General features: G+C 38.5%; 47 protein-coding genes and 2 tRNA genes. 32 read left to right on the top strand and 17 right to left on the bottom strand.

The annotated features are described in order from the left end of the window. Nucleotides 1-24 precede the first annotated feature (24 nt). The 6 genes from B3E92_RS05695 to B3E92_RS05670 all read right to left on the bottom strand — a co-directional run bounded on the left by B3E92_RS05695 (nt 25) and on the right by B3E92_RS05670 (nt 3,233). Nucleotides 25-109 (bottom strand) — tRNA-Ser (locus tag B3E92_RS05695). A gap of 278 nt (nt 110-387) precedes the next feature. Next, nucleotides 388-984, bottom strand: a complete 597-nt coding sequence (locus B3E92_RS05690) for a hypothetical protein (protein ID WP_286895754.1) — start codon at nt 982-984, stop codon at nt 388-390. Then, the gene (locus B3E92_RS05685; RefSeq protein ID WP_286895751.1) at nt 971-1,465 is read right to left on the bottom strand and encodes an RNA polymerase sigma factor; all 495 of its coding nucleotides are present in this window, start codon (nt 1,463-1,465) and stop codon (nt 971-973) included. The genes B3E92_RS05690 and B3E92_RS05685 overlap by 14 nt, the downstream gene beginning before the upstream one ends. Before the next feature lie 4 nt (nt 1,466-1,469). Continuing rightward, on the bottom strand, nt 1,470-1,847 hold the full coding sequence (locus B3E92_RS05680) for a hypothetical protein (protein WP_286895750.1): 378 nt from the start codon (nt 1,845-1,847) through the stop codon (nt 1,470-1,472). Between the two features lie 321 nt (nt 1,848-2,168). Next, nucleotides 2,169-2,253, bottom strand: a tRNA-Ser gene (locus B3E92_RS05675). 95 nt (nt 2,254-2,348) lie between these two features. Next, on the bottom strand, nt 2,349-3,233 hold the full coding sequence (locus B3E92_RS05670; RefSeq protein WP_070566124.1) for a bestrophin family protein: 885 nt from the start codon (nt 3,231-3,233) through the stop codon (nt 2,349-2,351). A 67-nt stretch (nt 3,234-3,300) separates the two neighbouring features. Between B3E92_RS05670 and B3E92_RS05665 the strand changes: the two genes are divergently transcribed. The 3 genes from B3E92_RS05665 to trxA are packed head-to-tail and all read left to right on the top strand — an operon-like array spanning nt 3,301 to nt 5,185. After that, a complete protein-coding gene (locus tag B3E92_RS05665) occupies nt 3,301-4,149 on the top strand; it encodes a glycoside hydrolase family 25 protein (protein ID WP_070566122.1) in 849 nt (282 codons plus the stop codon). Between the two features lie 8 nt (nt 4,150-4,157). Beyond that, nucleotides 4,158-4,889, top strand: coding sequence for a rhodanese-like domain-containing protein (locus B3E92_RS05660; protein ID WP_112375588.1), 732 nt, complete (start codon nt 4,158-4,160; stop codon nt 4,887-4,889). Beyond that, on the top strand, nt 4,889-5,185 hold the full coding sequence (gene trxA / locus B3E92_RS05655; protein ID WP_046672371.1) for a thioredoxin: 297 nt from the start codon (nt 4,889-4,891) through the stop codon (nt 5,183-5,185). Before B3E92_RS05660 ends, trxA begins: the two co-directional genes overlap by 1 nt. Before the next feature lie 88 nt (nt 5,186-5,273). Here trxA and B3E92_RS05650 read toward each other — a convergent pair whose 3' ends face one another. The 3 genes from B3E92_RS05650 to mqnC form a co-directional block, all read right to left on the bottom strand. Next, entirely contained in the window at nt 5,274-5,435 is a 162-nt protein-coding gene (locus B3E92_RS05650) for a hypothetical protein (protein WP_167450446.1), read from the bottom strand. Nucleotides 5,436-5,588: 153 nt separating this feature from the next. Next, complete coding sequence (gene scpB / locus B3E92_RS05645; RefSeq protein WP_046672370.1) at nt 5,589-6,149, bottom strand: SMC-Scp complex subunit ScpB; 561 nt, start codon at nt 6,147-6,149, stop codon at nt 5,589-5,591. A 9-nt stretch (nt 6,150-6,158) separates the two neighbouring features. Continuing rightward, the gene (mqnC, locus tag B3E92_RS05640) at nt 6,159-7,283 is read right to left on the bottom strand and encodes a cyclic dehypoxanthinyl futalosine synthase (protein ID WP_286834765.1); all 1,125 of its coding nucleotides are present in this window, start codon (nt 7,281-7,283) and stop codon (nt 6,159-6,161) included. Between the two features lie 429 nt (nt 7,284-7,712). On the opposite strand from mqnC, the gene B3E92_RS05635 reads away from it, so the two are divergent. From B3E92_RS05635 to B3E92_RS05600, 8 genes are all read left to right on the top strand, one after another. Further along, the gene (locus tag B3E92_RS05635) at nt 7,713-11,018 is read left to right on the top strand and encodes a SusC/RagA family TonB-linked outer membrane protein (RefSeq protein ID WP_286834766.1); all 3,306 of its coding nucleotides are present in this window, start codon (nt 7,713-7,715) and stop codon (nt 11,016-11,018) included. A 32-nt stretch (nt 11,019-11,050) separates the two neighbouring features. After that, nucleotides 11,051-12,766 (top strand): RagB/SusD family nutrient uptake outer membrane protein, encoded by a 1,716-nt coding sequence (locus B3E92_RS05630; RefSeq protein WP_070566116.1) that lies wholly within the window; start codon nt 11,051-11,053, stop codon nt 12,764-12,766. Nucleotides 12,767-12,890: 124 nt separating this feature from the next. After that, entirely contained in the window at nt 12,891-14,210 is a 1,320-nt protein-coding gene (locus B3E92_RS05625) for a D-alanyl-D-alanine carboxypeptidase (RefSeq protein ID WP_239468749.1), read from the top strand. A 10-nt stretch (nt 14,211-14,220) separates the two neighbouring features. After that, entirely contained in the window at nt 14,221-15,519 is a 1,299-nt protein-coding gene (locus B3E92_RS05620; RefSeq protein ID WP_286895749.1) for an MFS transporter, read from the top strand. Nucleotides 15,520-15,539: 20 nt separating this feature from the next. Then, the gene (locus B3E92_RS05615) at nt 15,540-16,268 is read left to right on the top strand and encodes a (Fe-S)-binding protein (RefSeq protein ID WP_286834767.1); all 729 of its coding nucleotides are present in this window, start codon (nt 15,540-15,542) and stop codon (nt 16,266-16,268) included. 22 nt (nt 16,269-16,290) lie between these two features. Further along, nucleotides 16,291-17,181, top strand: coding sequence for a TIM barrel protein (locus B3E92_RS05610; RefSeq protein WP_046672364.1), 891 nt, complete (start codon nt 16,291-16,293; stop codon nt 17,179-17,181). Between the two features lie 274 nt (nt 17,182-17,455). Beyond that, nucleotides 17,456-19,030 carry a peptide MFS transporter gene (locus B3E92_RS05605; RefSeq protein WP_112375590.1) on the top strand — a complete coding sequence of 525 codons (1,575 nt, stop codon included), beginning with the start codon at nt 17,456-17,458 and terminating at the stop codon, nt 19,028-19,030. 83 nt (nt 19,031-19,113) lie between these two features. Further along, on the top strand, nt 19,114-20,703 hold the full coding sequence (locus B3E92_RS05600) for a peptide MFS transporter (RefSeq protein WP_286895747.1): 1,590 nt from the start codon (nt 19,114-19,116) through the stop codon (nt 20,701-20,703). A 76-nt stretch (nt 20,704-20,779) separates the two neighbouring features. On the opposite strand, the gene B3E92_RS05595 is transcribed toward B3E92_RS05600, so the two are convergent. Together B3E92_RS05595 and B3E92_RS05590 are read right to left on the bottom strand one after the other, a co-directional pair. Next, nucleotides 20,780-22,072 carry a hemolysin family protein gene (locus tag B3E92_RS05595; protein ID WP_286834769.1) on the bottom strand — a complete coding sequence of 431 codons (1,293 nt, stop codon included), beginning with the start codon at nt 22,070-22,072 and terminating at the stop codon, nt 20,780-20,782. Nucleotides 22,073-22,217: 145 nt separating this feature from the next. Then, complete coding sequence (locus B3E92_RS05590) at nt 22,218-23,564, bottom strand: Gfo/Idh/MocA family protein (protein WP_046671778.1); 1,347 nt, start codon at nt 23,562-23,564, stop codon at nt 22,218-22,220. A 230-nt stretch (nt 23,565-23,794) separates the two neighbouring features. Between B3E92_RS05590 and B3E92_RS05585 the strand changes: the two genes are divergently transcribed. Together B3E92_RS05585 and B3E92_RS05580 are read left to right on the top strand one after the other, a co-directional pair. Further along, entirely contained in the window at nt 23,795-24,901 is a 1,107-nt protein-coding gene (locus tag B3E92_RS05585) for a phosphotransferase enzyme family protein (protein WP_046671777.1), read from the top strand. Nucleotides 24,902-24,979: 78 nt separating this feature from the next. Next, nucleotides 24,980-25,624 (top strand): carbohydrate-binding family 9-like protein, encoded by a 645-nt coding sequence (locus B3E92_RS05580; protein WP_286753184.1) that lies wholly within the window; start codon nt 24,980-24,982, stop codon nt 25,622-25,624. A gap of 24 nt (nt 25,625-25,648) precedes the next feature. On the opposite strand, the gene B3E92_RS05575 is transcribed toward B3E92_RS05580, so the two are convergent. After that, a complete protein-coding gene (locus B3E92_RS05575) occupies nt 25,649-25,987 on the bottom strand; it encodes a DUF2853 family protein (protein WP_046671775.1) in 339 nt (112 codons plus the stop codon). A 228-nt stretch (nt 25,988-26,215) separates the two neighbouring features. Here B3E92_RS05575 and B3E92_RS05570 point away from each other — a divergent pair, with 228 nt between their 5' ends. The 8 genes from B3E92_RS05570 to B3E92_RS05535 all read left to right on the top strand — a co-directional run bounded on the left by B3E92_RS05570 (nt 26,216) and on the right by B3E92_RS05535 (nt 34,605). Beyond that, a complete protein-coding gene (locus B3E92_RS05570) occupies nt 26,216-26,464 on the top strand; it encodes a type B 50S ribosomal protein L31 (protein WP_046671774.1) in 249 nt (82 codons plus the stop codon). Between the two features lie 78 nt (nt 26,465-26,542). Beyond that, nucleotides 26,543-27,709 (top strand): putative sugar nucleotidyl transferase, encoded by a 1,167-nt coding sequence (locus B3E92_RS05565; RefSeq protein WP_286834770.1) that lies wholly within the window; start codon nt 26,543-26,545, stop codon nt 27,707-27,709. A gap of 11 nt (nt 27,710-27,720) precedes the next feature. Beyond that, entirely contained in the window at nt 27,721-28,488 is a 768-nt protein-coding gene (gene tpiA, locus B3E92_RS05560) for a triose-phosphate isomerase (protein ID WP_070566100.1), read from the top strand. 9 nt (nt 28,489-28,497) lie between these two features. Next, complete coding sequence (gene prmA / locus B3E92_RS05555) at nt 28,498-29,337, top strand: 50S ribosomal protein L11 methyltransferase (protein ID WP_070566098.1); 840 nt, start codon at nt 28,498-28,500, stop codon at nt 29,335-29,337. A 7-nt stretch (nt 29,338-29,344) separates the two neighbouring features. Continuing rightward, complete coding sequence (locus tag B3E92_RS05550; protein WP_070566097.1) at nt 29,345-30,715, top strand: Mur ligase domain-containing protein; 1,371 nt, start codon at nt 29,345-29,347, stop codon at nt 30,713-30,715. A gap of 66 nt (nt 30,716-30,781) precedes the next feature. After that, entirely contained in the window at nt 30,782-31,111 is a 330-nt protein-coding gene (locus B3E92_RS05545) for a helix-turn-helix domain-containing protein (protein ID WP_070566095.1), read from the top strand. Between the two features lie 137 nt (nt 31,112-31,248). Next, complete coding sequence (locus tag B3E92_RS05540) at nt 31,249-33,021, top strand: peptide MFS transporter (RefSeq protein ID WP_070566093.1); 1,773 nt, start codon at nt 31,249-31,251, stop codon at nt 33,019-33,021. 54 nt (nt 33,022-33,075) lie between these two features. Next, nucleotides 33,076-34,605 carry a peptide MFS transporter gene (locus B3E92_RS05535; protein WP_070566091.1) on the top strand — a complete coding sequence of 510 codons (1,530 nt, stop codon included), beginning with the start codon at nt 33,076-33,078 and terminating at the stop codon, nt 34,603-34,605. Nucleotides 34,606-34,677: 72 nt separating this feature from the next. On the opposite strand, the gene B3E92_RS05530 is transcribed toward B3E92_RS05535, so the two are convergent. Next, a complete protein-coding gene (locus B3E92_RS05530; RefSeq protein WP_070566089.1) occupies nt 34,678-35,670 on the bottom strand; it encodes an acyl-ACP desaturase in 993 nt (330 codons plus the stop codon). Between the two features lie 189 nt (nt 35,671-35,859). Here B3E92_RS05530 and B3E92_RS05525 point away from each other — a divergent pair, with 189 nt between their 5' ends. Then, on the top strand, nt 35,860-37,083 hold the full coding sequence (locus B3E92_RS05525; RefSeq protein WP_286895739.1) for a cysteine desulfurase: 1,224 nt from the start codon (nt 35,860-35,862) through the stop codon (nt 37,081-37,083). Between the two features lie 12 nt (nt 37,084-37,095). After that, complete coding sequence (locus tag B3E92_RS05520; protein WP_070566085.1) at nt 37,096-37,515, top strand: SufE family protein; 420 nt, start codon at nt 37,096-37,098, stop codon at nt 37,513-37,515. 77 nt (nt 37,516-37,592) lie between these two features. Here B3E92_RS05520 and B3E92_RS05515 read toward each other — a convergent pair whose 3' ends face one another. The 4 genes from B3E92_RS05515 to B3E92_RS05500 all read right to left on the bottom strand — a co-directional run bounded on the left by B3E92_RS05515 (nt 37,593) and on the right by B3E92_RS05500 (nt 39,758). Next, entirely contained in the window at nt 37,593-38,219 is a 627-nt protein-coding gene (locus B3E92_RS05515) for a VOC family protein (RefSeq protein WP_070566083.1), read from the bottom strand. Beyond that, nucleotides 38,147-38,776, bottom strand: coding sequence for a DUF1801 domain-containing protein (locus tag B3E92_RS05510; RefSeq protein WP_083295943.1), 630 nt, complete (start codon nt 38,774-38,776; stop codon nt 38,147-38,149). The genes B3E92_RS05515 and B3E92_RS05510 overlap by 73 nt, the downstream gene beginning before the upstream one ends. 8 nt (nt 38,777-38,784) lie before the next feature. Further along, entirely contained in the window at nt 38,785-39,213 is a 429-nt protein-coding gene (locus B3E92_RS05505; protein WP_070566081.1) for a DUF1801 domain-containing protein, read from the bottom strand. A gap of 92 nt (nt 39,214-39,305) precedes the next feature. Then, nucleotides 39,306-39,758, bottom strand: a complete 453-nt coding sequence (locus B3E92_RS05500; protein ID WP_070566079.1) for an SRPBCC domain-containing protein — start codon at nt 39,756-39,758, stop codon at nt 39,306-39,308. 381 nt (nt 39,759-40,139) lie between these two features. On the opposite strand from B3E92_RS05500, the gene B3E92_RS05495 reads away from it, so the two are divergent. From B3E92_RS05495 to B3E92_RS05455, 9 genes are all read left to right on the top strand, one after another. Further along, nucleotides 40,140-42,038 (top strand): alpha-L-fucosidase, encoded by a 1,899-nt coding sequence (locus tag B3E92_RS05495; protein ID WP_070566076.1) that lies wholly within the window; start codon nt 40,140-40,142, stop codon nt 42,036-42,038. Between the two features lie 491 nt (nt 42,039-42,529). Further along, on the top strand, nt 42,530-43,624 hold the full coding sequence (locus B3E92_RS05490) for a hypothetical protein (protein ID WP_286895734.1): 1,095 nt from the start codon (nt 42,530-42,532) through the stop codon (nt 43,622-43,624). Between the two features lie 253 nt (nt 43,625-43,877). Continuing rightward, entirely contained in the window at nt 43,878-44,810 is a 933-nt protein-coding gene (locus B3E92_RS05485) for a DUF6624 domain-containing protein (RefSeq protein WP_286895732.1), read from the top strand. 677 nt (nt 44,811-45,487) lie between these two features. Next, complete coding sequence (locus B3E92_RS05480; RefSeq protein WP_286895730.1) at nt 45,488-46,246, top strand: hypothetical protein; 759 nt, start codon at nt 45,488-45,490, stop codon at nt 46,244-46,246. A gap of 161 nt (nt 46,247-46,407) precedes the next feature. Then, nucleotides 46,408-46,665, top strand: coding sequence for a helix-turn-helix domain-containing protein (locus B3E92_RS05475; RefSeq protein ID WP_286895727.1), 258 nt, complete (start codon nt 46,408-46,410; stop codon nt 46,663-46,665). Continuing rightward, nucleotides 46,662-47,012 carry a hypothetical protein gene (locus B3E92_RS05470; RefSeq protein ID WP_286895725.1) on the top strand — a complete coding sequence of 117 codons (351 nt, stop codon included), beginning with the start codon at nt 46,662-46,664 and terminating at the stop codon, nt 47,010-47,012. The genes B3E92_RS05475 and B3E92_RS05470 overlap by 4 nt, the downstream gene beginning before the upstream one ends. A 131-nt stretch (nt 47,013-47,143) precedes the next feature. After that, on the top strand, nt 47,144-47,422 hold the full coding sequence (locus B3E92_RS05465) for a hypothetical protein (RefSeq protein WP_286895723.1): 279 nt from the start codon (nt 47,144-47,146) through the stop codon (nt 47,420-47,422). A gap of 13 nt (nt 47,423-47,435) precedes the next feature. After that, on the top strand, nt 47,436-47,825 hold the full coding sequence (locus tag B3E92_RS05460) for a plasmid mobilization protein (RefSeq protein ID WP_286895721.1): 390 nt from the start codon (nt 47,436-47,438) through the stop codon (nt 47,823-47,825). After that, nucleotides 47,806-48,225 (top strand): relaxase/mobilization nuclease domain-containing protein (locus tag B3E92_RS05455; protein ID WP_286895719.1); only part of this gene is annotated, 420 nt, incomplete at its 3' end. The genes B3E92_RS05460 and B3E92_RS05455, both read left to right, overlap by 20 nt.

Genomic DNA, 48,225 nt, shown 5'->3' with positions numbered 1-48,225 from the left:
AAATTTGAGACAGCTTCTTTTCTGCGGAGAGTGAGGGATTCGAACCCCCGAACCTGTGACAGTTAACGGTTTTCAAGACCGCCGCATTCGACCACTCTGCCAACTCTCCGCGACAAAAGTAGAAATTTTGGGTAGAATTACAAAACTTATTTTACATTTTTCTTTGTTTAAAAGCAGTTTTAGCACTCTTAAAATAGAAATGTAGTTGAATACCAGTTGGTTATTTTTAAGGGTTGCCCCTCTTTCCGATGTCATATTGGCGACAAAAAAAACTCCGCCTTGGTGGGTATTTTCGCTTTAGATGTGATCATAACCTTGTTTTAAGGAAATTGCAATTAAAAATGGAGCTATGAAAGTATTTTTAAGGAGCAAACACGATCCGATTTTTCAATTCCCGAATTGTCGTTCTAGTTCTTGTAATTCAAAAATAACTTCGTTGATGGATCGATCAATTTTAGCGAGTTGTCTTTTGCCTAAATAAAAGTAGGAAAATAGCATCCAGCTGTAGGTTGGAAGGTAAGTGAGTAAATAATAGTTGAAACTGGCACCCACTAGGATTTCCCGAAGATAGATCGAGATTGCTATACTGAGAATTAAATGATAAATGGGCATATTCCAATGAATTCTTTTCTTTCTAAAGGAATCAAACTGTTGCCACTGTTGTAAATGCTCGGTAGGTAAAGCTACTTCATTGATCTTTTTGATTTTACCTACAGTGGTCATCATTAAGGATGCCTGTATAAAACAAAGGCAGGATGCGATAAACATCGCTGTGTACAATGCCAGCGTTTTGTGTCTAAAATCAAGGAAATATGCTAGCGCAAGAATAATTAATCCTGTTACAAGCAATAACACAGCACCGGTTATTTCTTTCCTTATTAATTCCTGACGAAAGTCTTTGACCTTACTCAGGCGTTTTGGGCGCAAGATATGTTGTTTGCTATCCTGTTTCCAAAGATGTTGTAAATCGTTAAAGTCTTGCATATTTATGGAAAATTTCAGTTAATTCTTTTTTAATTCGATGGATTTTAACACGGAGATTATTCTCTGTAATTCCCGTAATTTCTGCTATTTGCTCATAAGGTTTTTCATCTAATACCAATGTGATCAGTACTCTATCCGCTTCTTTTAGTTTGTTGATACATTTATACAGCAGATCAATCTGTTGTACTTTTTCATTCGTTGAATCCTCGGGTATATCGATGTAGTTTGAGTCAGTTATTTTTTTTACATGTTGATTCTTTTTTCGCATGCTCGTCAAGCAATTATTGATCGCTATTCTGTAGATCCAGGTGCTTAATTTTGCATCATTGCGAAAACCGTCGAGTTTTTTCCATACAGTAATAAAGGTCTCTTGGACTAAATCATCTGCATTATCTGGGTCTCCAGTATAACTGAGGCATAACTTGCGGATGGCCGGCGCATATTCTTTATAAATAATCTCAAAGTTTTCTTTGTTGGTCATCGGGTTATTTTAAAAATGTGTCTAGTTCAAAAAAACATATCGGCTGGTCATACATATTAAAATGCTTACTGTTGGTAGTGTGTAAAGTTAGCTTTTTTACATACTTATATTGTTGGGAAAGAATTTGCTGTGATTTTTCCAGCGTTTCGTATTTACTGCCTAACACGAAAATCGGTTTCTGTCCATACGCTCCACTACAGCTATATCCTGTGATAAGATTCATCGGTGTTCCTTTTCCATTGATGTTGACCTGAAAATCATATTTTTTTTGTGTATATGCCGATCCGTATATCATAAGTAAAAGTATTGAAATACCGAGTTTGGTGAAATAACATATATAGTTCCGTAAATCTTTATTGATACGAAGAACAATAGTTTTCATAAGAATTGAACATAAAACCAGTAATTAGGGTTGCCTAGAATATTCTGCGTATTAGATGTTATGAATTACAGATTATTACATAAAAGAGTGAAAAAAGTTAAAAATCGTGCATGGGGAAAGGTAGAGTTGCGTAAAATGTTGTTTTCTCGTAGTAACAATGTGGTAATTCGAATGGTGTAGTGCTGTAAGAAAATTGATTTTTTGATAGGGAGAATAGCTGGTAAACCAGATTGAATGGGGATGTGTTGGCAGCCCAGCCAGCTGGGGCTTTGAATCCAGCTATAAAGCAAAAAGCCCTTCATTTCTGAAAGGCTTTTTCTGCGGAGAGTGAGGGATTCGAACCCCCGAACCTGTGACAGTTAACGGTTTTCAAGACCGCCGCATTCGACCACTCTGCCAACTCTCCGCGACAAAAGTAGAAATTTCGAATAGATTTACAAAACTTATTTTCTATAGATAGTCTTAGGGTTTGAAAATGAGCTAGATTGTTTTTAAAAAAGGCTATACAGGGATAATCTCATGGCAGTGTTTCCTGATGTTGGCCGCAATTTTGTCGATCGGTAAATCGTCTTGGTCGATACCAAATGGCTCTTCAATGGACTCGCCAATTAATTCGAGAGATGCTAAAACATATAAAATAAATGGTACAGCAATCACAACAAAGTAACCGATGGAGAAAACGTAACCTACTGGAAGGGTCATGGTATAGAAGATAATGAACTTCTTGATAAATGCACTATATGCCAATGGTATTGGCGTATTTTTAATACGTTCACAAGCTCCACAAACATGTGTCATAGTAGTAATTTCCTCATTAAGGATAATAAGCTGATCGCCACTTATAGTTCCTTCTTTATATAGATCATTGATTTTGTGGAAGATCATGGTAGAAACTTGATTGGGGCCATGTTTTTTATTATCCAAAGCTTTTAACTCAGGGTGTTCGTTTTCGTCGAGCATAAACTTGGTGTAATCCGATCTTAAAAAATCGTATAGTGTCTCTGCGAATAGGGGGATTGCCTTTCTAAAAAAGCTACGGTTCACTTTGTCATCTACATCCAGCATGGCATTTAGTTTGTACGAAAAGGCTCTACTTATATTGGTCAATGTACCCCATTGCTTTCGGGCTTCCCACCAACGATCATAGGCTGTGTTTGTTCGGAATACCAGTAAAAGCGATATAACAAAACCGAGAAGATTGTGGACAATCGTTATGTTTTTGACCCAGCTCTTTTCATTTAATTTGAGGTATTCCAATTCAAGAAAGGCAATCATCCAGGAATAAAAAGCGATTAAAACAAGAAATGGCAGTAACTTTTTGAAGGTATCTGATTTATGCAACTTGAAAGTTGCCGAAAGCCAGTCTTTGGGGTTGTACACGATCATACACAAAAATATAAATTGTTGTGAAAATTTTGCGAGTTAATTGCTATTGCCGTAACTTCATCGTGCCATGGCACAACAGCGATTAAAAAGAAAGAAAACAAGCACAAAAGGAAGTCAAGCCCGAGGAACAAAGTGGATCTGGATGATAGCAGGAATGCTGGTGTTTTTCCTCTGTCTTGTAATGTGGCATTATCGAGCTGGAATTATATACTATTTTCGTGTGGCTACCTCCAAAGACAAGTCTCTGACGAAGGAGGCTAAATACGATATTCGAAATATTGAGATTATGAGCAAGCACGATGATAAGGTGTTTGGTATAGACGTGTCTACCTACCAGGAAGAAATAGATTGGCAAAAGGTAAGCACAATCAATGATCATTTTCCGATAGATTTTGTGTTTATCAGGGCGACAATGGGTGAGAAAGGAATGGATAATAAGTTTAGTCGAAATTGGAGCAAAACGGCAAATAGGGCGGTTTTGAGAGGGGCTTATCATTATTTTAGACCCAATGAAAACTCGGTAAAGCAAGCGAAGAATTTTATTCGAAAAGTTAAATTACAGCCTGGCGATCTTCCACCGGTCTTGGATATTGAGGAGCATCCAAAACAACAATCTATGGATAGCTTGAAAGTTGGGCTAAAACGTTGGCTTGAAGAAGTCGAAGCTCACTACAAAGTAAAGCCCATTCTTTACTCCGGAGATAAGTTTTATAGTGATTTTTTGGAAAAGGAGTTTGCCGCTTATACGCTATGGATTGCAAATTACAACTTTTGGGTTGAGAACCCCAAGGAGCATTGGGCTTTCTGGCAATTTTCTGAAAAAGGCTCTGTCAGAGGCATTCAGGGCAATGTGGACTTAAATATATACAATGGTAAAATTGAGGAATTGGAAAAGCTGCTTATTCCTTTTAAATAGTCAAATATATGCGTAGCGTTTTTATCACATTATGTGGGGTCTGTTTTGCACTGTTCAATGGTCAAGTGCAATTGCATGCAGCATCGAAGAACCATCAGGCCGAGATGTCGCAGCCCGCTTCAGATTTACCACGATTAACATTGAAGGAATTTAAAAAAATGCGCCGTGAAACAGCTATTCAAGTTCTTGATACGCGGCCTGGCGATATATTCCTGCAAGGATTTGTGCCGAAATCAATAAATATAGGCTTTAAAGGTCCTTTTGATCACTTTTTGGCACAAGTGTTTCCCGATAAAGCGCAAAAAATTTTATTGATTACAGAAATAGATAGTCAGGATACGGTTTACAACCATTTATTAAAATTGGGTTATACTCATGTTATTGGAGTTTTGGATGGTGGCATCGAAACTTGGAAAAGTAACGAAGATGTAGTCTCATTGAGCAATATTAGTGCAGGAGAATTTAGGAAAAGATCAGGTCAAGGTCATATTGTGGATGTAAGAACAAATAAAGAATTTGGTAATGGACATATTGACAATGCAATGAATATTCCATTAACAGATTTCGTTAATTTTGGTTCTACACTTAAAAAAGACAATAAACAACTGTATGTACACTGTCAATCAGGATATAGGAGTGCAGTGGCTGTATCTATTTTAAGTGCTAAAGGATTTAAACATATATGCAATATCCAAGGTGGGTATAAGGCATTGCAAGAAGAAGTAAAGGAGAATCAATAATGGCTACTTTTGACCAGATTATTCAATCAAATTCGCTGGTTTTGGTGGATTTTTTTGCGACGTGGTGCGGTCCGTGCCAGACTATGGCGCCGATTTTACAGGATGTAAAGGAATTTTATCAGGAAGATCTATCCATCATTAAAATTGATGTAGATAAAAATCCCAAAATTGCTTCGATTTATAAGGTAAGTGGCGTGCCTACTTTTGTGCTGTTCAAAAATGGACAGCAAATATGGCGACAAAGCGGCATGATTCCCAAGATGGAATTACATAAATTGATCGATCAGGCAAAGTAAAAAATAAGGCGTCCAATTTGATTGAACGCCTTATTTTTTTAATGATACTCTGGTGTTTTAATAGGTAGTGTTATATCGCACTAAAATATTAAAATTCATCGTCATCATCGAAGTCATCCAATCCTCCAATCGAGTCGATTTCAGGTAAATCGAAATCATCATCGAAATCATCATCATCGTCATCAGGACCGTTGAAAGATGCGAATTTTACTTCTTCAAGATCTTCGTTAGCTAAAGTTGCCGTGTTCATAAAATAATACTTTATTGTTTCTTATTCAATGTTGTAAAATTAGAGAAGAAAACTATTTTTTAAAACTTTTTTTCAAAAAATTATTAAGCTTTATTTTTCTGTTAATCAATATGTTGAATTGTATTTTGAAAATAAAAATTTATTTTATTTTATTTATTCATTTGTTTCGCCAATCGCATTGTCCTCGGTAACGATGTCTTTTAATTGTGGGAGATCTCTCACACCATTGATTCCGAAGTGATCCATGAACTGTTGGCTTGTTGCATAAAGTAATGGTTTTCCGATACTATCTGCTTTTCCCGCAATTTTGATTAACTTCTTTTCCAGTAAACGTTGAATAGCGTAATCACAGCTGACACCTCTAATCTGCTCCACTTCTAATTTTGTTATCGGTTGTCTGTAAGCAATGATGGCGAGTGTTTCTAGCGCTGATTGACTTAATTTTCGCTTGTTATTATGATTTTGGAGCTGTTGTATCGATTCATGATAAACAGCTTTTGTCAAAAACTGATAGGCGTTGTTGATGTACCGTAATTCGAGTACATAATCTTCATCCTGGTACTTCGTTTCAATTTTTTTAATCAAGTCACGTAGCTCGTCTCTGGATACTTCGATGGCTAATGCTTCCTGCAAAATCTGTTTGATGTCGGCAAGATCTATTCCTTCCGCAGAAGCAAATATAATTGCTTCAATATTTCTTATGACGTCTTTCAATGTATCGTATTAATAGTTAATGACCTGTTCGACCATATGGGCTGGTAGCTCACGGAACTCGTACTTTTGTGTTCGTAGTTGTGGACTGAATCCAGCTTCCAAAATAGCTTCCTGTATTGATTTAGATGTGAATCTATGGGGGGCCCCTGCTGCAGAGACGACATTTTCTTCGATCATGATAGAACCAAAGTCATTTGCTCCGGCATGCAGACACAATTGAGCAGTACGTTTTCCGACAGTGAGCCAGGATGCTTGTATGTTTTTGATATTAGGAAGCATAATGCGGGTCAAAGCAATCATGCGGATATATTCTTCACTTGTTACGTTATTGGTAATACCGCGAAGTCTTTTCAATAAGGTGCCATCATCCTGGAAAGGCCAAGGGATGAATGCTATAAAACCATGGGATTCCTGCGGTTTTTCATCCTGTACTTCGCGAATCCACACCAAATGTTCAAAACGCTCTTCTATTGTTTCGATATGACCAAACATCATGGTGGCAGAAGTTGGTAGATTAATTTTATGGGCTGCCCGCATAACATCTAGCCATTCTTTACCGCCGCATTTTCCCTTTGATATAAGACGTCTTACGCGATCATTGAGAATTTCAGCTCCGGCTCCAGGTAGAGAGTCCAGTCCAGCTTCTTTCAATTGTCTCAAAACTTCGATATGACTCATGTTCTCCAACTTGGAAATATGCGCAATTTCAGGCGGGCCGAGTGAATGTAGTTTTAGCGTAGGGTAAAGCTCTTTTAATTGCTTATAAAGGTTTTTGTAAAACTCAATACCCAAATCCGGGTGATGGCCACCTTGCAGCAGCAGTTGATCACCACCGTACTTAAAAGTTTCCTCTATCTTTTGCTTGTAGCTTTCGATATCGGTGATGTAACTATCTTCATGACCGGGACGGCGGAAAAAGTTGCAAAATTTGCAATTTGCAATACATACATTGGTGGTATTGACATTTCTGTCGATCTGCCAGGTTACTTTACCATGTGGCACTTGTATTTTACGCAATTCATTGGCTACGAAAGTCAAATCAGCTGTAGGTGCGTTTTGATATAAAAAAACACCCTCTTCCTTGGATAGGAACTCAAATCGGAGCGCCCGTTCTAATAAATTACTTACATTCATCAACAACAAATATAAGGAGCTTTTAGGTTATTTGGACCTATTTGTAGAATATTTGACAAAGCACATTGAATTTTGGGAAAGGTTTTCTGTAGCGAAAACAAAAGGATGTGCTTGTGTAACAATAGTATTGCAATTCGGCTTAGTGTATAAAATACAATAACTTGATTTATAGCACTTTGTGAATTAATTAAGATTTTTCCTTTTTTTTTACATTTATTATTCTTTACATTTATTTAACAGATTTTAACATTTCTGGAAAATAACCAAATTAAGTGAAAAATGAATAACCAAGGGGAATGAACCTGTCAACGATATCGCATTGTTGTCGTCAGACCTAAAAAAAATGACCAAGAACTTAAATAAACCAATATCAGCTAAAACAACTAAAGAATAAACATAAATTTTTTAAACCACCTATTTAGTAAAATTATGATGAAAAAAACGGACAAAAATTGCTGTTTTGATCTCATATTGGGCCAAAAGTTCAATAAGAGGTTTCTGCTTATGAGTTCTCTTCTCATTGGGGGAGGAATGACCACTCATGGATTTGCCAGTGGATTAGTTAGCCATGGCAAAGTTGAAGTCGTTTCATTAATGAAAACAAAGCGTGTACAACAGACGCCTATCAAGGGGATCGTGAAGGATCCTGCTACAGGTCAAGGTATTACAGGGGTTTCTGTTAAAGTAAAGGGAAGTAGTACCGGGACGTCGACCGATGAGAATGGTGCATTTACTATTCAAAGTAAAGTAGGCGATGTGTTGATCATCAGTTACATTGGGTACAAAAGCACTGAGATTACTGTTTCTTCGAAAGCTGATCTTTCAATTTCGTTAAGCAGTTCAGAAGACGCCTTGGAAGAGGTCGTTGTGACAGGTTATTCGGCACAACGTAAGAAAGATTTAACAGGTGCGGTCGCTGTTGTCAATGTGAAGGAATTGAAGACCACACCGGCTGCGAGTGCTGTTGAGGCATTGCAAGGGCGAGCAACAGGGGTTCAGATCGTAGTGGACGGCGCTCCTGGTTCTACACCACAGATTAAAATTCGTGGCTATAGTACGATTAACAACAATGAACCCCTTTACATTATTGATGGAGTGCCTTATGAAGGAAAGTTAAGCTGGTTGAATCAAAATGATATTGAAACAATGCAGGTGTTAAAAGATGCATCAGCAGCTTCAATTTATGGTTCACGCGCAAACAACGGTGTCGTAATTATTACAACTAAAATTGGTAAAGAGGGAAAACCTCAATTTAACCTTGATTCTTACTATGGTGTACAAGTACCAAACAGCTCACGTTTTCCAAAAATGTTGTCTCCACAACAAACTTTGGATATAGAAAATAGATTAAATGGCACAAATAATGTGCTTCCGGACTATCTTATCGCTGGACCTAAAGTAGGCGGTAAAGATGTAATCACTGCAGCGGATATCGATATGTCAAAATATAAATACGATGCAAGCAGCCGTTCGGACTTCTATCAGATTACGAAAGCAAATAAGGCCGGAACGAACTGGTTTGATGCTTTGTCTCAAAATGCCCCCACACAATCACATCAGCTTAGTGTTTTAGGCGGCGGAGAGAACGCTTCATACGCGATTTCTGGTGGTTATCTGAAACAAAAAGGGACAATTATTCACACGGGGTTCGAAAAATACAATCTTCGTTCAAATACGCGTTTTTCGGCTTTCAACAATAAATTGCGTTTTGGGGAGAATATGCAATATAGCTTTACGGAGGGATTTGGTGTAGGTGTAAATACCAATGTTGCTGGTGATTATATCGGTGAAGGTAGTGCATTAGGTTTTGCATATCGTATACACAATATTATTCCAGTATATGATGAAGGTGGAAATTTTGCGGGATCCGTTGGTGGCCAATTTGGTAATGGTGAAAACCCGGTAGCTATTGCTTACCGTGCAAAAGACAATAGAAACAAGAGCAATATGTTTTTCGGTAACGTTTTCGGTGAATTTGATATTGTCTCAGGTTTGACCTTCCGAAGCAGCTTTGGTATGAAGTATGAGAATTACAATGGTGTTTCTTATACTTATCCAAATCCTGAATTTACAGAAGGAAGTTTTAATAATGGAATAAATGAATATTTTGGATTGAATAAAGAATGGACCTGGACAAATACATTAAATTACAAAGCGACATTTAATGACGAGCATACGTTAAGTATTCTTGCGGGCACAGAGGCAATTCAAAATCGTAATAGACAAATTTCAGGAAAAGGGAATGGCTTTTTCACGATGTCAAGTCTTGATTATCTCTATTTGGGTGCTGCATCTACAGGTCGTGTAAGTGATGGTTCGGGTGCAATTGGATCACTGTTTTCGATCTTTGGAAAAGTGGATTATTCGTTCAAAGATCGTTATATCTTAAGTGCAACTGTACGTCGCGATGGTTCTTCTAACTTTGGACCGAACAACAAGTATGGAACGTTCCCAGGGGCGAGTGCGGCTTGGCGTTTGTCGCAAGAAGAGTTCATGAAAGGTGTTTCATGGATTTCTGACCTAAAAATCAGAGCAGGTTATGGGGTAACGGGTAACCAACGTATTCCAGCTAACCAATATTTAAATCGCTATCAAGTTGCTATTAATTCTTCTTCTTATCCAATCGATGGAAGTTTAACATCCGGTATGTGGCAGAATGCGTATAATAATCCTGATGTAAAATGGGAACAAGTATCCGCATTGAACATTGGTTTGGACTTTACGCTTGCCCAAGGTGACTTTGATGGTTCTTTCGACTGGTATAACAAGAAAACGAAAGACATGTTATACCTGCTACCATTACCTGCTGTTGCCGCCGGTCGTGCGGGATCACCTTATGTAAATATTGGTGATATGCAAAACAAAGGGGTTGAGTTTTCATTGAATTACCATTATGGAAGACGTCAAGAAAGCCAATTTAAATTCGATCTGTCGGCTACAATATCGCGAAACGTGAACAAAGTTGTTGCCTTGGCGCCTTCTGTTACTCAACAGGTTTACGGTAGCTTTAGAAGTATGGAAACTTCTATCTTAAAACCAGGAGAGCCAATTGGTGCTTTTTATGGTTATAAGGTAATCGGTATCTATTCGGATGCAGATATGTCAAATGCAAGCGTGGCCAAATATGAGGATGGAAAATCGCGAGCAGGCGGACTTAAATTTGCGGATATTAACGGTGATGGAAAAATCGATGCCAGCGATCGTACGATCATAGGTAGTCCACATCCTGATTTTGTGTACTCATTCAATATCAATGCATCTTATAAAAATTTTGACTTTATGGCTTATTTCTATGGGTCAAAGGGTAACCAAAATTATGAGGCGACGCGTTATTTTACGGATTTTGGCGTATTTAGAGGCCAAAAAAGTGTACGTGTCTTAGACGCATGGGATGCCAAAACAAATCCTTCAAGCATGATTCCGTCGCAAGTGGTGGGGGCATCGGCGTACGAATATGCTTCTTCGAGCTATTACGTTCAGGATGCGAGCTTCTTAAAGTTGAAGAATCTGCAGGTTGGATATAATTTTGATACAAATAAGGTGTTCGGTAATAATACCGGTATCAAAAAATTGCGTGCCTATATTGGTGCAACAAATCTATTTACAATCACAAAATATCAAGGCCTAGACCCAGAAGTAAGTGCAACACCTTCAACATATTCTGCTTTGGGGGTAGACTTCGGAGTGTATCCACAAGCACGTCAGTATATGTTGGGTGTGAGTCTTGGTTTTTAAGGTTTAATGATTTAAGTTAAAATTTGATTGAAATGAAAAAAAGAAATATAATCGTCGTTCTCGGAATATCAATGGCTTTGCTATCTTCTTGTGGTAAATCTTTCCTGGAACGTATTCCACAGGGGGAGTTGTCTGACACGCAGGTTGCTAACTCAAAGGGTATTGAAGCTGAATTGATTGGTGCATACGGCATTTTAAATGGCAATGTCAATGGTACTTGGGGAAACTATTCTTCAGCACCTAGCCAGTGGTTGTTTGGAGAGGTTGCGGGGGATAACGCCCATAAAGGTTCTGAAGCTACGGATCAACCTAATATGAATATGATCGAGTTTCATACACCAAATAGTTCTAATGATAACCTGAGCCAGATGTGGGAGGTATACTATGAGGGTGTGCTCAGAGCAAATAATACGTTACGACTTTTGAATGCGGATCAGGCAGGTGCAAAAACAGTGACTGCGGACCGTGCAAAGCAAATTCAAGGTGAAGCCAGGTTATTGCGTGCACATTATTATTTTTACCTCTGGCGTGTTTTCAAAAACTTAGCCTACGTGGATGAGACTATGACGGTGGATGAGGCCAAGGTTAAACCTAATAAAGATGATGTATTGCCTAAGATCATCGACGATCTAAAATTTGCAGTGGATAATCTTCCTGCCACTAAGATTAACCAACAATCAGGCCGTATGGATAAAAATATCGCTAAGGCATATTTAGGTAAGGTTTATTTATACCAGAAAAAATATGCTGATGCATTGGCCTTGTTTAAAGACGTTATCGGTGCAAAGGATCTTCGTACGATGCCGTACCAAAATAACTTTGACGTACTTACAAAAGATGGCCCAGAGGCATTACTGGTATCTAAACATGTGATTAACCCAGATGGATCTGGCGACAATGCCAATGTTGGAGATATGTTGTCTGGATTAAACGGAAGTAATCCTGTAGGTTGTTGTGGTTTCTATCAACCGACCATTGATTTGGTCAATGCGTATAAAGTTGATGCAAATGGCTTACCATTGTTGGACGGTTCTTATCGCAATAATCCATATAAATCAGATTTCGGTTTGTCTGATGAGGCAAAGAAAACATACAAACTTGATGTGACGCTTCGTTTTGATCCACGGTTGGACTATACGGTTGGTCGTAGAGGTGTAAATTTCTATGATTATGGTGTCATGCCAGGCGATGCATGGATTCGTGAGGTGAGCTCGGGAGGACCATTTGTTGGTATAAAAACAATGATTCCGAAGAGTCTGCATGCGACACATACGGCGTCAGGAGCGGCATATATTACTGACTTGGATGTTAATATTATTCGTTTAGCTGATGTTGTTTTAATGGCAGCGGAATGTCAAGTTGAATTGGGCGACTTAGGTGCAGCGATGAATCTCGTAAATGCAGTTCGTGAACGTGCGGCAAAATTACCTCCAAAAACGACTGGCGATAATGTTGCGGCGGCAGTATATGTTGTTAAACCCTATACTTCTTTCCCAGACCAAAATTATGCGCGCAAAGCTGTTCGTTTTGAACGTCGTTTAGAATTAGCGATGGAAGGACATCGTTTCTATGACCTCGTGCGTTGGGGTGAGGCGAAAACTGTATTGGAAAGCTACGCAACGTTTGAAGGTGGTTTTATGTCACGTTATAAAGGCCTAAACTATAAACCACAAAATGATTACTTCCCAATTCCACAATCGCAGATTGACAGAAGTGGTGGAGCTCTGACACAAAATCAAGGATATTAATTTTTGATAGTTTTAAAAAGGAAAGGGGGAGGCGTTGTCTTCCCCTTTCCTTTTTAAGGATTTGTATCTGAATTTTGGCAATAGACGAAAGGGAGTTCATGCAGTTTTTTGTATGTTTGAACTGATGAAAAAAATTTTAAGTGCATTATTGCTGCTTTGGTTTCTGCCCGCTGCTACTTTTGTAGCGAAGGCTCAGAGCTTTGAGGATGTTTATCAGCTATTTCAAGAATCTAAAATATTAAATGATCATTTTGTTGGTTTTTCTTTATACGACCTCAATGCCAATAAATATGTCATGGATATAAACGGCAATAAGCATTTTACGCCGGCTTCCAATACGAAAATGTATACCACCTATGCCGCACTGGCACTGTTGGGCGATTCAATACCTGGTTTGGAGTATGTGGAACGCGGAGACTCGTTGCTTATCTGGGGGACTGGTGATCCGACCTTTCTGCATAATCGTTTAGATACCCGGGTAGTATACAACTTTTTGAAAAATACGAATAAACGCATTTTTGTCGTGCCAGGAACAATGAAGAATAAGTTCTTTGCGCATGGTTGGGCTATGGAAGATTTTGAGGCTTACTATCAACCTGAAATCAGTACATTTCCTATTTATGGCAATGTGGTCACTTTTCGACAAAAAGGTTATAATTATCTATCGACCTCTCCAGCAAGTTTTCAAAATTCACTGGATTTTTTGCCGGAACCTAAGGTCGGTGATTTTGAACTTTCCCGCTCATTTCATGCAAATTCCTTTTGGATGTCCAAACGTCCCGTTCCGAGCGGTTATGTCAATGAAGTTCCATTTATCTATTCTGATAGCTTATTTATTAAATTATTGGCGGACAGTCTAGGTAAATCCGTCACCTTACTATCTTACCAAAAACCAAGCAATACCAAGATACTCTATTCCGGCAGTACCAAAAATTTAATCCGTGAAATGATGTTGCCAAGTGATAATTTTATTGCTGAACAGTTTTTGATGATGTGTTCGTGGAAACAATTCAGTCAATTTGATACTTACTTGGTACGGGACTGGATGAAGAATAACGTTTATAAATACTTTTCAGCTGAGGTCGCCTTATTTGATGGATCGGGTCTGTCGTCCTATAACAAGGTGACTCCGCAGAATAATGTAGATCTATTGGTCCTCTTGAAAAATAAGTTGCCGGATGAGCAAGAGCGTTTCCGTCTTTTTCCGGCTGGAGGTGTCGATGGCACCCTAAAACGTACCTATAGCAAAGATCTCGGTGAACCGTTTGTTTTTGCTAAAACGGGAACGATTACATCTGTCTATAATCAGAGCGGTTATCTGATTACGCGGACAGGAAGGCGCTTGGCATTTTCTTTTATGAACAATAATTATATAGATGATCGAGCAAGTGTAATTCGTAAAGAAATGGCTAAAATAATTACTTATATTCGTCAAACTTATTAAGCCAATTTAAATGGAAGCAATTGTAAAAAACAATAAAAAATTGATTCGTTCTTGGGCCATGTTCGATTGGGCCAATTCTGCTTACAACCTTGTTATTACTTCCACGATATTCCCTGTTTACTATACCGCAATTACGACGACAAAAGAGCATGGTGATGTTGTTCGTTTCTTTGGGATTGAAGTCGTCAATACCGCACTTTCCAATTTTTCTTTGGCCTTTGCCTATTTGCTGATGTCTTTTTCTTTGCCTTTTATTTCTTCCTACGCTGATGCAAAGGGGAAAAAGAAACAGATTATGAAATTCTTTACCTATGTTGGAGCGGTTGCATGTATGTGCTTATTTTTCTTCAAGCTTGAAACCTTGGAAATTGGTATCATATGTTTTGTTCTTGCGGCGATGGGCTATATTGGTGGTGTTTTGTTTAACAATTCTTATTTACCGCTTTTGGCAACTGTTGATCAACAAGATAAGGTGAGTGCGCAAGGTTTTGCTTATGGATATATTGGCTGTGTCACTTTACAGATTCTTTGTTTTATAGTGGTGCTTAAACCTGAATGGTTTGGTATTACAGATGCCTCACTGCCGGCTCGCATATCGTTTCTAATGGTCGGATTGTGGTGGCTTGGGTTTTCAATGATCCCTTTTAAATACCTGCCTAAAATTGATGCGACCGAGAATAACACCGGTAAGAGTTTTGTACAGAATGTATGGGATGAATTCGGCCATGTTATCCAAAAGATCAAAGGTATTCCAGAAATAAAACAGTTTTTGCCGGCTTTTTTCTTTTATGCAATTGGTGTTCAGACCTTGATGATTGTAGCCTCTTCTTTTGGAGAGAAAATTTTGCATTTAGGCGCAGAAAGGTTGATTGCAACAATTCTTCTCATCCAGCTCGTGGCTATCTTAGGTGCATTTTTAATGTCTTATTTATCTACGCTTTTTGGAAATATTAAGGTGTTGATCGTTGTGGTGATGATCTGGATCGGCATCTGTATTGCAGCATTTTATTTATCTACTCCACTTCAGTTTTATATAATTGCTGCACTGGTCGGTTTAGTTATGGGCGGGATTCAGTCCTTATCACGCTCAACCTATTCTAAGTTAATTCCGACGGATATTAAAGATACGACGGCTTTCTTCTCTTTTTATGACGTTACAGAAAAAGTTGCTATTGTCATTGGATTATTCTCATTCGGGTTTATAGAACAGGTAACACATAATATTCGATATTCGGCATTGGTTCTTTCTTTATTTTTTGTAATTGGATTGTTACTTTTGGTCCGGATATTAGTATCCAATAAATCTTAATTTTATTGATTGAATTGCATATGAAAGTAGAACTTTTTGTTCCTTGTTTTATAGATCAGCTTTACCCTGAAACCGCTTTTAATACGGTTCGTTTATTAGAAAAAGTCGGTTGCGATGTCGTCTATAATCCTGAGCAGACATGCTGTGGCCAGCCGGCCTATAATGCTGGATTTTGGGATGATGCGAAACAGGTCGGACGGAAGTTTTTAGGTGACTTCTCGGGAGATCATGTGATTATTTCTCCTTCGGCGTCCTGTACTGGTATGGTACGACATGCTTATAATGATTTATTCGCAAATTCGGCAGATTCCCATCAATGTCATAAAATACAACAACAGGTGATGGAAATCTCTGATTTTTTAGTAAACGTGCTAAAAAAAGAGTATTTTGGAGCTGAATTGGAGGGTGTTGCGGTATACCATGATTCTTGCTCGGCTTTGCGAGAGTGCAAAATTAAAGAGGAACCACGGAAATTATTGAGTAAGGTCTTAGGTTTGGAGATGGTGGAGGTGAAAGATAGCGAGACATGTTGTGGGTTTGGGGGAAGTTTTGCCGTTAAATTCGAAGGAATATCCGCGGCAATGGCTGAGCAAAAAGTGCGCAATGCACTTGATCTGAATGCGGATTATATTATTTCCACTGATTCATCTTGTTTGCTACAGCTTCAATCTTATATCGATAAACATAAATTACCCATTCAGACGATGCACCTCGTTGATGTGTTGACCACTGGCTGGGGAAATATTTAAATAACACATTAAATCTAAACACATGAATTCAAGAAGAGATTTTCTTAAAAACCTTGCGCTAGCATCTGCTGGTATAGCATTAGCTCCCTCTTTGGAGAGTTTTGCGGCAGCAAAGAAAGATTGGTTTGACATTTCCTTGGCTGAATGGTCATTGCATAAATCCTTGTTTAAGGGAGATTTGAACAATTTGGATTTTCCAGTATTGGCTGCCAAAAAATACGGTATCTATGGGGTGGAATATGTGAATCAATTTTTTAAGGATAAGGCTAATGATAATAATTACCTTACTGAGCTAAATATGCGCGCGAAAGATAATGGTGTACGTAATGTACTCATTATGATTGATGGTGAAGGAAATCTCGGTGACGAAGATGAAACAAAGAGAAAACAAGCTGTGCAAAACCATTATAAGTGGATTTCTGCAGCTAATTTCTTAGGTTGTCATGCCATTCGTGTCAATGCGGCTGGAAAAGGAACGCCTGAGGAAGTGAGTAAGCGTGTTGTTGAAAGTTTAACAACACTATCTGATATCGGTAAAAAAGCGGGCATTAGCATAATTGTAGAAAACCATGGTGGTATCTCTTCGCATGGTGACTGGTTGGCCAATACATTAAAAGCAGTGGGTAGTAAATATTGTGGAAGTTTACCCGATCTTGGTAATTTCTATGAGTATGATCGTTACCAAGGTGTAACGGATTTAATGCCTTATGCGCATGGTGTGAGTGCCAAAACACATGATTTTGATGCCAATGGTAATGAAACGCAAATTGACTATGAGCGTATGTTGAAGATTGTTAAAAAAGCAAAATTCAAAGGTTATGTGGGGATTGAATATGAGGGAAGTAAGTTGAGTGAGGAAGAGGGTATTTTTGCTACTAAAAAATTATTGGAACGTTTGCGTCCTTTGATTTAAAATTTAACTATTCGAGTTCTTTTCTGTCAATGGAAAGAACTCGAATAGTTAAATAGGTTTTAATTGATGTGTTGCTCGGATGCAACAACTAAAAAAACTGAAGTCCATTTGTTAGAAACCTATTAAAATCTTCACTATCTTGCTTGAGTATATGAAGATGAGTGAATCACTACTTTCTTGGTGTAGAGGACCATCGGATTTTTCCATTTACTGATGGTATACTTATAAATGGAAATCGCACTACCTTATTTTGAAAAATAACGACTAAAAAAACATGAATTTTGAAAAAAATGCTGTTCTTGAAACCCATTTGCAAAAAGTAGGGGCGGAACATGTATTGGTACAAGGGCATCCAGCCGGCTTGTTCGTATTATTCTTCACAGAGATGTGGGAGCGTTTTAGCTACTATGGCATGCGGGCGCTGTTGGTGAATTTTCTAGTTTCTACCATCGCCCAACAAGGATGGGGCTGGACCAACTCCGAAGCGATGAAGCTTTACGGTTTGTACACCGGGATGGTGTTTTTAACGCCCTTGTTCGGCGGGATTATAGCCGACCGTCTTACAGGATATAAAAAATCCATTATGGTGGGGGCTGTAATTATGACTCTCGGGCATATCGCTATGGCTTTAGAGGGATTTAATAAAAGCTTTTTTTTGGCAGGGTTGGTGCTGATTGTTTTGGGAAATGGTCTGTTCAAACCCAATATTTCTTCGATGGTAGGAAAATTATATCCAGATAAAGGCGGTAAAAAGGATGCGGGGTATACCATTTTTTATATGGGTATCAATGGAGGGGCATTTTTGGGTATGATGCTATGCGGCTATATTGGTGAGAAGATCGGCTGGCATTATGGTTTTGGGCTTGCCGGAATATTTATGTTTTTGGGAATGTTGCAATTTTATTTTGCGCAGCGCATCTTTGGAAAGATTGGCAATACACCCGAGAAACAAGAAGAGCTAACCGATATTGCAGCGGGTCAAGAAGAAAATCCGCAACATATTGTGCGTGATCGTTTGCTTGTAATAGCCATTTTTATGTTGTCAAGTATTGTCTTCCATTTAGCTTTTGAACAAGCGGGTGGCTCGATGACGATCTTTGCAAAAAATTATACACAGCGGGTATTGAGTGGTGACGTGGCGGTTTTATTTAAATGGTTCGACGCTGCATTGACGGTTTTGCCGATTGTGGTAATTACTGGGGTATTGTTTGTTTTAGCGAAGAAAATCATACGCAAATACCCGATGATTATACTTTTTTCGAGCATTTCTTTTGTGATCATCTGGTCCTTGTGTCTTTGGAAGGTTTATCGGGAATATTATGGTATGAATTCGGAAGTTACTGTATCCTGGTTTCCGATGTTAAATTCTTTCTTTATCATTACGCTGGCTACATCATTTAGTAAGATCTGGGAGAAAGTATGGAATCCTTCTGGTCCAATTAAGTTTGCAATGGGACTGACACTGGTTGGAGTTGGTTTTGCGGCACTATCTATTGGAAGCTCCGAGATTCCTACCGGTGCAAGGACGGCCTCTGTTAGTATGATATGGCTGGTATTGGCATACTTTTTTCATACAGTGGGCGAATTGTGTATTGGTCCGGTTGGCCTTTCTTATGTCAGTAAACTATCGCCCAAAAAATTCCTGGGGTTATTGTTTGGTTTTTGGTTTTGTGCCAATGCCATAGCTAATTTTATAGGGGGCTTTATTGGGTCGTATATTGATAAGATTACTGAATCTCATTCGATGTCTTACTTCTTTGCTGTGTTTACAGTGATCCCTATGGTGGCTGCTGTATTTCTTATTCTAGGCAACAAAAAAATAAAAAAGATGATGCATGGAATTGATTAATTCATAGAAAAATAGTGTATCTTCAAGCGATTTTTATCAAAATAAAAACAAAACCTGAGTTATAAAACAATTATTGAAATTATATGAATCAAGAAAAAGATCAAGTTCTTGTAGCGCATCTTGCTAAGCAGGGGATCGATGACAAGATGGTAAATGGACATCCTGCCGGATTATTTGTGCTATTCTTTACAGAGATGTGGGAGCGGTTTAGCTACTACGGTATGCGGGCATTGTTGACCTTATTTTTAATAAGTTCCATTGCTGATGGAGGATGGGAATGGAGTAATGAACGGGCCATGAAACTTTACGGTTTGTATACTGGTTTCGTCTATTTGACACCATTGATCGGTGGAATGATAGCGGATAAGCTAACCGGTTTTAAAAAGGCAATTTTGATCGGTGCTTTGGTCATGACCTTGGGGCATTTGTCTATGGCATTTGAGGGCGTAAATTCAAATTTCTTTTATTTAGGTCTTGTCTTAATGATCCTAGGAAACGGGATGTTTAAACCTAATATTTCTTCCATGGTGGGAAATCTCTACCCAGATCAAAGTCCTAAAAAGGACGCTGGTTATACCATATTTTATATGGGAATCAATGCCGGATCATTTTTAGGAATGCTATTATGTGGTTACATTGGTGAGAAGATCGGTTGGCATTATGGATTCGGACTTGCTGGAGTGTTTATGTTCTTTGGTATGTTGCAATTCTATTTTGGACAAAAGATATTTGGTATCATCGGAGATTCTCCTAAAGCACTTCGGGCTTACCATGAAAAAAAGATCAAGAATCACGAAGAAGAGGAAGAGGTCATTCCAGCACATGTTGTCCGAGATAGATTGATCGTCGTCACCATATTCATGTTGGCTAGTGTAGTTTTCTTTCTGTCTTTTGAACAGGCAGGAGGATCGATGTCAATCTTTGCCAAGGACTATACGCAAAGGGTTCTGTCTGGAAGTTCGGCGGTGACGTTTAAATGGATTGATACTATTTTGACCATTGTGCCTATTGTTATAGTCACAATTGTTTTAACAGCATTGGCTAGAAAGATATATAAACAATATCCATTAACGATTTTATTTACTGGTATTTCGTTTGGTATAATTTGGTGTTTGGGACTTTGGAAAGTCTTTAGAGAAATAGGAATAACTGGATCAGAAGTCGGCGCTTCATGGTTTCAGATTTTGAATGCATTTTTTATCATTTCAATGGCATCGTCATTTAGTAAATTCTGGGAAAAAATATGGAATCCGTCTGGTCCTGTTAAGTTTGCATTGGGCTTAATATTAGTAGGTATCGGATTTGCAGCATTGGCTTATGGGGCGAGTGAAATTCCCCAAGGTGCCAAGAGAGCCTCTGTCAGTATGATTTGGCTTGTAATCGCCTATTTTTTCCATTCTGCAGGAGAGCTTTGTTTGTCACCTGTTGGTTTGTCTTATGTCAGTAAGCTTTCTCCAAAGAAATTTTTGGGACTTCTTTTCGGTTGTTGGTTCTGTGCTTCGGCTATTGCCAATTTTATCGGTGGATTTTTAGGGTCATACATTGATCGCATTACAGAAGAACATTCGATGTCTTACTTCTTTATGATATTTGCAATAGTTCCGGGAGTTACTGCATTGTTGTTGATCATCTTTAACCCCTTATTGAAAAAAATGATGCACGGCATCAACTAAATTGTTGTAGAAGGTGAGCATATAAAAGCGGTTGGCTGATCAGTATATCGATCAACCAACCGCTTTTTATATTCTTTTATTCCTCCACTTTCAAAAGTAGTTTATCGATGCGGTGGCCATCCATATCAAGCACTTCGAAAACTAGATTTTTAAATCGGACACGTTCGCCTTCTTCGGGCACGTGATCTAATCTTAGGAACACTAGGCCTCCTACAGTAGTTACATTGTTGATCTCATCTTCGTCTTCCTCAGAAAGACCGATTTCAAATTCATCCAAAAGGTCCTCGATCTGATATTGTCCGTCGACAACATAATCGCCGTTTTCCAATTGACGTATTGTCGGTCGGGCACTTAGGTCGCTTTCTGTGATGTTCCCTACCAAATCGCCAACGATATCCCGTAACGTAATAATTCCCTGTGGCGAACCATATTCATCAATGACAACCGCCTGATGTATACTGGAGGTGCGCAGGGTATTCATGATGCTATAAGATGAGCTAAATTCGTTCACAAATTTGATGGGTAACATGAGCGTTCTTAGATCAAATGGTTCGTTTTGGAGGCATTGTCGTAGTAAAGACTTTACATGAACAACACCTTTAATATTGTCGAGTCCACCTTCACAGACCGGGTAGATGGAATGATTGTTGTCCAGTATGATCTTTCTGTTTTCTTCAAAAGAATCTTCCAGATCCAAAAAAACAATGTTTTTGCGGTGAGTCATTAGGTTGACCGCCTTTTTGTCCCCTAAACTCAATAGACGATCGACGATATCGTGCTCAATACCTTCGATGACACCACTGTCGACACCTTCGTCTACTAGCGCCTTAATTTCTTCTTCCGTGACACTATTGCCGCTACTCTTGATATTGAGTATTTTGACAATAAACTCTGTCGACATACTGAGTAGCCATACAAATGGTCGTACGATTTTGCTGAGCAGGTTCATCGGGTAAGCGATTAGCATGGCATACTTCTCCGGAATAGCCATACCGATACGTTTGGGGACTAATTCACCAAGCACCAACGAAAAGTAGGTGATGATAAAGACGACAATGATTACAGCGAGCTGTTCGCTATAGGGGGCTATAATACTGGATTTATTAAATATGCCGACTAGATATGTGGAAATACTACCACCAGAAAAAAAACCGGTTAGAATGCCGATAAGGGTAATGCCTATTTGTACAGTGGATAGAAAGTTGTTGGGCGATTCTTTTAGGTTTAGCGCTATTTTGGCTGCCGCATTGTTTTTATCGCTTTCAGCCTGTAGCCTTGCCTTTCTGCTGGATACGATGGATATTTCTGATGCCGATAGTATTCCGTTTAGAATAATCAGGACTAAAATAATAATTGCTTCGGTAAGCATAATGAGTTGAAAAAGTTGTTTGCTAGTGCTAATTTACGGAAAAGACCAGCTAAAAAGTAGGATTATTATGATTATGTCAAGCATCCATAAAAAAAGCCGTATATCTTTCAATACGGCTTTTATAATAATAAGAATGTTTTTTCAATTACATTCCACTGTCATCTAACATAAAAGTATTTTTCTTGGTTTTCCATTTTCCTTTTGTAAAATCAGGGAATTCCAACGTTTTATTTCCTTTTGCAATAGACTCGGTAGATAATGGGAATACAGCACTCATGGTTACTGAATCATATACGTCAATTGGCGTCTGTACCTTTTGTTTTACTGCCTGAATGAACGCATTGAATACAAACCAGTCCATGCCACCATGACCAGAACCATTTGCTACCGCTTCATATTTTTGCCAGATTGGGTGATCGTATTTCTTTACCCATTCATCTGCAGAATCCCACGTGTGTGGTTTGGATTTACCCTCGATGTGAATACCTTTTGCAACATCCATCCAAATACCATCTGTTCCTTGTACGCGGAAGCCGATAGAGTAAGGTCTTGGCAAGTGTGTATCATGCGTTAATAACATGGTTTCTCCATTTGCACATTGTAACATCGTTTGTGTGATATCACCATTTTTGTAATTGATCTTACCGTTGGGGTGTCCTGGGGAAACTTTATTGACATAGGCTGCCAATCCACGGGCTTTACTTGAGTACGAAGTGATATGGGTGAATCTGTTACCCTTGTTGATATCTGCAAATTGCATAATTGGACCTAAACCGTGGGTAGGATATAGATCACCATCTTGATCGATATTGAACTGTGTACGCCATTGTGCCTCAGAAATCGCTTTCGGGCCATATTCAACGCCATGGCCATAATACGCTTTTCCGTCATTGAATAATACTTCGCGTAAATCGTGTTGATAACCGCCTTCCAGGTGCAACAATTCACCAAATAGTCCTTGTCTGTGCATATTCAATACAGCAAGTACGTCACGACGGAATGCCACATTTTCTAGGGTCATGTAAGGCTTTCCGGTTTCTTCGGATACTTTCACAATATCCCAGTGATCTTGTAGCGTTAGACCTGCTATAACCTCGCAACCTACGTATAGTCCAGCTTTCATTGCGTCAATAGCTTGGTTTTTGTGGAATTGCCAAGGTGTTGCAATAATGACAGCATCTAATTTTTCATTGCTTAACATCTTTTTGTAAGCATCAACGCCACCAGTATATTCTTTTGGAAGTTTGGTGCCTTTTGCGTTGAATTGTTTACGGCATTGTGCTAGAGATTCTTCTTGGGTGTCACAGACAGCCACAATTTCTAAATCATCTCTGTTTAGGGCAATTTGAACGTGATTACGTCCTCTAAGACCCACACCAATAAAACCGATTTTTATCTTGCCATTTGTTTGGGCAAATAATTCTGTACTTGAAAGGACACCGATTCCAGCTGTAGTGATGGCAGTCGATTTTATGAAATTTCTTCTATCCATTGTTTTGAGATATAAGGAGTTTGTATATTAGTTATTTACTTGTTTGAAAACAGTCTTTGAGACTGGGTACTATTAACAAATATATTATTTCATTTGGGATAAATGAAAGTGCAAACGTTTGCTTAATTTTATTAAATTTCATGCAAACGTTTGATTGAAATAAAAATTATCATTTATTAATTCAATTTGTGATATTGCAAGCACATTGATGATTTAAAAAACATAGTTTAATGTCTGATTTTAACCAATTAGTAGTAGAGAGCGCAGCAAAACAATTCACATTAGAAGGAGATATCATTTCAGTGCAACCGTTTGGTTCTGGTCATATCAATGATACCTATCGTGTAGTTACTACTGTAGATAGCGGTATATCGCATTTATTACAACGTATTAATCACCATGTTTTTCCGAACGTGGATGGATTAATGCATAATATTGAGATTGTCACCAAGCATCTTAGCAAAAAAGTTAAAGTCGCTGAAGGAAAAAGAATCAGCGATCATGTATTGACAATTGTTCCTACAAAAGGTGGGGAATTATATATAAAAGATAGTCAGGATAATTATTGGCGCATGTTTATTCTCATAGAGGATACGAAAAGCTATGATATTGTAGAGACTGAAGTCCAAGCAGCCGAAGGTGGCCGTGCTTTTGGGTTGTTTCAAAAACAGCTGTCGGATTTAGATGCTTCGTTGATCGTTGAAGTACTTCCCAACTTTCATAATATAGAGTTTAGACTCGAAAATCTTCGAAAAGCAATCGCTAAAGATGTGTGCCAACGTGTAGCGTCGGTAAAGGACAAATTGGATTTTATCTTTAGTCGTGAAGATCGAATGAAAACCATTCTTGAACTTGGTAACAAGGGGGAACTTCCACTGCGCATTACACATAATGATACCAAGTTTAATAATGTGCTCTTAGATCGCCACGATAAGATGCAATGTGTGATCGATTTGGATACAGTTATGCCAGGCTATGTGGCATACGATTTTGGAGATGCGATTCGGACGATTATTAACCCTGTTGCCGAAGATGAGATGGATGTTTCGAAAATTCTGCTAAATCTTGCCTTATATAAGGCCTATGCCGAAGGTTATTTGGAGGAAGCTAATGACTTCTTGACAACTTTAGAGAAAGAAACATTAGTCGATGGGGCCTTCTTATTGCCCTATATGCAAGGAGTACGTTTCTTAACGGACTATTTGGAAGGAGATCATTACTACAAAACTAAATATGATGACCATAATCTGGTGCGTACAAATACGCAATTGAAATTGGTTGAAGAGATGGAAAAGAATGAAGCATTTATGCGGAAGGTAGTTTTTGATTGCATTTAACAATTTTATACCTTTAATCATATTGAGAAGCTTCCATCGCGTAGATGAAGCTTCTTTTTTCTGTAAAAAAATATTCGAATGAAAAAACTAACCATTTTGCCTATCGCAGCGGAGCTGGCCAATACACTTGATTATCATACTTTGTCGAAGCTCTTGAGCAATTTTGAATCGCATTCGCTGGAGTTTAATAACTGGAGCGAATCTTTCCCGTATAAACCTGAGGTACAATTTAAGATTGGCTATACCCAGGAGTATCTTGTGTTGCAATATGATGTCGTCGAAGAACAACTTCGGGGTAATTATTCCGAAACAAATCAAAATGTATGGGAAGATAGCTGTGTGGAGTTCTTTATTTCTTTTGATGGACGCGAACATTATTATAACCTGGAATTTAATCTAATTGGAACGGGCTTGATCGGTTATGGTCCGGCCGAAAAGGCAAATAGAAATCGATTGGATAGTACAACAATAGAACAGGTGCGTACTTACTCTTTAATTGAGCGTAATGGTTCCGATAAGCGATGGAGTATGATTGAGGTCATTCCACTTGCTGTATTTCAGTTTGACAATGTTGTAGACCTGAAAGGTAAACGGATACATGGGAATTTTTACAAATGTGGTGATCATCTCAAACAACCACATTTTATATCTTGGAATAAAATAGAAAACCCAACTCCTAATTTCCATCTCCCTGAGTTTTTTGGAGAAATGGTCTTTGGTTAGGAGTTGAGTGAAAAAAGGTGATGCTTATTGGTAAACAGATTCTTTTTTGAATTTCTTTGCCAATAAAGCATATACTAATACACGGTATTTATTTTTATTGGATTTGCCAATAGCGGTAATCACTTCCTCTAGTGCCTTGTCTAAATCAGGGCCATCTTTTAGGCCTAATTTTTTGATCAAAAAGTTTTGTTTGACACGGTTAAGTTCTTCGGGATCTGATGCAGCAATGGTTTCCGAGTCTGCATTGTAAATGGAAGGTCCTATTCCTTTTGTTACTTTTGCAATAAATGCTTCATCTAATGATAAGCCTAGCTTTTTTGATTCTGCAACATATGCAGCAATTTTTTCATCTAATTTGCTCATAATTATGTAAGTGATTTAATTGTAGTAAGTTAAGTTAGGTAAAAAAGTCGATAAACAAAATTATTCTTTGGTTAGGATAAAGATTGTTACATTTGTGCCCTTGATAAGTGCTGTTAACTAAAATGTGGAAAATTTCAACTAATTATTCTTCGTAATTGTTGTAAGTTACATTTTTATAAGTTATCTTTGCACCTCAATAATTGAATATACGTAATCATAATAATAATAATGAAAAAAGATTTGCATCCTTCAAATTACAGATTAGTTGTATTTAAAGATATGTCAAATGACTATGCTTTTATTACAAAATCTTGTGTTGATACAAAAGAGACTATTACATGGGAAGACGGAAATGAGTATCCAGTTGTAAAATTAGAGATTTCTCATACATCACACCCTTTCTATACAGGTAAAATGAAATTGGTTGATACTGCTGGTCGTATCGACAAATTCCGTAACCGTTACAACAAAAAATAATTGTAGCAGATCTGTATATTACAATATTAAGAACTCGATAAATATAATTTGTCGGGTTTTTTTTGTTATTTTTAATTTGTGAAAATCTTCTTTACAGATTGCTTTGATTCGATCCAATTGTTGGATAAGCTTAGCACCCCATTAACTACTTTTGATAGAAAGAGTCTTTATCCATTTACTTTCGTGAAATCTTGTTTGGACCTTCGGGTTGGTATACTGACTTTACGGGAGAAATGGGCAAAATTAGCTTTAAAATTTGATGTACACTATGTTGCCAACGATGCGGATAAGGAGGGGCTTATATGGGTGTCTGAGAACGTTATTCCGTCAGTAGCCTTATTACAGCTTCTACAGCGATTGCGTGTCGGAGAGGTCCTTGTACAGGACGGATACGTTTTAGCTTGTTGTTATACACATATAGACTCTTATCGTGTGCAAGAGGTTGATATATCCATTGATCTATTAAAAGGGATAGAAGATCTATTTTTGCTCACAGGGACTGAAATAACACATGATTTCAATCATCTGGTACAAGGTGTTCAGTCGTTCAGTATATCTGGAACAAATCAATTGTTAGGTAATGATCTTTATGTGGCTGATCGTGTTAGCATGGAATGTGCTACGCTCAATACCCTACAAGGTCCCATATATATCGATGAAGATGTTACAATTATGGAGGGCGCGCATTTGCGTGGTCCATTATATCTTGGTAAAGGAGCCGTTGTAAAAATGGGCGCTACGATTTATGGGAATGTTTCGGTAGGGAAGCAGAGTGTTATTGGGGGAGAGATCGGGAATTCGGTCATTGGTGATTTTTCGGCCAAGGGGCATCATGGTTATCTAGGGTGCTCGGTAATAGGAGATTGGTGTAATTTAGGAGCTGGTACCTCTAATTCCAATTTGAAGAATAACTTAAAGACTGTTTCAATTTACGATTATGCATTAGATAGTGTTCGGGATACAGGTCTTTTAAAATGCGGTGCCTTTATTGGAGACTATACTCGCCTTGGCATCAATTCGGCTTTAAATACAGGAACAGTAATTGGAATTGCAAGCATGCTAGCAGATACAAGTTTTTATGCTAAATTTGTACCGTCATTTGCTTGGGTGTTTGACGGAGGTGCTCAGACTTATGAATTTGATAAGTTTATGGCATATCTGGAGACGCTGTATGCATCAAAAGGGGAAGAGCTCACGGAGCAGATTAAAGATAAATTGAATCAACTTAACAAAAAATATAATTAAATCGTAAAATCATGCGTAAAAAAATCGTAGCTGGTAATTGGAAAATGAATTTAGACTATCAATCAGGATTGAGCTTGTTTTCTGAAATTATCAATATGGCCAAAGATGAAGTGATTGGAAACCAGGAATTGGTTGTTTGTAGTCCATTTATTCATTTGTCAAGTCTTGGGCAACTGTCTAAAAATGTCGCGAATGTAAATATTGGTGCTCAGAATATTCACCAAGCGGAGTCGGGTGCTTATACAGGTGAGATTTCGGCTTCACAAGTAAAATCAGTAGGTGCTTCACATGTTATTTTAGGTCACTCTGAAAGACGTGCTTATTTTGGTGAAACTGATGCATTGTTGGCATCTAAAGTGGATATTGCATTAAAGCATGATTTAACCCCAATATTCTGTATTGGAGAAACAAGAGAGGAACGCGAATCTGGAGCTTTCTTTGATGTGATCAAAACACAATTGACAGATGGATTGTTCCACTTGTCTAAAGAAGCTTTTGCAGCTGTGGTGTTGGCATATGAACCAGTTTGGGCAATTGGTACTGGCTTGACAGCTAGCCCTGAGCAAGCACAGGAGGTTCATAAATTTATTCGTGAGGTGTTAGCTGATCAATATGGTCAGGAGATTGCTGATAATACAAGTATTCTATATGGAGGGTCTTGTAATCCAGGTAATGCAAAAGATTTGTTTGCTCAAGCCGACATCGATGGTGGTTTGATTGGAGGTGCTTCTTTAAAATCGAGAGATTTTATTGATATCGCTAAAGTATTTAACGGCTAATTTTTAGAAATGAAATACGTAGAGGTTATCTTTCAAATGCGATCAGGTGAAGAATGGCAGAAGGATTTGTTGATATCTGATTTGGCTGATATTGGCTTTGATACTTTTGAGGATACCGAATCTGGATTTGCAGCTTATATTTCAGCTGCAAATCTTGACTTGCAAGCATTAGAAACGCTGATGCTTCAACCTTATGAAGGCCTGGAGGTCGATTATAAGATACAGGAAATAGAAAATCAGAATTGGAATAAATTGTGGGAAAGCAATTTCAACCCAATAGAGGTAGGAGGGCAATGCTATGTGCGTGCAACTTTTCATGAGGCCAAACCTGAGTTTCCCTATGAAATCATTATAGATCCGAAGATGTCTTTTGGCACCGGCCATCATCAAACAACTTCGATGATGCTTCAGTATATTTTGGAGAATGATTTTATGGGCAAGCAGGTTTTGGACATGGGCTGCGGTACAGGGATACTGGCCATTTTAGCATCAAAAAAAGGCGCGAAAGCTGTATTGGCTGTGGATTATGATGAGATATGTGTTGAAAGTGTAATCGAAAATAGGGCACTCAATCATGTTGAGCATATCGAAGCGCTCTGTGGATCTTACGAAGTTTTGGCCGGTCGGGTCTTTGATGTGATTTTGGCAAATATTAACCGTAACATTCTTTTAGAACAATTACCTCAGTATGCCTTGAGCATTCGTACAGGGGGTGAGCTGTACCTAAGTGGTTTCTATGAGCAGGAAGATTTAGCAATCTTAAGCGATGCGGCGACCGCATTGGGTTTTGAGTTTATCTCCAATAAAGTTTTAAATAATTGGTGTGCAGCCAAGTTTGTGAAGCGATAATTTAGCTATGCGGATTCATTTTATAGCAATAGGTGGTAGTGTGATGCATAACCTTGCTATTTCATTGGCAAAACAAGGGCATCAAGTGACCGGTTCTGACGATCAGATCGTAGAGCCCTCCCGTTCTCATTTGATTGAAGCAGGATTGCTTCCTAATCAATTGGGGTGGTTTGAAGAAAAAGTAACGGAGGATATTGATGCTGTGATCTTGGGCGCTCATGCCCAGGCAGATAATCCTGAATTAAAGCGGGCCCAGGAATTAGGTCTTAAAATTTATTCTTTTCCAGAATTTATACAAGAGCTTTCGCAGGATAAAATCCGGGTGGTTATCGCTGGAAGTTACGGTAAGACAACCATAACGAGCATGGTGATGCATGTTATGCGATTTCTAGGAAAAGAATTTGACTATTTGGTAGGAGCTCAATTAAGAGGCTTTGATAAGTTGGTCGATATTACTAAGCATAATAAGATTATTATTATCGAAGGAGATGAATATGTTTCATCTAAGATTGATCCGAAGTCCAAATTTTTGTATTATAAACCGAATATAGCGTTAATTTCGGGTATTGTATGGAATGAGTTTAACTCAAAAATATCTCAAGAGGAATATATTAAACAATTTGAAGATTTTATTGACTCAATTCCGCCTAAAGGTACCTTAATTTATAATAAGGAAGATGTTGTGTTACAGAAGGTTCTTCAAGATACAAAAGATTGTAAGATCAATAGACATGGCTATAAGATTCCTGATTATACAATTAATAAAGGGGTGACTTACATCAATACACCGGATGGCGACGTTCCATTGCAAGTGTTTGGTAAGCACAACCTATCTAATATTGCTGGGGCGTATACGATCTGCGAATGGTTGGGGATCAAAAAGAAAGAGTTCTTTGAGGCCATAAAAAGTTTTAATACTTCGATTCGTTATTTGGAGTTTGTTGCAAGCTCGGAAGGATCTGTGGTTTATCAGGATTATGCCTGTAATGCGGATAAAGTGAAGTCAAGTATTCACGCCGTGAAAGAGCAATTTCCTAATCAGAAATTGGTTACAATTATCGAATTAAACTCGTATGATAGTTTAGATTCATCGTTTTTGTTACAATATGCAAACTCAATGAAAGAGTCGGATGTCTCTGTGGTCTACGTGAATATAAATTCCTGTAAAGAACTTAATAAAGATATCGAAAGTGTCCCCAATAATATTAAGAATAATTTTAATAACCCTGATTTAGAGGTTGTTGTGAGTTTGGATGGGCTCTATTCATTTTTAGATGGTGTCAAATCAAAAGGTTACAATTTACTTCTTATGAGTTTAAATAATTATAATGGGGTTAATTTGTCTGTGCTGGCTGATCGGTTTTTTAGAGATTTTTAGAGAAAAAATTATAATTTAATGTAAATTAAATTGTAATTTATTATTTTTGTTTAAAATATCTACCAGATGAATGCATTAGGAAAAAAAATCAGATTACTTAGACACCAAAAGGGGTGGAGTCAAGAGGATGTTGCAAAACGATTGGATATCTCAATCCCAGCATTTTCTAAAATTGAAACAGGGATTACAGATGTGAATTTGTCTCGCCTGAATCAAATCTCAAAATTATTCAATTTGACAGTTGTTCAACTTTTATCTACTTCAGATTCTGAAGAAGATAAAGAGTATGTAAACGAGGTGAATGCTTTGACGCAAAAATTACAACAACGCGATGGCGAAGTAATTGAATTGCAGAAAAAGGTTATTGATCTTTATGAGCAATTGCACAAAAGATAAGGCATATTAAAAATGTTACCGAAAAGGCAATCCAAATGGGTTGCCTTTTTTTGTTTATGCAACTTTATTTTGGTCAAAAGTGATTTTGTTTTTGTTTCTTTGTAAGTATTTTATCAAAAAATAAAGGTTGATTATTTATGGGGAGATTAAACGGGGATATAACGAATAGCCCGTCGACTGATTTTTTTAAGTCAAATGTATTGGGACAGCGTTCAGGACTCTTTGTCCTTTTCTTTACTGAAATGTGGGAACGTTTTTCGTTCTACGGGATGCGTGTACTCTTAATGCAGTTTTTAACTGCTGCAGTTATTCAAGGTAGTCCTTTCTCGGGATGGTCCTGGACTGCACAACAAGCGGGAGCACTTTATGGAACCTATGCCATGATGCTCTATTTAACTCCTATTCTAGGAGGGATTATAGCGGATAAATATATTGGATCACGGAAAGCTGTGATCATCGGTTCGGCGATTATGACGCTTGGACATGCTGCCATGGCCTTTGATACTTCCATTATGTTTTTTCTGGGTTTGATCTGTTTAGTTATTGGAACAGGTTTTTTCAAACCCAATATGCCTTCTATCTTAGGTGAAATGTATAAAGATCTACCAGAGAAAAAAGATGGAGCTTATACCATATTCTACATGGGGGTCAATGCTGGTGCTTTCTTTGGCATGATGCTATGTGGATATATAGCCGAAACGTATGGTTGGCATTGGGGATTCGGCTTGGCTGGTATCTTTATGCTTTTGGGAACACTGCAGTTTGTTTTCGCAAAACCGCTCATGGGAAATCTGGGTGTTTTAACTAAGTCGACTTCAGGGGAACACCAAGTTATCGCTGAGGATACCGATACCAGAAATCCATTTACCATACGGGATTATGTATTGATCGCGATAGTTTCTATTATCGGTTTCGTATATGCTTTCAATGACCCTTTGTCTAAGAATGGTATTGTTGATGTGTTTTCTGGTTTGGATACACCGTTTCTTAGAGGTCAATATATCATGGTCATTGTGGCGTTAATTCTCTTCATATATCTTATTGTGACACGGATTTTGCGTTATGATAAGGTTGTAAGGGATCGGATGTTTGCGGTCGTGTTGCTAGCGTTTTTCTTGGTCTTCTTTTTTATGAGCTTTGAGCAGGGGGCAACTTCGTTGGTTCTTGTGGCGAGAGATAATATTGATAGATCACTTACTGGTGCTGCATTGACGACCTTTAATGTGGTAAATGGTTTATTGACGATTGTACCGCTTTCGATTATCTCTTGGGTTCTGATTAAATTGGCAAAAGTAACCTGGAACAAAATTGCCATTTCAAATATCGTATTGTTTATCTGTTTTGGGTTGATCTGGGGAGCAGTAATCTGGATGTTGTACAATGAATTCAATAAAGAAGCATCAGAAATTAAAGTCTCCTGGTTTTCGATCCTAAACTCATTTTTTATCATTGCACTTGCCTCCTCGGTATCCAAAATTTGGGAGTCCAAATATAACCCATCGGCAGCCTTTAAATATGGCTTTGGTTTGATTTTGGTTGCGATAGGATTTTTTATTATCGGGTTGGGATCTATGGGGATAAGCCAAGGGGCTAAAATCTCGATGGTATTTTTGGTGCTGACCTATTTGTTCCATACATTGGGCGAATTATTTATTTCACCGGTAGGTCTTTCTTACGTATCCAAATTGGTGCCGGCTCGCATGCTCGCATTTATGTTTGGAATATGGTATTTGGCGATTGCTATTGCACAGAAGGTTGCAGCGGTATTGGGCGGACAAGTGGAAACAATTCAAGAGGAGCACTCCTTGAGTTATTTCTTCTTCTTATTTACAGCAATTCCTGCCTTAGCAGGCCTGTTAGTAATGCTGTTTAATCCATTGATTAAACGATTGATGCACGGAATTAAATAACAAATATATAAGCTTCTTTTGCGAAAGAAGCTTTTTTGATTAATATAAATTAGTATGGAGGTTAGTACAAGGGAATCGCTAGAAGAGATTCAAAATTTTGACGGGAAGTACCCAAAGCAAATCTGGAGTTTGTTTTTTTCCGAGATGTGGGAAAGATTCTGTTTCTATGGTATGCGCGGGATGTTGGTGTTCTTTATGATCACACAGCTAAACTTTGCTGAAAAGGATGCCAATTTACAGTATGGAGCGACACAAGCATTTGTATATGCGTTTACATTCATAGGAGGGCTGTTTGCAGACAAAATTCTTGGTTTCAGAAAGTCTTTATTCTGGGGTGGCTTATTGATGATCGTAGGAAGCTTATTTCTTGCAGCAGATCCGCATAAATATTTCTTTTTTGGTTTATCATTTATCATTATAGGTACGGGTTTCTTTAAACCCAACATATCGACGATGGTAGGCGAGCTGTATAAAAAAGGTGATGTTCGTCGTGATGGCGGCTTTTCCTTGTTTTATGCGGGAATAAATTTAGGCGCATTCTTAGGCGGATATATCTGTGTTGCGATCGGTAAAGGATATATGCTGACGTCAATTATTTCTGAGGGACATCGCTGGAATGTTGCTTTTGGTTTGGCGGCGGTAGGCATGTTGGTTAGTTTAGTGAATTTTCACTTTACCAAAAGGCATTTAGGACCAATTGGACTTCAACCTGGGGATCCTGAGGCCATAGTAAAGACGAAAGCATTACCGAAATGGGTAGAATATGCCGTATATATTGCCACGTTGATTTTTATCCCTATTATTCAGATCATGGTGTCAAAAACGCAGTATACAGACTATTTTATGTACACGATCGGCCCATTGACGCTGTTATATCTTTTTTATGAAATGTCTAAAGTGACTGCTGAAGAGCGGAATAAATTAATTGCCGCGCTGGTGTTTATCCTTTTCTCGATTATTTTTTGGGGTATATATGAGCAAAGTGGCGGTTCCTTAAGCATCTTTGCTGCTAAGCATTTGAATGATTCCTTATTGGGCGTTATGACGCTCGATCCAAATGGCGTTAACAATTCAGGTGGAGCATTATTTATTATTGCATTAGCACCTCTTTTTGGTCTTTTTTGGATTTGGCTGGGCAAACGTAAACTTGAGCCAAATACCATTATTAAGTTTGGTCTTGGCTTTGTTTTCTTGGGATTAGGTTATTATGTCCTATTTGCTACGCGTTTATTTGCTCACGATGGTATGACCTCATTGGATGTCTTTACTCTGGCACTGCTTGTGATTACCGTTGGGGAGCTTTGTCTATCACCAATTGGTCTTTCCATTATGACGAAATTGTCTCCAGCAAGATTACAAGGTATCATGATGGGCATGTGGTTCTTGGCAAGTGCTTACGGTCAATACGTAGCAGGCTTGATTGGTGCTAGTATGGCTGAAGCTAAGGAAGGAAGTTCATTGGCGGATAAACTGGTGACTTATACGGAGAGTTATAAACAATTGGGCTTATATTCTTTGATTGCTGGTGTGGTGCTTATAGCCTTATCTCCTGTTGTACGTAAATTGATGGGGAATGTAAAGTAAAGTGCGCAACTTTGAAACATTAAAGTTATTGATATAAAAAAAGCTTGATTATTAAATCAAGCTTTTTTTATATTAATAAATCCATTTGAATTTATAATCTTTTTCTGGAACCTTCATCCGATCAGCCAGTCTAGCCAAACGATCTGGTAGTTTTAGTAGATAATCTCTCGCTTTCTCACCTTTATCATTCAGGCCATTAACTTGATCTATTTTCCATTCACTGTTCAGCTCTTTCAAGATATCCACGTAGTCCAAAGCAGTATATACTCCCAATCGTTGGGCTGCGTCCGAGAAATGTGCAAATGCCTCTCCTTGGGGCTCACCGGCTTCTCTTAAGAACTGGGCCGGCATAACGATTTTTTTACGCATCATATCCTCAAATGCAATCATGACTTCACTCGGGTCTACGGTGATTGCTTTTGAAATAAAAGACATATAAGCTTTAGCATGACGTGCCTCATCAGATGCGATGACCCCACACATTTTTGCCAAAAGTTTATCGCCGCTTTTTTTGGAAAGCCCAGATACACGACGATGGGAAACGTTGGTCGCTAATTCCTGAAATGAAGTATAAATAAAATTCCGGTATGGGTCTGCACCAGTACCAATATCAAAACCGTCTTGAATAAGATATTGTGTAGACATTTCAAATTGGCGCATGTCTATTCTACCCGACAAATAAAGGTATTTGTTCAATAGGTCACCGTGACGGTTTTCTTCAGCCGTCCAAGCGCGTACCCATTTCATCCATCCACCTTGCTCGTTTTTGTCAACGTCTTCTACCATGGTCAACCACGATTCGTACGTTGGAAGGGCCTCTTCGGTGATGGTGTCTCCAACCAATACTGCGACCAAATCATAAGAGAGCTCTTTTGCACTTTCCTGCAACTCTTTTACTTCCTCAAAAAAAGTGTCCCTAGAAGAATCTGGAAGAAAATCGGCAGGTTGCCACATCTCTTCAACAGGCTTCAGGTATTCGCTCATCTCATTGAGCATGAACGGTTCCAAATAGGTCATCACTTCTTTACGTGAGCCTTCCGGTAAATTTAGAGGTAATTCTTGCATATGATTACAAAGGTACTAAATAGCATCAATAAATTATAAAAGCTAATTATAATTGTTTAAAATGCCAAAAATTACTTTTTTGGCTGAGGATACCTTGGAAAACCGACATTGATAATGACATAAAAAACAGATTGACCGTCCTGTATTCGATAAAATACTATTAACTTTGTATAAATTATTTAGACGACGTTGGAAAAATTTAATATAGATAAAATACGAGCCGATTTTCCGATTCTTAAGAGAGAAGTAAATGGTAAACCATTGGTTTATTTGGATAATGGCGCGACAACACAGAAGCCGAGTTCTGTTATCAATTCGATTGTACATTATTATACAGATATGAATAGTAATGTGCATCGGGGCGTACATTATCTTAGTCAGATATCGACGGACGCTTTTGAGGTGACTCGAAAAAAAGTTCAGGCTTTCATCCATGCTGCTGAAGATAAGGAAATCATTATCACCAAAGGAACAACAGATGGAATTAATCTGATTGCCACTTGTTATGGCAGAGCTTTTATTCACGAAAGTGATGAGATTATTATTTCAGCGATGGAACACCATTCCAATATTGTGCCTTGGCAGATGCTCTGTGATGAAAAGGGCTGTAAAATTCGGGTCATTCCGATGAATGATAAAGGTGAGCTTGATATGGATGCCTACAGCAATTTGTTTAATGAGAAAACCAAATTAGTTGCTGTAACCTATGTTTCAAACTCCCTTGGGACAATCAATCCTGTGCGTGAGATGATTTCAATTGCTCATGGACATGGTGCTGTTGTTTTAGTCGATGCTGCGCAGGCTGTTCAACATATACAGATTGATGTTCAAAAGCTGGATGTAGATTTTCTGGTATTTTCCGGACATAAAATGTACGGTCCTACAGGTGTAGGAGTGTTATATGGCAAAGAGGAGCTATTGAACGCGATGCCACCTTATCAAGGTGGTGGAGATATGATTAAAGAGGTTACTTTTGAAAAAACGACCTATAATGAATTGCCTTTTAAATTTGAGGCGGGTACGCCTAATATTGAAGCCGGTATCTGTTTGAACGAGGCCATCGATTATATCAATTCTATAGGTCTGGAAAATATCGAGGCCTACGAACATGATTTGTTGCAATACGCTACGGAGAAGTTGGCTGAAATTCCGGGCATGCGGTTTATTGGAACGGCCGAGCAGAAATGTTCCGTTATTTCATTTGTAATTGATGGCACGCATCCTTACGACGTTGGTGTGATCTTGGATAAATTGGGGATCGCTGTACGTACAGGCCATCATTGTGCCCAACCTGTCATGGATAGGTTCGGTATTCCGGGAACTATTCGTGCTTCTTTAGCCGTATATAATACAAAAGAGGAAATAGATATTTTGGTCGCCGGTATCCAACGCGCGGTCAATATGTTGGTTTAATAAAAAATAGGTATGACCATTAATGAAATACAGGATGAATTAATTGAGGATTTTGCTTTCTTTACGGATTGGATGGAAAAATATGAGTACATCATCCAGCTGGGAAAAGAAGTGCCTCTAATTGATGAACAATACAAAACAGATGAATATATCATCAAAGGATGTCAGTCCAAAGTATGGCTTTTTCCGGAAATAAAGGATGGAAAAGTGTATTTTACGGCAGATAGCGATGCAATTATCACAAAAGGCTTGGTGAGTTTAATGGTCAAAGTACTATCTGGACATACCGCCAAGGAGATTGTTGATGCCGATTTATATTTTGTGGATAAAATAGGGCTGAAAGAACATTTGTCACCAACTCGGGCAAATGGCTTGCTATCCATGATTAAGCAAATGAAATTATACGCTCTGGCGTTGCAAGTGAAAGCATAAAAAGGGGATTATTCATCCCCTTTTTTCTTAATACTATTTTAAAAGCTGTTCCCCTCAGCTTGAGATTTATTTTGAAATTATCCAATGAGTTCCTGAATAATGATCTTTTTCATTCTTATGAGCGCTTCATTTGCCCCTGGTCGCTTTAGTAATGTTGCAATTTGTTCGGGTACGATCTGCCAGCTTACACCGAATTCGTCTTTGCACCAGCCACACATGCTCTCTTTGCCTTTCTTCGTGATCGTATTCCAGAAATAATCAATTTCCTGCTGATCTTTACATAGAATAGTGAGTGAAATGCCTTTGTTAAAAGTGAAATTTTGTGGAACTCCGCTATCCATTGCCATGAGTGTAAAATCCCGGACTAAAAATTGGGTATGTTGGATTGATCCGGTATATTCACCTTCTGTGTATTTCATGATCCCATTGCTTCGAAAATCATGAAATAATTCTGCATAAAATGCTAGTGCTTGTTCGCAATTTCCTTGTTGCTCTCCGCAATACATTAGCGTAGGTACAATTGCCTGTTGGTTGGTATCGCTCAGTTTACCGAGGTATAATTGCCAATTTACGCTAAACTTGTCGGCCAACCAGCCGTAGTAAGGGCTCAAAGGGTAGGAGTTTAAAGGCATTAAGGTGTTACCTTCCACAGCAAGTGAATTCCAGATACGATCAATTTCCTCTTTGCTTTCGCAAATGACCATAAATGATATGGATGGGTTGGGTTTGAATGGAGGGAGAAGAAATTTTTAAAGCCGCCCCAACCAATAACATTTTTCCCTTTATGCGTATAGATATAGCTCCCCCATTTGAATTCCTTTTTTAAGGAAGTTTGCTGGATGATCTCTTGCATGAGTTCTTCAGCCTCCTGCCAGTTCCCTCGGCTTTGGTACCAATTGGGGCCTTGTTTGTCTTTAAGTGTATCAATATTAAAATTGACAATATCGGTAATTATTTGTGTTGGAATCGGTTGATCCAAAGGGATTTGTATTGCCCCTTTTGTGGTTTTAAAATTTTTGAGTTCTGTAATGAAGTGCTCGATAGCAGCAGGTCCTGGATATAGGCCCAAATGGTTTTTGTTCATCGCAAAATGGATGATATTACCCTTGTATCTGAAAGTAGGCATTTGATAGGAGATCGTTTCATCTGCATCGGGAGGGACTAGGCCAGCGATAAGCTGTCTCACCTTGATCAGATATTCTTTTTTCTCCCCGTCAAATTGATTGATATATTCGTCTATTGTTGCGATGCTCGTTGTCATAATTTGTGCTATTCTTTGATTCTCGTATACTTATTTTCAATAAACTGTATCGTTTCGGACATAAGCTGATGGAGTATTTCTATGTTGATGTCGCTTAATTTCTTGATGTATATGCAGGCTTTGCCTATTTTAAATTTCCCGAGCTGATCGACTAAATGTCGATGCTCATCGGCACCGGTAAATACATAAAGGGAGATTGCTGATTTTCGGGGGCTAAATGCGATCAAAGGAGCATAGCCTTCGTGCCCACTTATATAGGTATAATGATAGTTTCCAAATCCGATGATCGTTGGTCCGTACATTTTAGCCGGCTCACCCGTTGTGGTTTCCATTAATTGTATCAGTGTTGCACTATCGATTTGTTTTTGTGGGTCGTCAACTGTTTTTATAAAGTCTTGGACAGGTGCTTCGGTATATGCCGTTTTATTTTTTGCCATGTATAGTTTATGTATTTGACGGATATTCGGATAATCTCAATTGAATATATTATATTTGAAGTAATTCGATGAGCAGCTATTTTTAGAGAGAACTATCTTTGGAACATAAAATCGAAAGCCCCAGTTCTCAGATTGATACCATATTCTAGATACGCTTTCATGCAAGCTAAAAAGTTGGCCCAACCCTCTGTTTGTCGCATCATCATTAAAATTCCATCTGCATCGTTGTTCATCTCGTGTTCTGTAATCTTTATGACGGTCGCGTTTTCTCCGAATGTGGATAGTGCGATTTCTACCAGTTGATTGGGAAGTCCCCCGCTCCAGTCGAAAGAGATATATGAATTGGGCCTGATGGTTTTTCCTGTCAGGGGAAAACTGTCGGGAAATTCTGGAAATGTCCATTCTACCGTTTTATCTGTCTCTAGACGTCCAGTCGAAGATTTTATAAAATAATGATTCATTTTATTGGGATCTACAATAGCCTCAAAAACTTCGTTGATCGGTTTCTGAATTTGGATACTGGCTTTGGCGGTTAGTTTTTCCATATTAATTTAAAGTTTTAGACAAATATTCAATAAATACAGATAGCTTGTATCTGATTACATTAAAAATATTGAAAAAGATCTTTTCGTGACCATGGACCAATCTATTGTCCAAATCACTGTTTATTATTTTAAGATGTATAGACTATATAAACACCTTATTGAAGAATAGGTTTTCATTTTGGGGACCTGGATCAATATTTCCCCTAAAAGGAACGAATTGTACACTTGTAAAATGTAGTTTTAGCGTATTTTTGACTATAGTTAAAATTGATCCTGCATTCCTTCCATTAGGTCGCAAGGAACGATAATCCAATAAATTTAGAAAAGGTATCCGTCTGAAATCTTTCAGGTGGTATTTGCTGTCTTCATAAAACCAACGTTATGTTTAAAATCAAGTGTTTTTTTCTTTTTATGGTTTCTTCGGGCGTTTTTTTTTCGAGCGCACAGACTAAAAATGTAAATGAAGGCAATGAGGCTCCAAATATGTTTAATGATGCGACAACACGTGATAAAAATGCGATTGTTGAAGCAGAAACCGGTTGGTGGAAACGTGCCGCATTAACTCGTGAACAACGCTTGGAGAAATGGAAGGCCGCCTCATTTGGTATGTTTGTTCATTGGGGCGTTTATTCCCAATATGGAAATATTTGGAAAGGGAAGGCGGGCGGGGGCTATGCGGAGCATCTGATGCGTGTGATGAAAATCCCACGTAGTGAGTATCTTGATTCAGCACGTCGATTTAATCCCCTAAAGTTTAATGCGGAGGAATGGGTATTGTTGGCAAAAAATGCAGGGATGAAATATTTTATTATTACGGCTAAGCACCATGATGGCTTTGCGATGTATCCTTCTGCATTTTCAAGTGACTACTCATTGTCAAGCACGGCATTCAAAAGGGACCCGTTGGCGGAATTAGCAGCTGCCTGCCATAGACATGGACTCTTGTTTGGCTTCTATTATTCGCATGCTTTTGACTGGGAGCATCCGGATGCTCCCGGTAATGACTGGGATTACCGTAATCCCGGCGGGGATAAATTGTTGGGTGGCACAAATTGGTTTGACAAACATCCTGAATGGTTGACAAAGGCTCGGCATTACGTAGATCAAAAGGCGATTCCTCAGATTGAGGAACTTATTCAGCGCTATCATCCGGATTTGTTATGGTTTGACACACCGCATAAGTTGCCGCTGTCTGAAAACCTGCGAATTTTAAAGGCTATTCGAACAGCTGATCCGAATATTATTGTCAATGGTCGATTGGCACGTACCGAGGAAAAGAATTACGGCGATTACCTGAATACGGCAGATCGACCTGAGGAATATTATCCAGTTGCTTCTGGCGCTTATTGGGAGGCCATACCAACTACCAATGAATCCTACGGTTATTCGTCGACTGACAAGAGCCATAAACCAGCAGCGCATTTTATCAAACTCTTAGCCAAGGCTAAAGCCATGGGTGGGAATATTCTAATGAATATTGGACCCAAGGGCGACGGAAGCATCGACAGCGCTGATGTCGCTATTTTAAAGGGATTAGGTCGGTGGATGCGGGGGAATAGTGAAAGTGTCATTGATGTTGCACCATCTCGCTTGTCTCGTCAGCCTTGGGGAGTCATTACTCAGCGTAAAAATACCCTGTATTTACACGTGTTTGAGCGCCCTCAACGGAATGATCTGATTGTCGGCGGATTGATTGCTCAGGTTAATTCGGTTTCGTTATTGTCGGGAGAAACTATCGGAAAATATAGGTCCGACAAAGATGGACTGCATATTCCTATAGATCAAATTGCTTCTGAGGATGATGACCTGGTCGTAGTGGTGCAATTGAAGGATAGCATAGCTAATCCAATAAATCCTACTTTAATGTATGTGGATCATCATGTCAATAAAAATCGGCTACTGACCTTTTATGCAAAACAGATCGGGAATCCGATGAAGTTTGGGGACGGTAAAAAGAATCGCTATTATGTGACGGGTTGGACTAGGTTAAGTCAAGGGTTAAGATGGGATACCCATGTGTTAAATGGCGGACGCTTCAAGGTGGCTATACGGTATGTGAAAGATGTTGTAGGTACAGGAGGGAACCTGGGCTTGAATTTAGGGGGGAAGAATATTGATTTTACAATAGATCCGTCTTCTTCCGTTGGTTTGCGTGAACATCAGCTTGAATTGGGTACGGTGACATTGCCAAAGGGCAAGCAAGTGATTGAATTACGTGCCCATACTATAGCGGGAGCAGAAATGGTGAAATTTTTGGAAGTCATATTGCTTCCGGAATAATATTTCACAGAACAAGCTTGTGTGTTATGACTGGTCCATCCTTGTGCCTCCTTGGATCAAACCCTACCGACACTTCCTTCAAATCCTGATATTCCTAAACAAAAAAAGCTAATCTTACGATTAGCTTTTCTTTCTGTGATCCCGCTGGGATTCGAACCTTGTCCGAAAATCAGCGTTTAACAATATTTTGAGGGGCTTTTGCTATTCGACTCCCCGAATAACGCACCTTTTTTCAAATACATTTTAACTGCAAATGCTATAGTTAAATATACATATTTTCTGTCTGATTTGCAAATAAATTTAGCTTTTATGCGCTTATTAAACCTAATATCTAATTTGCGGGTTTTTCTCTGTTTTGATCTTTAGATGTGTAGCTCGTAGGGTGAAGGGGGGATTTGTATCATTTACATCATAAAAGACCACGACTGCCATAACAAGAATTAGAAAAAAATGTTATAGCTTTAGTTAATTCTTTCACTGAATAAAATAATATGAAATACTTATTGCTACTTTTAAAATTTTTTATTTTAATTTCCGCTTATAGTCAGGGAAAACCATCTATTGCCGTTTCACCTATAGTTGATTTAGAAATACCTATCAATCAGAAGATTGTCAATACTGTCGATAGTTTTTTAAGATTTAGGGATGACTACACCAATATTAATAGATATAAATATTGCGAGAGATCTGATTTTGACCGATTTGGTAGTCCATTTTTCTTCCTGCAAGACATGGAGAAGAATAATTCTGGAAAACATGTTTTCGACCCTTGCATAATGGAGATAATACCATGGATTCCTCAGAAGCAATTTATTGTGAAGATTAGTTTTATCTCTTCTAGCAAGCCCCTTTTAAAAGGTATTGTAAACCTAATAGCAAAGTATGATAATGATACAGTAAAAATTTCTTCTTATCTGAATTTTATTGAGCAGACATGGCAAAAAATAGAAAAAGAAGAAATGACCTATTACATTAGTAGAAATAGATTGAAAAATATTAATAAGGATATTAAAGAACAAATAAAGTTTAATAAAACAATTTCTAAATATTTTGATATACCCAAGATCTCATTAACTTACTATTCCGCATCGACAGTAGAAGAATTTTTTAATATGCAGGGATTTCAATATCACCCGATGATGTTCGCAGATAGTACCGGTGGCGTTGTTTATAAAGACAATATACTATCTGCAAATAATTCGGAATATTATCCACATGAAATCAGCCATCTGTATATCAGGAAAGCTGTGCCTGGTATAAATCAGTTCTTTGACGAAGGGCTTGCTACTTATTTAGGTGGAAGTGGAACATTATCATATGAGCAACTTAAAGCCAGATTTAAAAAAGAGATTAGTAACATAGATGTTTGGAAAGTTTGTCAATCTAATATATTTGACAAGTCTTATTGGAAACATGATTTTCCTGCCAGCTATGTTATTGCAAGTGTTGTTTGTGAATATGGTATCAAAAAATATGGAAAATCTGATTTTTTTAAATTGTTGCAAAATCAACGTGAAACAAAAATAGTCTTTGAGAAGCTAGGTTTAAATAATGAAAATATACTGGAACAATTGCTTATGCTCTAATTCATTTTACAGGACTAATAATCAACTGCAAATAAGTTCTTGAAAATTAAGTTATAATTTTTGTGAACTATCCTAAAATCAACAGTCTTTTAGGATGAATATATGCAATACAAGTACCATTTTCAAAGATTTATTTTTTTTAAACAATAATTATTCAATTACTTTTTTCATTTTTTTAAAACTTTGTTTTTATTTTTATTAAAGGTTCAAGTATAGAATATTGAACATAAATAACATGTCCTTAAAATAGATTATGATGAAATTATCTTTGGTACGGATTTTAATGTTTTATATCGTTGTTTATTATCCCCTTGACGGTCACTCGCAAGCACGAACCCCGATGTATGAATATAATGTAAAGGTTGCAGACTCTCTGTTTAAGATAGAAAAGTTCTCTGAAGCATCCTCGTTTTATTCTAAAGCTTTTCAATCTTTTGGCTGGAAGGGAGCTACCTCTCATCGTTTTATGGCAGCTAAAAGTTGGGCTGCAAGTGGTGTGATTGATAGTGCATTTTCGAATTTATTTAATATTGCTGAAAAAGCATATTATTCTGATCGTTTATCTATCGAGAGCGAGAGATTATTTATTAATCTTCAAAATGATGATCGATGGCAAAAACTTATTGATATTGTTCAAAAAAATCTGAACAGGAAACAGGAAATGGATTCTGTAAAAGTAATCTTATTAGAGATGCTGGAAGAAGATCAAGAGGTAAGGAAACAACTCACTGAAAATATCTCTAAATTCGGAATGAACAGCAAACAAAATCGCAATAAATCAAAAACTCTTAAAAAGGTCAGCAAAAAGCATATCAAGGAATTGGCGAAAATTTTGAAAAAATATGGCTGGCTCAGTGCAACAGATATTGGTACAGATGGAAACATAGTATTATCCACTTTAGTTGCTCATGCCGAACCTCGAACAAGAGAGAAGTATCTCCCTCTTGTAGAAAAGGCTTTTATTGAAAAAAAAATACAGCCACAAAGTTATGTTATAATTAAAGATAAGCATTCATTGTGGAAAACCGGCTTCCAGATATATGGTTCTCAAATAGGTGTTAATAATGATGGTAGCTATTTTCTCTTACCGATCCGGGAAAAGAAAGATGTCAACTCAAGACGCGCTCAGGTAGGGATTGAGCCATTAGAATTTTATTTAAAAGAGTTTAAGATTACGACATATTAAAATAGCGGGTTAGCCTTATATTATTCTTCTAAATTTTGTTATATGTCTGATGACCTGATAGCCTTACCGAATCGGGAAGGCTTGATGGAGTGGCAGCAGATCCCAGTTGTGCTCTTACAGTAGATTTTTGTTGCTTGTCTACTGATATAACTTTGAAGGTGTCAATATCATCAAAAAATAAGTTTTGATGCCATTATTAAAATTTGAATGTTTAAGTCAAATAGACAGAATTATCACCCAAAGTGGGGGGAAGACTCAATTTTATCTATATTCTTATATGTTTATATTATTTTCATACCATATCAGTTGCGTTGATACCGATATTTCTGCTATTTTTTATAGGAACTCTATCATTTGGGAACAACCTGTACAAGAGGATTCAACATTTTTATTTTTTCCTATAGTGCGGTGCTTCTTTCTTCGGTTTATACAAAGTAAATTAAGCCCTTATAAATAAGATTTATGGTTTAACAGAGATCCGGTGGCGCTATCGGTTGTGAAAGATATTTGAGGCTGCAGCAACCTATTCCCGGCTACTGAAAGGGATAGGGTAGATGGGAGGCAGTCACGATTGGTATGGTATTTAATTTTTTTCAACCCTGTTTCCGTTCTTGCCGGGGCATGAATGTATTTCGAATGAAATCCTTAAATTTGGGTATAACCAAATGTAAACGCTTATGAGTATCACTTTTTTCAGACCTCGTGCACGCTTTGATTTTAGAAGTGACACGTTTGATATAGGGAATCCCATTAGTTGGAGCAGGAAACATTTTTTGAGGCATCTTTTCAACAGGCTGTTTACTATACCCGAGGAGAGGCTCGAGGACTTCTACTATCACCACCTGAAATTTTACTTGGACAGGCACCCGCAGGGTGAGGAAAAGGTCTTTTTCCAGTACCTCTGGGAAAATATCAGTGCGCAGCTACAGGTATTGGAGACAAAGGATGTTTACGACAAGGACCACATCCGCAACATTATGAACGCCGAACGGCTAAAAAGGTTGAGATGGATACTTTCCTCACTTGACAGGTGGAATATCCATAGTTCCGATCAGCCAATCATCGAGCGGCAGGAACAGAAAATATATGCACTCGAACAAGATATAATACGCCTTCGGTCCGAGCTTAAAGTAGCCACCAGTCTGGATACACCGGAGTATATCAATATACCCAAAGGCAGGGTGCTAACTGTTCTCGACCTGTTCATAAAATTGTCAGACCTGAAAGTAGAAGGAAAAGAGCTTGTCTTCTCGGAATTTTCAATAGTATGGGTAAAGATGATCTGTAAATATTTCAGGGAAGATCACGAAGATATCAAATTTGACAGAGTACGGCGATACTTTCCAGAGGATAAGCGAAATCCGAGCGCCCGATCAGCGCCTATACCATCCCGACAAAGTCTTTTTGAAATTAAACCCATTAGAAAAAGAAACTAAAATGTTGGTATTCATGTTAAATGATGTTGAGTTGTATTAGCTTGAAATACAGTTTATTATTTTTGTGTCCAAACCGTGTCATATTACCATGAAGAACTGTATGGTAGTCCGCTATAAACGCAAGTCCATTCCTTTGTCCTATTCACCAAATAGGGACTTTTATGCAGATAGACATTATCACAAGAGAAGATTTAAAGCAGTTCAAGTCTGAACTGCTGGGCGAAATCAAATCAATCTTAAAACCTCGGGAGAAGAAAGAATGGGTAAGGAGCGCTGACGTGCGCGGGATGCTCAATATTTCTGCCGGTACCCTGCAGAACCTACGGATCAATGGTACCTTGCGTCATTCCAAAGTGGGAGGCATCATGTATTACCGCCTTGAAGACATCCAGAAGATGATGGAAGGAGGTCGCCCATGATACGGGATACCATAGTGAACAATACTTCTGACTTTGGCGAGTGGATAGGGCGCATCGGTGCGGACAGCAGAATGCTGGCCACCCATGTCAGTCTATTGACCGCACTGTTTGTGATCTATCAGCGGGAAGGTTGTACGAATCCTTTCCACGTCTCCCGAAAAAAGCTCATGGGGTTCAGTCGGATCAGGTCTATTGCTACTTACCACAAATGCATACGTGAACTCGACGCATTCGGCTACGTTCGTTATCAGCCTTCCTACCATCCCACACAGGGAAGCCTTGTCTGGTTTCCGTCCCACAAAAGAGAGCTAATCAAAACTGGTAGTGGAAAGGAGGGACCTCAGTGAGCTGTCGAAATATTCAACTATCTAGATATGGAGCCGATCTGTTGACGGTATATTCAGTCCATTGTCAGCCTGAATATATTGCCTATCAATTAGCTGTATGTCGAGCTATACAGCTAAACGGCAACCATGTAATGAAAAGAGGTGCCGGGTATCCCAGCGGAGGAAGCGCCATGATAACTTTTTGGAGAGCTATCATAGCGATGAAAACGGTAAAATATGACGTCGCTACCGCACGCTATATTTTACCGTTTTGTAAGAAGCAAGTTTGTGTTTTTGTTACACAAAAACTCCCCCTATGCCTTTCGGCGGGGGCAAACTTGCTCCCTGCTCCCGATGGTCGCATGGAGGGGCGGGGTGCCGTATGGGCACCCCGCGGGCTCCGAATAAACAGCAGAGACAATAACAGGTAAAAGAGCGGTAATTATGGAGAACAGCAATACAGAAAAACCAGATCACAACCTCCATAAAAAAGGAGGGGCACCTTGCAAAAAGATAAAACGGAATAATGGTATCCGTGTACGTCTGACCACTTCCGAAAGGTTCCTTATTGAGACCAGGGCAACACAGGCAGGAATGCGGATCAGTGACTGGGTCAGGGCTTCGGCATTGAACGCAAAGATAACGGCAAGGATAACCGGTGAGGACAGGCGCATACTCCACATGCTTTCAGGAATGGCCAACAATCTCAACCAGTTGGCGAAGCTCGCACATACCGGAGGTATCCTTGGCATAGCCATACGCTGCGATTTCCTGCTGAAAGAAATAGACACAACATTGAAATACATCAACAGCGATGATGGGAAAAGTGGTTAAATCCGGTAGGTCCTTTAAGGGCTGTGTGGAATACTGTATGCTCAAGAAAGATGCGGAAGTACTGTCAGCCGATGGAATCCGTAGTGATGCGGCAGCCCATGCTATCGCGGATTTTAATATGCAGCGCAAGATGAGACCATCATTGGGACAGGCGGTCGGCCATATCGCGCTGAACTGGAGTCCCGAAGATACCCCGATGCTGACAGACGAAATCATGGTGGCGGTAGCCAAAGAATACCTTGCCAAGATGAAGATCAGTGATACGCAGGTACTAATGGTCCGGCACCACGATACGGAACACGCACACCTACATATCGTCTATAACAGGGTCGATAATGAAGGTAAGACGATAGATGACGCAAACCAGCGGTGGAAGAACGAGGCTGTCTCAAAAAGGCAG

The sequence above is a fragment of the Sphingobacterium sp. UBA6317 genome (assembly GCF_002440385.1).
Taxonomy (GTDB): domain Bacteria; phylum Bacteroidota; class Bacteroidia; order Sphingobacteriales; family Sphingobacteriaceae; genus Sphingobacterium; species Sphingobacterium multivorum.
The sequence above is the reverse complement of the archived record's forward strand: the minus strand, read 5'-3'. Positions and strand labels throughout refer to the sequence as shown.

Excerpts from the sequence above, each read along its gene's own strand:
- B3E92_RS05690 (WP_286895754.1), bottom strand. The coding sequence starts at position 984 with ATGCAAGACTTTAACGATTTACAACATCTTTGGAAACAGGATAGCAAA.
- B3E92_RS05685 (WP_286895751.1), bottom strand. The coding sequence starts at position 1,465 with ATGACCAACAAAGAAAACTTTGAGATTATTTATAAAGAATATGCGCCG.
- B3E92_RS05680 (WP_286895750.1), bottom strand. The coding sequence starts at position 1,847 with ATGAAAACTATTGTTCTTCGTATCAATAAAGATTTACGGAACTATATA.
- B3E92_RS05670 (WP_070566124.1), bottom strand. The coding sequence starts at position 3,233 with ATGATCGTGTACAACCCCAAAGACTGGCTTTCGGCAACTTTCAAGTTG.
- B3E92_RS05665 (WP_070566122.1), top strand. The coding sequence starts at position 3,301 with ATGGCACAACAGCGATTAAAAAGAAAGAAAACAAGCACAAAAGGAAGT.
- B3E92_RS05660 (WP_112375588.1), top strand. The coding sequence starts at position 4,158 with ATGCGTAGCGTTTTTATCACATTATGTGGGGTCTGTTTTGCACTGTTC.
- trxA (WP_046672371.1), top strand. The coding sequence starts at position 4,889 with ATGGCTACTTTTGACCAGATTATTCAATCAAATTCGCTGGTTTTGGTG.
- B3E92_RS05650 (WP_167450446.1), bottom strand. The coding sequence starts at position 5,435 with ATGAACACGGCAACTTTAGCTAACGAAGATCTTGAAGAAGTAAAATTC.
- mqnC (WP_286834765.1), bottom strand. The coding sequence starts at position 7,283 with ATGAATGTAAGTAATTTATTAGAACGGGCGCTCCGATTTGAGTTCCTA.
- B3E92_RS05635 (WP_286834766.1), top strand. The coding sequence starts at position 7,713 with ATGATGAAAAAAACGGACAAAAATTGCTGTTTTGATCTCATATTGGGC.
- B3E92_RS05630 (WP_070566116.1), top strand. The coding sequence starts at position 11,051 with ATGAAAAAAAGAAATATAATCGTCGTTCTCGGAATATCAATGGCTTTG.
- B3E92_RS05625 (WP_239468749.1), top strand. The coding sequence starts at position 12,891 with ATGAAAAAAATTTTAAGTGCATTATTGCTGCTTTGGTTTCTGCCCGCT.
- B3E92_RS05620 (WP_286895749.1), top strand. The coding sequence starts at position 14,221 with ATGGAAGCAATTGTAAAAAACAATAAAAAATTGATTCGTTCTTGGGCC.
- B3E92_RS05615 (WP_286834767.1), top strand. The coding sequence starts at position 15,540 with ATGAAAGTAGAACTTTTTGTTCCTTGTTTTATAGATCAGCTTTACCCT.
- B3E92_RS05610 (WP_046672364.1), top strand. The coding sequence starts at position 16,291 with ATGAATTCAAGAAGAGATTTTCTTAAAAACCTTGCGCTAGCATCTGCT.
- B3E92_RS05605 (WP_112375590.1), top strand. The coding sequence starts at position 17,456 with ATGAATTTTGAAAAAAATGCTGTTCTTGAAACCCATTTGCAAAAAGTA.
- B3E92_RS05600 (WP_286895747.1), top strand. The coding sequence starts at position 19,114 with ATGAATCAAGAAAAAGATCAAGTTCTTGTAGCGCATCTTGCTAAGCAG.
- B3E92_RS05595 (WP_286834769.1), bottom strand. The coding sequence starts at position 22,072 with ATGCTTACCGAAGCAATTATTATTTTAGTCCTGATTATTCTAAACGGA.
- B3E92_RS05590 (WP_046671778.1), bottom strand. The coding sequence starts at position 23,564 with ATGGATAGAAGAAATTTCATAAAATCGACTGCCATCACTACAGCTGGA.
- B3E92_RS05585 (WP_046671777.1), top strand. The coding sequence starts at position 23,795 with ATGTCTGATTTTAACCAATTAGTAGTAGAGAGCGCAGCAAAACAATTC.
- B3E92_RS05580 (WP_286753184.1), top strand. The coding sequence starts at position 24,980 with ATGAAAAAACTAACCATTTTGCCTATCGCAGCGGAGCTGGCCAATACA.
- B3E92_RS05575 (WP_046671775.1), bottom strand. The coding sequence starts at position 25,987 with ATGAGCAAATTAGATGAAAAAATTGCTGCATATGTTGCAGAATCAAAA.
- B3E92_RS05570 (WP_046671774.1), top strand. The coding sequence starts at position 26,216 with ATGAAAAAAGATTTGCATCCTTCAAATTACAGATTAGTTGTATTTAAA.
- tpiA (WP_070566100.1), top strand. The coding sequence starts at position 27,721 with ATGCGTAAAAAAATCGTAGCTGGTAATTGGAAAATGAATTTAGACTAT.
- prmA (WP_070566098.1), top strand. The coding sequence starts at position 28,498 with ATGAAATACGTAGAGGTTATCTTTCAAATGCGATCAGGTGAAGAATGG.
- B3E92_RS05550 (WP_070566097.1), top strand. The coding sequence starts at position 29,345 with ATGCGGATTCATTTTATAGCAATAGGTGGTAGTGTGATGCATAACCTT.
- B3E92_RS05545 (WP_070566095.1), top strand. The coding sequence starts at position 30,782 with ATGAATGCATTAGGAAAAAAAATCAGATTACTTAGACACCAAAAGGGG.
- B3E92_RS05540 (WP_070566093.1), top strand. The coding sequence starts at position 31,249 with ATGGGGAGATTAAACGGGGATATAACGAATAGCCCGTCGACTGATTTT.
- B3E92_RS05535 (WP_070566091.1), top strand. The coding sequence starts at position 33,076 with ATGGAGGTTAGTACAAGGGAATCGCTAGAAGAGATTCAAAATTTTGAC.
- B3E92_RS05530 (WP_070566089.1), bottom strand. The coding sequence starts at position 35,670 with ATGCAAGAATTACCTCTAAATTTACCGGAAGGCTCACGTAAAGAAGTG.
- B3E92_RS05520 (WP_070566085.1), top strand. The coding sequence starts at position 37,096 with ATGACCATTAATGAAATACAGGATGAATTAATTGAGGATTTTGCTTTC.
- B3E92_RS05515 (WP_070566083.1), bottom strand. The coding sequence starts at position 38,219 with ATGGTCATTTGCGAAAGCAAAGAGGAAATTGATCGTATCTGGAATTCA.
- B3E92_RS05510 (WP_083295943.1), bottom strand. The coding sequence starts at position 38,776 with ATGACAACGAGCATCGCAACAATAGACGAATATATCAATCAATTTGAC.
- B3E92_RS05505 (WP_070566081.1), bottom strand. The coding sequence starts at position 39,213 with ATGGCAAAAAATAAAACGGCATATACCGAAGCACCTGTCCAAGACTTT.
- B3E92_RS05500 (WP_070566079.1), bottom strand. The coding sequence starts at position 39,758 with ATGGAAAAACTAACCGCCAAAGCCAGTATCCAAATTCAGAAACCGATC.
- B3E92_RS05495 (WP_070566076.1), top strand. The coding sequence starts at position 40,140 with ATGTTTAAAATCAAGTGTTTTTTTCTTTTTATGGTTTCTTCGGGCGTT.
- B3E92_RS05490 (WP_286895734.1), top strand. The coding sequence starts at position 42,530 with ATGAAATACTTATTGCTACTTTTAAAATTTTTTATTTTAATTTCCGCT.
- B3E92_RS05485 (WP_286895732.1), top strand. The coding sequence starts at position 43,878 with ATGATGAAATTATCTTTGGTACGGATTTTAATGTTTTATATCGTTGTT.
- B3E92_RS05480 (WP_286895730.1), top strand. The coding sequence starts at position 45,488 with ATGAGTATCACTTTTTTCAGACCTCGTGCACGCTTTGATTTTAGAAGT.
- B3E92_RS05475 (WP_286895727.1), top strand. The coding sequence starts at position 46,408 with ATGCAGATAGACATTATCACAAGAGAAGATTTAAAGCAGTTCAAGTCT.
- B3E92_RS05470 (WP_286895725.1), top strand. The coding sequence starts at position 46,662 with ATGATACGGGATACCATAGTGAACAATACTTCTGACTTTGGCGAGTGG.
- B3E92_RS05465 (WP_286895723.1), top strand. The coding sequence starts at position 47,144 with ATGAAAAGAGGTGCCGGGTATCCCAGCGGAGGAAGCGCCATGATAACT.
- B3E92_RS05460 (WP_286895721.1), top strand. The coding sequence starts at position 47,436 with ATGGAGAACAGCAATACAGAAAAACCAGATCACAACCTCCATAAAAAA.